We start from the raw sequence: 52,252 nt of genomic DNA, 5'->3' as shown, positions 1-52,252 counted from the left end.
GGGGAACGGTGCCGTTGTAGTTGGCGGCCGGTGAGAAGGAATAGGAGCCGTTGGCGGCGATGGTGAGGCTGCCGACGCCGGCGATGGTGATGGGGCTGCCGAGGGGGAAAGGACCGCTCTGTCCGGCGATGGAGAAGGACGCGATCGAGACGGGCCCATCGGGACTGGTGGTGCCGCTCAGGAGGCTGCCGGTGGTGGTGCCGCTGTCCTCGGCGATGGAGATCGTCTCGTTGGCGTCGCTGAAATCGTTGTTGACTGGCGTGACGGTGATGGCGAGGGTGGAGGAATCGTTGGGCCCTGAGCCGTCGGTGACGACGTAGGAGATCAGGGGAACGGTGCCGTTGTAGTTGGCGGCCGGCGTGAAGGAAAAGGAGCCGTTGGCGGCGATGCTGAGGCTGCCGACCCCGGCGATGGTGATGGGGCTGCCGAGGGGGAAGGGCCCGCTCTGGCCGGCGATGGAGAAGGACGCGATCGAGACCGGGCCATCGGGACTGGTGGTGCCACTCAGGAGGCTGCCGGTGGTGGTACCGCTGTCCTCGGCGATGGAGAGGGTTTCGTTGGCGTCGCTGAAGTCGTTGTTGACCGGCGTGACGGTGATCGAAAGGGTGGAGGAGTCGTTGAGGCCAGAACCGTCGGTGACGGCGTAGGTGATCAGCGGAACGGTGCCGTTGTAGTTGGCGGCCGGGGAGAAGGAATAGGAGCCGTTGGCGGCGATGGTGAGGCTGCCGACGCCGGCGATGGTGATGGGGCTGCCGAGGGGGAAGGGGCCGCTCTGGCCGGCGATGGAGAAGGACGCGATCGAGACCGGGCCATCGGGACTGGTGGTGCCGCTCAGGAGATTGCCGGTGGTGGTACCGCTGTCCTCGGCGATGGAGAGGGTCTCGTTGGCGTCGCTGAAGTCGTCGTTGGCCGGCGTCACCGAGATCAGGAACGTCTGGATGGCACTGGTGTCGATGCCGCCGTTGGCGGTGCCGCCGCTGTCGCGAACGCGCACGGAAACGGTGGCCGTGCCGGTGGCATTGGCCGCCGGGGTGTAGGTGAGACGCCCGCTGGCGTCGATGCCGGGCTGGACGCTGAACAGGGCGTTGTTGTTGTTGGTGACCAGGAAGCTGAGGGTCTGGCCGGCCTCGTCGGCAGCGCCCCCGCGGCTCAGGCCCGTCGCCCAGCCGGCCACGCTCTGGGCACCGGCGTCCTCCACCAGGGTCTGATCCGGCCCCCTGGTGAAGGCCGGCACGTCGTTGACAGGGGTGACGGTGGTGTTGAGGGAGGTGGGGTCGGAGTAGCGGCCGGTGGGCCCCAGCAGGGGGGTGAGGTCGGTGGCGGCGCTGAAGGCCAGGGGGGTGTCGGCGACGCGGAGGGTGAGGCCGCCCGGGGTGCCGTTGAAGTTGGGGCTGTTGGGGAGGAAGCGGAGCGAGGCGGAGGTGGGCAGCAGCAGGGCGGCGCTGTCGGAGGGGGAGGCGATGGTGACCCAGCCGGCTCCGGCATTGAGGTTGTACTGCCAGACGCCCTGGGCGGCGGTGGCGGCGTTGCCGGTGATGGCGATGCCGCCAAAGGCGGAGGCGGCATTGGCACCGCCGGTGACGCTGCGCTGGTCGTCGGCCGTATCCCTGAAGCCGAAGCCGAGGGCGGCGATGGTGGCGCCGGGCGGGTTGGGGTTGTCCTCGGTGGTGGCGGCGAGGCTGGCGGCGCTGGCGGTGGGCCGGTCGTTGAGGTTGGTGACGCTGGTGGCGATGGTGCGATTGACGGCACTCCACGCACCGGTGCCGCTGGTACCGCCGGCGCTGGCCAGGTTGAAGGTGGCGCTGGCCGAGGTGCTGGTGGCGAGAGGAGCGCTGGCATCGGCGAGACGCACCAGGAGGCTGCCGGGGGTGCCGTGGAAGTTGGCCGCAGGCACAAAGCGCACCCGGCTGGCGGCACCGAAGACGAGGGCGGCGGCGGTGGACAGGCCGGCGGTGGGGAGGTTGATCCAGTCGCCGGCGACGGCGGGGTTGGGCGTGGCGGAGGTGGAGATCTGCCAGACGCCCTGGGCGGCGGTGTAGTTCGTGGCGCCGACGACGGCGAGGAAGGAGAAGGGGGTGGCCGTGTTGCCACCGCCATTGGCGGTCTGGTTGTCGGTGGCGTCGGAATAGCCGAAGGCCAGGGAGCTGAGGGTGGCGCCGGCGATGGCGGCGGCGGCGACGTCTTCCGCGATGGCGGGGAGGACGACGTTGGTGGTGGCGACGGGCTGGTCGTTGAGCGGGGTCACCGTCAGGGCGACGCTCCTGACGGCCTGCCGGGCGCCGCCGCTGCCGGTGCTGCCCAGGTCATTGACGACCACGGTGAGCGTGGCGCTGCCGTGAAAGTTGGCCGTGGGCGTGTAGGTGAGCGAGGCCAGGGCCGCGTTGAGATTGGCCTCGGTGCCGGTCACGGTCAGGCTGGTGGTGCCGTAGTTGCCCCCCGTCACGGTCAGCCCCGTGCGGGTGACCAGGTTGATGGTTCCCCGGTTGACAGCGACGGTGAGCCGTTCGAGGGCCCCGAAGTCGTCGGGGTCGCTGAAGCTGATCAGGTTGGCGCCGGTGAAGGCGTTGGCGCCGCTGTCCTCCACCACGGTGCGGGTGGCCGGCGCCGTCAGCACCGGGGCCTCGTTGGTGGAGGACACGTTGATGGTGAACGCGCCGGTGGCGGTGTTGTTTCCGATCACCCCCACGGTTTCGGCCCCGTTGTCGAAGTCGAAGGCGGTGGCGGTGATCGTCACCACCCGATCCACGTTGGGGTTGGCCGGGGTGTAGCGCAGGGTGTTCAGGGCGGCCTGAACCTGGGCACGCGTCCCCCGCACCTGCACGCTGGCGGTGCCGTTGGTGGTGAGGGTGGCGCCGTTGGCGTTCTGGATCAGCAGGCTGCCGTAGGGGGTGGCGCCGTCGGTGGCACTGAGGGTCACCCGGATGTCATCGGTGGCCCCCTGGCTGGTGTCCCTGGTGTCCTGGATGGCGAAGCCGCTGCTGATGTCGAGGAAGGTGCCGCTGGCGATCACCGTGTTGGCGGGAACCGCCAGCAGTGGCGCATCGTTGACCGGCGTGATGCGCACGCCGTTGTCGACGGACACCCGGTTGCCGGCGGGCACATTAGCGTGACCGAAATCGGTGAGGCTGGTGCGCAGGAAAAGGTTGCCCAGGCCGCTGGCGGCGCCGTTGAAGTCGGGGGCCCCCTGGAAGCGCAACAGATTGAGGGCGGTCTGCACCGCCGCCAGCGGGCCGGTGAGGGTGATCGTGTTGGTGCCGTCGCCTGTGGCGGCGCTCAGGCCGGCGATGGCGCCCAGCAGCAGCCGGCCTTCGGTGGTGGCATCGGCCAGGACCGTTCGCGCGGCATCGCGGAACAGCTGCACCTGCACGCTCACGTTGCGGCCGAAGCTGTCGGCGTCGGCCAGCACGAAGCCGCCCAGGCTGACGCTGGCGTCTTCGTTGACGCTGAAGAGCGTGGGGTTGGTGATCGTGGGCAGATCGTTGAGGTTGGAGGCCGTCAGAGCGATGTCGCGGCTGATCCGGTTGTTGGCGGCATCGATGGGCACCGGATTGCCGGCCCCATCGTTCTGGTTGACCGGGCCACCGTTGGCCCCCACCCCCAGCACGCCCGCGGCGCTGTAGAGGCGGTCGTCGACGCTGACGCGCAGCTTGAGGTCGCTGGCATCCAGGTCGGCGCCGAAGGCCACCGTGAGGCTGGCGAGGACCGCATTGATCTCGCTGCGGGTGCCCTGCACCACCAGGCTGTTGCTGCCCTTGCCGCTCAGGAACGCCCGCGCTGAGGTGGGGTTTGGGGAGGTGAAGGAGATCAGCCCGGAGGGCACCACCGCATTGGCCCCATCGAGCAGCTGGACCTCGATCCGCAGCAGATCGGTTTCTCCGCTCCCGATCGTGTCCAGATCGCTGTCGGTGGCGCGCAGCAGCCCGGCGCTGGCCACGGCCACCGGGGTGGAGCCGCTGCCGAAGACATCAAGGGAAGCCGGGGAACTCAGGCTGAGCAGGTCGTTGGCGGGCGTGACCGCGATGACAAAGGTGCCGGGGATTTCGTTGGTGGCACCGCTGATCGGGTTGTCGCCACCGCCGTCGCTCACCCTGAAGCTGAAGGCATCGCTGCTGGTCTCGGTCCCGTCGTGCAGGTAGGTGATCAGGTTGTTGTCGAGGTCGGCCTGGGTGAACACGCTGTTCACACCCAGGGCACGGCCGTTGAGGAAGAGCCGACCGTTGCTGGTGGGGGACGTGACCCGGTACTGGCGCTGGATCGGACTGTTGTCGGAATCGCCGTACGCCAGCCGGAGTGCCGTGCTGGTGCTGGCGCTTCCTGTGATCACGCCGCGGGAACCTTCCGCCACGGTGAGGGGAGTGTTTTCGATCGCAGCCGGCGGATCGTTCAGGGGCGCGATCGTCAGGGGGACCGACACCGGGGCGCCGGGGGCGTCGAAGCGGTCGAGGGGGGTGAAGACGAAGCTGTCGGCCAGCTCCCCAGGCCCGTCGTTGCCGTTGTGGCGATAGCGCAGGCGGCCCGCCGAAAGCTGGCTCTGGCTGATGCGGAGCGTGGCGCGATTGAGGCTGCCGCCGCTGCCATCGCCGATCACGGTCCAGGCGCCGCTGCCGGTGGTGTCGAACTCGAGCACGCCGTTGGCCGGCAGGGTGTCGATCCGCAGCCGTCGCTGGTCGGCTGTGTCGGCCTGGGAGAAGCTGCCCGGATCCCAGAGGGCATCGGCGCCGGGGTTGGGGTTGCCGGGAGCTCCGGCGAACACCTGCTGTCCCGAACCATCGACGTCGGCGATGGTGATGTCGCGACGCTCCGCCGCCCCCAGCAGCGGTCCGGGGCTGGAGCTGTTGAAGGTCAAGGTGCCCCCTTCCACCAGCAGGCTGGTGCTGCCACTGACGCTGGCGCTGGGGGCATCGTTGATCGGAGTGACCCGGATCGCGAAGCGGAAATCGCTGGCCCCGTTGCTGACGACGCTGCGGCCATCGCTGATGTTGAAGCGGAAGCCGGAATCGAAGACTTCCCCTCCACCGTGTACGAAGGTGAGCCGCCCGTTGTTGATGTCGTCCTGCGTGAAGACGTCCAGGTTGTTGAGGGCCACACCGTTCAGCCGCAGGCTGCCTCCCGCCGGCGCGGCGGTGAGCCGGTAGACCCGCTCGGCCGGGTTGCTGTCGCTGTCGCTGATGGCCAGATCCGTGGCCCGGATCGTCACCGTGGCACCTTCGCTGGTGCGCAGCAGGTTGTTGGTGGCCAGGCTGGGGGCGGCATTGGCTGGCAGGCTGGCGGGCGCGTTGCCGCCGCCGCTGCTGCTGGTGCCCAGGGGATTGAGGTAGGTGAGGCGAAAGCTGATCGGCGTCAGCGGATCCCCCGGCAGGGGCTGGGGCGAGCTGTTGGTGTGGATGCCGCCGTCCCGGGTCTGGGTGAAGCCGCCGGGAAGCAGGCCGATGGCGCCGTCCTCCACCGTGAATGTGAAGTCCGCCGTGGTGCCCGATGGGGTGCCGTCGACGAAGTTGAACCGCAGCCGCCCGGTGTCGATGTCGTCCTGGCTGAAGCTGCCGCCGCTGAGCAGGCCCACCCAGGTGCCGCCACGGAACACCTGCAGCTGCCCCCGGGCCGGATCCGCTGCCGCCGTAAGGGTGTAGGTGAGGTTGGAGGACGGCGAATCCGCATCGCTCACCCTCAGGGCGGCGGCCGTGATCGCCGTGCTGCCGGTGGGGGTGACGATCGGGTTGTTGGCGCTGAGGGTGGGGTCGTCGTTGACCCGCTGCACTGCCAGGTTGATGACGGTGTTGGTGCTGAGCACCCCGCCGGTTCCCTGGCCGCCGCCGTCGTCGCTGACGCGGACGCCGAAGCTCTCGTTCGGGGGGAAGCCGCCGTTGAGGTCGTTGCCGTCGTGGTCGTAGGTGAGCCCCGCCAGCGAAGGAAGAGTGAACGGTGCCGTGATCGGCGTGCCGTTGTAGCGGAGCGTGCCCCGCAGGGGCAGGGAGGTGATCACGACCGTGTGGGCCACGCCCGCGGCCTGGTCGGCATCACTGATGCTGAGGGTGACCGGCACCCCCCGCTGGCCCTCGAAGACGGCAACCGAGCCACTCACGGCCGGTGCCTGGTTGACGGGGGTGATGCTGATCGGAACGGTCGCCGAAGCGATCCGCCCGCCGGCACCATCGTCGACGGAGACGGTGACGGCATCACTGTCGCTGCCGGCGATCACCCCGGGCAGCACCTGGGAGCCGTCATGGGTGTAGGTGAAACTTCCCCTGAAGCTGCTGGAGAAGCTGGAGCCCACCACCAGGGGATTGCCATTGAGCCTGATGGTTCCTTTGCCCGGCAGGGAGGTGATCCGGTAGATCACCTGCTCGGGCAGGTTGTCCACATCCGAGAGGGTGAAGTTCACCAATGTGAAATTGGCTGTGCTCCCTTCCGCCACCACCAGGGGTCTGGTGACCAGGGTGGGGGCATCGTTGACCGGGGTGACCTGGATCGGCCCGGTGGAGAGGCTGATGGGGCCGTCGCCGTTGGTGAGATCGGTGGCCGTCAGGGTGAGGCTGGGGGCCACCGGCGTGTTGACGCTGTTGGCGTCGGCCGCCGGCGTGAACAGGAGGCTGGCGATCGCCGCATTGATGGCGGCCAGGCTGCCTTCCAGGGTGAAGTCGGCGCTGCCGTTGCTGCCGCTGGTGATCAGGGCGGCGCTGGCCAGGGTGGCCGTGCCCCCCGTGGTGGCGATCCGCAGCCGCAGCGTGATCGGCGCCCCACCGTTGTCGCTGTCGGCCACGCTCAGGCCGGTGATGGCCAGGGGGGTGTCCTCGGCGGTGATGCGGGTGCCGACGAAGCTGTCGTTGAGCACCGGTGCGCTGGCGAATTCAGCGGCCAGCGAGCGGCCATCGATCAGGAGCTGGTGCTGGTCGTTGTCGGCCAGGATCGCCGCCCGCTGCGCCTCATCCAGGGGCGCACCAGTGACCAGGGCGGCGAACAGGGCGCCCTCATCCCCCCGGGCATCGAGGGGGCCGTTCAGCCACTGATCGATGGCGTGACCCACTTCCTCCAGGAGGACGCGCTGAATGGCCTCCACGGAGGTGGCCAGGGACAGCCAGTTGGCATTGATGTAGATCCTCTGCCGCCCATCGGGATCACGGGGTGTGTAGGCACCGCTGGCACCTGAGAGTTCCTCTCCGCTGCGCCGTTCGACCGCCAGCTGAAGGCCTGGCCCCCGCATCACCTGCGCGAGCGAAATCACCCGGGACTGGAACTGATCGGGATCGCTGCCGGCGGTGGCGAACGATTCATTCAGCAGATCCTCATAGTCATCCCGGAGGGGTAGTTCTTCGAGGATTCTGTTGACATTCAGCAGGGCGATCGCCCAGCGCTGTTCCATGTCCGCCGTCAGGGCCGGATCGATCGCTTCCTCGGCGAAAACCTGTCGGTGCAGGCCCTCGCCCTTGGGTGCACCGGCAAGGCTGGCTTGGCCCAAAAGTCCTGCCAGGAGGTCAAGCCCGAGGAATTTCATGCCTGGATCTGGTCGATAGTTCGCGTGGCGCGGATCCTATGGCAACGACCTGTCTTGCCGAGTCTGCGAACAAGACAGGGCAGCTTCGATATCGTCGTGCCCATCTAAACGCCACATATTAAGAACATTAAAGTTGCCATAAAGAATCTTTATAGAGTCCCAAGAATGAGCGTTTTCGGCCACGGCTGTCAGTGGGTATTGCTAGGAAACTCAAAACAAGAAAAAGTGACCAAAATCTTGCTTCCGTTTCGACCTGACCCTGAACGGCCTCTTTCGCTGCGCCTCGCTTCCGCCCGCGACGGGAGGGCCATCGCGGCTCGCCTCGCCCTGCTTCCGTCTTTCGTTCTCGGTGCCGTGGTCGCGATCGGCCCGGCCCGGGCGGCGATCTGCCCCGATGGAACCGAGGCGGAGTTCTGCCTGCCCCCCGTCACCCCGCCGACCCCGACGCCTTCACCGTCCACGCCGGGGACGCCTTCGCCGGCACCTGTGGCGACGCCGGCCTCCGTTGTGCCGAATCGCCCCTTGCGGGTTGATGTCTACCGACTCGACGCCCGGTTGCTTCCCCTTGGCGCCGGGATGGGCTGGCGGAGCTTCAGCCGTGATCTGCTGGAGCCCCTGCCCCAGAAGGTGCGCGAGTCCTCTCCCCTCGCCGATCCAGAGCCGGAGGGGCCGTCCACCTCGGCCTTCCGCTTCAGTGTTCAGCCCGGGGGCTACTTCAGCGACCGAGACGGCTGGCGGCTTCGGGTGTTCGGCAGTGGCTTCGGCGGTCCCCTGATCAGCGGTGTGGCCGGAGGCCCCTCCTCGGTGAGCGGGGCCCAGATGGGTCTGCGGCTCGACTACGCCATCGGCGATCTGGTGATCGGCGCCTTCGGCCGCTTCGGGTCACTCCAGGCACGGGGCGGCTCCGTCAATGATTTCGCGGTCCCCTTCAACGGCCAATCCGCCAACGGCAGCCTGGGTGGTGGCGGGGTGCTGGTGCAGTTCGCCAAGCCCGGTTGGTTCATCGGGGCGGCCCTGGGAGGCGATGCTCTGACGACCGATCAACCGTTCGGCATCAGCAGCTCCAACGCCATCGGTGCCCGCTACAGCAATTCCTCGGTCGGCGGCAGCGCCTTCAATCTCGCCACCAGTTTCGGTGGCAGGATCCGGCTGTCCGATCGTCAGGTTCTCGAACCCAGCGCTCTGCTCACCCTGACCAGCCTCTCGCTGGGCGGTGCAACGGTCTTCGATGGGTTCACCAACCGCTTCTGGAGCGTGCCGGCCTCCAGCAGCACCGTCGGCACCGCCGACATCGGCATCACCTGGAGGGCTCCCCTGCCCCAGGGCAGGAATCTGCTCACGCCCTCCGTTCGACTCAGCTGGCTGGGGGCCGGCTTCCTCGGCCAGGCCCCGGCCAATGCGGTCACCGATGGCATCGCCCTGGCCAGCACCCTGCCGGCGGGCTCCCTGACCCAGGCCAGTGGACTGGGGCTGCAGGGGGGGCTGGCCTACACCCTGAGGGACAACACCACGTTCTTCATCCGTGGCGGGGCGGGCTTCTACGGTGCCGGCACCGCCTGGGATGTCGGAGGCGGGGTGCAGTTCCGCTGGGGGGGAGCCCCACGGGCCACCGCCACCAAGGCCAGTGGCGCCGATCCTTCCACCGCAAACCCCTGAAGGCTGGCCAGGTTCTGGTCGGGAGCCGGCCAGGAAGGACGCTGGAGGGCCTTCAGGCCCCTTCCCCCATCAGTCCGAAGCCGGAAGTCTCTTTCTCACGGACACCGCCGGCATCCCGGGATTCGATGCTGTCCTTCAGCAGCCCATCGACGATGCCGGCATCGAACGAGTAGCGGCCCGGACCGACCAGAAGCAGGGCCAGGCTGCCGCCCAGGTAGAGAACCACCAGCTCCAGCACGTAGATGTTGAAGCCGCTGGTGAGGATGTGGTGGTAGGCGGCCACGGCCATGGTGCCGGTGAGGGCCAGGGCCCCCAGGGGCGAGAGCAGGCCGAGGATCAGCAGCCAGCTGCCCAGGATTTCTGAGTAGCCCGCCACATGGGCCAGGAACAGGGGGAAGGGCAGGTGCAGGGGCACCACATAGTTGGTAGCGAACGCCTGCGGATCGGCCAGCTTGTCCTGGCCGTGGTGGATCATCATCGTCCCGATCGCCAGCCTCAGGATCAGCAATCCGACGTTGGCCAGGCGCCCTTCCCGCAGGAGGTAGGACCTCAGGACCTGGCGGATCGTTGCGGCAATGGCGGTGACGGAGGCGGGAACCGCAGCGCGGTCGTCCGCGCCCGTGGGCACGACAGCGGCGACCGTCGGACGGTTGAGCGCCAGCATCCACAGGGCGATGAAGGCCGTGAAGAAGCCCGCGAAGATCTCAAGCAGGACAGTGGTGGTCATGGCGGCGGGAGAATTATGAAGATTCTGGCGATTCAGGTAACGGAACGTGAAGCGCTCTCCGGACCCAGTCCCAGGTCCAGGCACAGCTGACCCTCGGCCAGCCGCGACGACCGGCGACGGCCCCCGCCGCTCCTCCTGCCGGAGGGCGGAAGGCCCGAGCGGCGCGAGCCGTGCCGTTCCTGGATCGCGTCGGCGGCGGCGCCGAAGCCGCTCTGGCGCCGCAGGCCCCAGAGCCGTTCCCGGGCCTGGCGGGCGGCGGCGGCCACATCCACGATCGGGGCCGGATAGTCGAGGCCGATGCGGCAGCCGCTGGCCACCTGGGTGGCCGGATCCATCCGCCACGGCTCGTGGCGCCAGATCGCCGGCACCCCGGCCAGTTCCGGCAGCCAGCGCCCCAGAAACACCCCCTCCGGGTCGTGGTCGAGGCCCTGCTTGATCGGGTTGTAGATCCGGATCGTGTTGATGCCCGTGGTGCCGCTCTGCATCTGGCACTGGCTCCAGTGGATGCCGGGCTCGTAGTCGACGAACTGGCGGGCCAGGTGCAGGCCGCTGTCGCGCCAGTCGATCCAGAGGTGATGGCTGGCGAACGACAGCAGCATCGCCCGCATGCGGAAGTTGATCCAGCCGCTGGCCAGCAGGGCGCGCATGCAGGCATCCACAAACGGCACCCCGGTGCGCCCCTCGCACCAGGCCGCCAGCCGCTCGGGGTCGGTGACGCGCAGGTGGCGGGTGGCGGGGTGGAGCTCGAGGATCTCGATCGAGGGTTCGCTCTCCAGCTTCTGGATGAAGTGGCAGTGCCAGTGCAGGCGTGACAGGAAGGCGTCGAGGGCCCGGGGCCAGCCCGCGGCCGCCTCGGCAGGCAGGGTCGCCAGGGCCGCCCGCCGGGCCCGGGTGGCCTGGGTCACCTCCCCCATCGACAGGGTGCCCCAGCTCAGGTGGGGCGAGAGCCGCGAGCAGCCCTCGAAGGCGGTCAGGGGACTGGAGAGCCGCCGGTGGTAGCCGCGTCCCCGCTGGTGCAGGAAGCCGTCCAGCAGCTCCAGGCCGGCCTTCCGGCCACCCCACTGCCGCGCCGGGCAGGGGTCCGCCGCCAGGCCCAGGTCGGCGGCGGTGGGCAGGTCCCGGGGGGCGATGCCCTCCAGGGGGGGCAGGGCGACGGGAGCCTCCAGCAACGGTTCGGCCATGCGCCGCTCCCAGGCCCGGGCCCAGCCGCGGCGATCCCTGAGGCCCCGGGTCACCCCGAAGCTGGCCAGCTCCTGCCAGGGGATCCCCCGTTCGCGGGCCCAGGCGGCCACCCGCCGATCCCGGGCGTAGGTCCAGAGGTTGCCGGTTTCCTGGTGGCTCCAGAGACCGGCGATGCCAAGGCGACGGTGGGCGGCCTCCAGCACGGCCACCACCTCGCCGACCCGCACCACCAGGGGCTGTCCCCGTTCGGCCAGCGCCTGCCCCAGCTCCTGGAGCGCCTCCCGGCAGAAGTTCCACTGGCGGCCTGAGCTGTCCGGTTGCCGCCACAGCTCCGGTTCGACCACATAGAGGGGCAGCACCGGTCCGCGCCGGGCCGCTTCCACCAGGGGGCGGTGGTCGGCGAGGCGCAGATCGCGCTTGAACCAGACCACCTGAAGCGCCATCACCACTGCCCAGGAATCGACTTCAGCGCTTCGGCAGGTCGCTGGGCCGCAGCACCACCACCACCACGCCCACCACCACCATCACGATCAGCACCGCCGCCCCGGCCAGGGGCAGCACCGTTTCCGTCTCCATCCGCCCGCCCGCCGACTGTCCCCCCATCCTGGTGGGGCCGCCGGGGCAGCGCGGGCAAAAAAAAGGACGGGTCAGCCAGACCCGCCCCCGAAGAACGTCTTAAGAAATGTAAAGGTGCCGGTGGTGCCACCGCGAGGGCCTCTCCGGATTCGCCCTCTGATGCGCTCCGAGGCCGTCCGCGGTCCCCGGGGATGCGCGCCATAGTCTTCATGTTCCGTTACATCAGCCATGACGGTCGGCGAGCTCTACCTCGAATCCCTGTCCACCGGAGTCATCACCCCCGCCGAACTCTCCTGGCTCACCCACGGCCAGGACCGTTTCTCCCGTCTGGAGGAGGCCACCGCCCTGCGGCTCGGTCGCCTTCTCGACCAGGGGGACATCCAGCTGGGCTGTCGCCTGGTTCCCACCGGAGAACCCTCCCGGTCCCCCGCCTCGCCGGCTCCGGCCTCGGCCCCGGCTCCGGCCCCTGGGGTGCTGGAGGAGTGGATCGAGCCCCTGGGCCGTCGACGGCATCGTTGACGACAGTCCGATCCCTTCACGATCGTTTACACTCCCTTCAAGTTTCGCAACGAACCCACCCATGTCTGACTCCACCACCCGCTTCGGCTTCGTCGCCTTCGCTGAAACCTGGAACGGCCGCCTGGCCATGCTCGGTTTCGTCATCGGCCTCGGCACCGAGATCCTGACCGGCCAGGGCATCCTTGCCCAGATCGGCCTCGGCTGATTTCGGCTCCTGCCTTCGCAGCATCGGCCCGGGTGGTTCTGCCATCCGGGCTTTGATGTCTGCGGCGTTCACCCCGCTCCCCCATGGCGCACGCTCTCGTCTTCGTACTGGCTCCCGAGGGAGGCCTTCCCAGCGATGGCGCGTCCTGGGAGGAGATCCTGGCGGCCCAGCGCCTGGGCGTCCGCAGCGGCATCGCCCTGCGCATGTTCCGCGTTCCCGCCGAGCATCCCCCGAGCCTGGATGACCTGGTCAGCTCAGGCCAGGCCAACGTCAGTGGGGCCGACCCCTTTGAGCCCCTGCGCACCAGCCCCTGCCCGGAGGAGCCTTCCGCCGCTGTCTCCGCGGATCCGGGGCCGGCGCGGCGGCTGATCTGCGATGCGGTGGTGCCCCATCTCGAGCCACGGGCCCTCTGGCTCGGCGCCTACGAACTCAGCGGCCCGGAACGGCAGCCGAGCGCCGGCCACCCGGCCGAGCGCCTGGGGATCGAGACGGTCCGCTGCCTCGACCAGTTCTCCCTGCGGGAGGCCGACAACGAGACCTGCTGGTTCTATCCCACCGAGAACGGCGACTATCTCTGCTGGGAGAACCAGCGCAGCCTCGAGCTGGCCCCCGGCTATCCGGCCGATTCCTGCCTGCAGGAGGGGCCGGTCTCCTACCAGCGAAGCGACCTGCAGCTCCTCTGGTCCCTGATGGCCGACGACCAGGCCCTGACCTGTGTCGGTCTCACCTACCAGAAACGACGCATCGAATGGCCGGTCGCCGCCAGCGACCCGGAACCCTTCGCCACCTGGACCGCGTTCCGGGTCGATGCCATGGCCGATGACACCTACCGGGAAATGGCCAACATCACCGTTTTCCCGACCTGAGCGGCGGCCTCAGCCGGCCTGCTCGTAGAGCTGCTCCAGCCGCTCGCGGCTGAGGTCGACGTAGAGAACTTCCTCACCGTGGGCCGGAGCTTCCGGGTGGCGCTGCCGCGGGGAGGGGGTGGAGGCGACGCTGCGCAGGTTCTGGGTCATCAGGGCGAAGGCGCCGCCGGCGATCACCGCGAAGCTCACCCCGTAAACGATGGGAAACAGGACGTCCAGCATGGGTCGCTCGCTTTTGCCCAGGCTAATGTAACGATCTGTTAATCGTGGCTGCCACGCCCCCGCAGCGGGCTATGGATTCAGCCACTCCTCCATCCAGTCGTTGTCGGCCCGCCAGAGGCGGCGCCGGTGGGGGTGACCGCTCAGCTCCAGCAGCTCCACCCGTTGCAGCCCCACCCGCAGCAGCTCGAAGTGCTCCGGCCGCGGGGCCTCCTCCCCCAGTTCCCGGGGGAACGGCCCTTCGCTCTGGAGGGGTTCCCCCGGCGCCGGCCAGCCCCACAGGGCCCGGCCCCGGGGGGTGAGGGCCTGCCAGTGGAACGTCAGGGCCCGTTGCTCCTCCTCGCCAGCGAGCGGCAGCCGCTGGCCCCGCAGCCGGAACTGGCTGCGGGCTCTGGGCAGCAGCCAGCAGAGTTCCACAGGGGCGGTGCCGACGAGTTCGCCGCTCTTGGCGCTGCGATGGTCGGTGAGCAGATCGAGGCTGGCCGCTCCCGCCCAGCAGCGGAACACCAGGGTGCGCACCCGCGGGGTGCCATCCGCCGCCACGCTGGCCAGCTGCAGCCAGCGGGCCTGGGGGGAGCGGCCCTGCCGTTCCAGGGCGCCGCGCAGCAGCGCCCGCCAGGGGGGCAGGGGCTGCTCAGGGGGCGGCGACGGGTGGGAGTCGGACATCGGCAGGGCCTACGGCGTCGGTTTTTCAGCCACCACGGCGAAGAAGGGATCCCCCTGCCCCCCCAGCCAGCCCATGGGGCCCTCGGCCCGGGTCGGCTCGGCGATCAGCTGGGGTGCCGGCCAGCCCTGGGCCTGCAGCACCCGGCTGACGTAGGCCAGGTGATCCCGGTCGCTGCCGTCGGTCCAGACCTGGGGAGCCTTCTGGAAGAACATCCGGTTCGAGAAGGCCACGATCACCTGGCCGGCGGGGCGCACCACCCGCAGCAGTTCGGCCGCCACCGGCTCGGGCCGCTGCAGGTACTGCCAGCCCGCCACCATCAGCACCGCATCGACGCTGGCGTCCGCCAGGGGCAGGTGCTGGTCCTGGTTGAGGTTCTGCAGCCAGTGCCGATCCAGTCGCGGGTTCGCCGCCAGTTCGGCCCCGTTGAGGCCATGGCCGATCACCTCTTCATAGGTGATGTCCTCCGGCAGGTGACTCACCCAGCTGCTCATCAGATCCAGCACCACCGCGCAGGAAGGGATCCGCTCCCGGTAGAGCGCGGTCAGCCGGCGGCGGAAGGCCCCATCGAGGTGCTGCACGAAGCGGGGTTCGGCATAGAAGAGGGCGTCATCGGAGCTGTCCAGCTTGCGCCGCTCCGCCTCGTTCAGCACCAACACCGCCATGGCCACCGGGGATCCGTTCTGCTGCCATGGTGGCGAGCCCAGGCCGCTTCCGTCATGACGCCCCCCGCCCCGGCGCCCTTCCTGGTGCTCGCCGCCGATGACCCCGAGCGGCTGGCCGCCTTCTACGGCACCCTGCTGGGGACGGACCCGCTGCAGGGATTCAGCCCCAGCCACTGGCGCCTGCTGGGGCCGGGAGATGGCCGTCTGGAGATCTACGCCCCCTCACGGCAGCGTCCCCGCCCCCGGGGCGAGGGCCGGCTGGCCCTCTGTTTCTCGCGCCCGGCGGGGGAGGCGCCCCCCCTGCAGGTGCTCCACGACTGGCTCGCCGTGGTGCTGGCCCTGGGGGCGGTGCCGGTGGAGCCGCCGCGGCAGGAACCCTTCGGGGCCGAGGCCTGGCTGGCCGATCCGGAGGGCAACCGTCTGCTGCTGCTGGTCAGCGGCGGCTGAGCCGCAGCTGGCTGGCGTAGGGCCCGCGGCCATCGAGGCAGGCCGCGCCGCAGTGGGCGCCGAGGCTCACCGCCTGCCGCAGATCCCAGCCAGCGGCCAGGGCCGTGGTGACGCCGGCGGCGAAGCTGTCGCCGGCGCCGTAGGCATCCCGCACCGGCCCCGTGCGGTGAACAGCGGCATAGCGGCCGCCGGGAACCAGCACCCCGCCCCGCTCGGCCTCGGTGCCGATGCGCAGCCGGGGCAGCGGATCGAGATCCTCGGGCCGGTAGGCCTCGCCGGGATCGGCGGCGCTGCCGATCAGGGCGTCGAGGGTCACGCCCGCCTCCCGCAGGGCCGTCAGCCGGACCCTCGGGGTGGCGGCCAGCACCCGGGCCCGCCGCGCCTGCCGCAGGCCGGCGGCATCGGTGGCGGTGACGAACACCCCGTCGGTCTGCTCCAGCCGCTGCCATGGCAGCCCATCGTCGGCGGTAGGCATCAGGCGCTCGCCGATCACCGTGATCGTGCGCTCGCCGCCGGCGTCGATGAAGGTGATCCCCCGCCGGGTCGGGGCTGCCCGCCAGGCGATGTGCAGCTCCAGCCCCAGCCCCTCGAGCTCTTCGGCGGCCCGGCGCCCGAGGGCGTCATCGCCCAGGGCCGTGAAGAAGGGAACCCGCTCTCCCGTCAGACGGGCCATCTGCACCGCCACCACGGCGCCGCCGCCGGCGGGAAGCTCACAGAAGTCCTCGGCATGGAGGATCTCGCCGGCCGCCGGCAGATGGTCCACGCCGACGAAGCTCACCATCTCCACGTGGCCCACCACCGCCAGGGCCAGCGGGGGAAGCTCCGGCAGTTCCTCCAGGGGCAGGGGGACGAGGGGCTCCATTCAGCTGGAGGCGGAGGTGTAGAAGCGCAGGGCGAAGTTCCAGAACCAGCGGCTCGCCACCACCGAGGCAATGGCCACTGCGCCACCGGCCAGCAGCCAGGGGCCGGAGGCCCTCCCCAGGATCGCCTCGGCCGGCACGGTGGTGAGGAAGGCCACCGGCACGATGAAGGTGAAGAAGGCCCGCAGGCCGGCCGGGAAGGCACTCACCGGAAAGCGGCCCGCCACCAGCACGCTGCGCAGCACCTCGGTGGCATTCCAGATCTTCACGAACCAGATGCTGCTGGCCGCCAGCACGAACCAGAGGCTGTACAGGATCATCAGGCTGGCCACCAGCATCAGGGCCGCCCCCAGCAGGGTGAGGGGCGCCGGGGTGGCGCCGGCCTTCCAGGCGGCGTAGCCGATCAGGCCGGCCCCCAGGGCGATGCCGGGCAGGCCCCAGGGGGAGAAGGTGCGGGCCGAGAGCCAGAACTGGCTGTCGATCGGCTTGAGCAGGACGAAATCAAGGCTGCCGGTGCGCACGTGGGCCACGATCGTGCTGAGGTTGGGCTGCAGCAGGGTGCTGGTGATCCCCTCCAGCAGGGTGTAGACCCCCAGCACCACCAGGGCCCCTTCCCAGCTCCAGCCCCCCAGGGACTGGCCGCGCCCGTAGAACAGCGACAGCACGAAGATGCTGCCCACCAGATTGCCGGCCGTGGCCACCAGCTCGATCAGGAAATTCGCCTGGTATTCCAGTTCCGCCGTCAGTGAGGCGATCCAGAAGATGCGCAGGGTGGAGAGGTACCTGTCCATCAGGCCCCCATGGCCGAATAGTGGCGCAGCCCCCGGCGCCACAGCAGCAGATTGATCGGCAGCAGCAGGGCGGCCCAGGCGGCCATAGCCGCGAAGCTCTGGAGCACCGGCACGGTCTCACCGGCCAGGATCCTGGCGGGCACATCGACCATGTAGGGGAAGGGGGTCCAGAAGGCGAAGGCCCGGACTCCCTCGGGATAGAGGGCCAGGGGGGCCACCAGCCCGGACAGATAGAGGTAGGGCAGATAGAGGAGGCGCTCCAGGGCGCTGGCCTTCTCGCTCCAGAAGCACACCATCGTCAGGGTGAACTGCATCAGGAAGCGCAGGGCGAAGGCCGCCAGGGTGGCCAGCACCGCCAGCAGCACCGACGGCAGCGAGGGCCACCAGAAGGCGGCGGGATAGAGAAGGAAGAACAGACCCACCAGCATCGCCACGAAAGGGAGCCGGGTGGCTTGCTCTGACAGGTGGGCGGCCACGTAGCGCCACACCAGCGGCAGGGGCTGGAGCAGATAGGGCGACAGGCGGCCGTTGAGGTTGTCCTCCTCGAAGGTGTACATCACCCAGACGATCGTGAACTGACGCACCACGAAGGCCGAGAGGAAGTAGCGGGCCAGCTGCAGGGAGCTCATCCCCAGCCCGCCGCCGGCATCGACGGCGCTCCACAGGCCCAGCATGATGAAGGGCAACACCCCCGAGAGCGCCCAGAGCACGATCTCGGCCCGGTACTCGAGCATGTAGGCGTACTGGCTGGAGAGCAGCACGGCGGCGATGCGGCGGGCGTGGCCCAGCCGCTGGCCCAGGCCCCCCCTCATGCCAGGGCCCCCTGATGGAACAGCCGGCCGATGATGTCCTCGATCGGCGGGTCGGAGACCGACAGATCGACCACGGCCAGGTCGGCCAGCAGGCGTCCCACCTGCTCGGTGAGCCGCTCCCGCGGGATCAGCAGCCGCACCTCCCGGCCCTCGATGGCCTCCACCTCGCCGTAGCTGGCGAAGGCCTCGGCCCCCATGGGCGCATGCAGCTCCAGGCGCACCTCCCGGCAGGGTGCCAGCCGCTGGGTGAGCGTCTCGAGGCTGCCGTCGTAGAAGAGGCGGCCCTCGTGAATCAGCAGCACCCGCGGGCAGAGGGCGGTGATGTCGGCCATGTAGTGGCTGGTGAGCAGCACGGTGGCCCCGAAGCGGCGGTTGTAGTCGGCCAGGAAACTGCGCACCCGGGCCTGGGCGTTCACATCCAGCCCCAGGGTCGGTTCATCGAGGAACAGCACCGCCGGGCGGTGCAGCAGGGCCGCCAGCAGCTCCGCCTTCATCCGCTGGCCGAGGGAGAGCTTGCGCACCGGCCGGCGCAGTTCGTCCCCCAGTTCGAGCATCTCCGCCAGCTCGGCGATGCGGCGCCGGCTCTCCTCGGGGGGGATGCCGTAGACGGCGGCGTTGACCCGCAGGGAATCCAGTGGCGGCAGATCCCAGATCAGCTGCTGCTTCTGGCCCATCACCAGGGTGATCTGGCCGAGGAAATCCGCCTCCCGGCGCTGGGGCTGGCACCCGGCCACCTCCACCGTGCCGCTGGTGGGGTGGATCAGCCCCGTGAGCATCTTGAGGGTGGTGGTCTTGCCGGCACCGTTGGCCCCCAGGAAGCCGACGAACTCGCCCGGCTCGATCGAGAAGCTCACGTCCTGAACCGCCGCGATCAGGCGCTCGCGGCGGTTCACGAAGTGACGCAGGGTGCCGGCCAGTCCGGGTTGCTTGTCGGCCACCCGGTAGGTCTTGCCGAGGCCCTGCGCGCGGACGATGGCCATGCGGACGGGGGCGGGCAGGGCCCACCCTATCGAGAGCTCTGCCCCATCCGGAGCCAGTGCTCAGGCGGCCTCAGGACACCAGCCGGAGCTTCGCTGCAGCGGCTCCAGCCAGCTCGGACAGCGCTGGGTGAGATGGTCGCCGTGGCAGATCAGGGCCTGATGCCACTGGCAGCTCAGCAGGGGGATGCGGTCGGCATCAGCGTGGTGACGGAACCACTGACAGGTGAGGCAGACGTGCCGGCTGCGGCTGGGGAGCAGCTGTTCCGGCCCCAGATAGGGCCAGACGTCGCAGGGGTCAGTGGAGTCTGGAGTGGGGCCTGGAGCGGAGGGCATGGCTGCGGAAAGCGGTACATCTGTACTAGCAGGGATCGCCCTTGGAGGCCACCGCCGCGACTCCGTTGCGCTGCCGCAGCACCAGTGCAGCACCAGCGCAGCAGATGTTGGGCGCCGACCACACCGTTCCGCTGCCGTCCCTGTCCCGGTCGCGGCGCAGCGGCCCCGACCACCATCCGGGCCAGGGATCCCCATCACCGATGCCCGCCCCGGAACCCCGCCCGGGGGGCGACAATCGACCCTCGGGGCCGCTCCGTTCGCCATGCCTTCTCCATGCTGATCCGGCTCGGTTGCGAACTGACCCTCTCCTGCTGGGCGCCGACCCCGGTGCTGGCCCTGGTCCATCCCCATGGCAGCCGCCTGGAGGACCGCCGCGGCCCCGAGCGGCTGCGGTTGAGCCCGGACCGGATCGCCGAGGTGCTCACGGATGCCGACGGCAACCGTGCCTGCCGCTTCATGGCCTCCACGGGCAGCACCACCCTGGGATTCGAGGTGGTGGTGGCCGACCCCGGCCTTCCCGATCCAGTGGCGCCTGAGGTGGGGGAGTGCCCGGTGGGGGCGCTGCCGATCGTGACCTACCCCTACCTCAACCCCAGCCGCTACTGCGATACCGATCGCCTGGCCCAGGTCGCGTGGGGGCGCTTCGGCGGCGTCCGCCCCGGCTGGTCACGGGTGCAGGCCATCTGCGACTGGGTGCATGAGCAACTTCGCTTCGACTACGGCGCCGCCCGCAGCGACAAGACCGCCCACGACGCCCTGCGGGAAGGGCGCGGCGTCTGCCGCGACTTCGCCCACCTGGCCATCAGCCTCTGCCGCTGCCTCAACATCCCCGCCCGCTACTGCACCGGCTACCTGGGGTACACGGGCACCACGCCCCAGCCGGAACCGATCGACTATTCGGCCTGGTTCGAGGTGTTTCTCGAGGATCGCTGGCATGTCTTCGACCCCCGCCACAACCGGCCCCGCATCGGCCGGGTGCTGATCGCCCGGGGACGGGATGCGGCGGATGTGCCCTTCCTGCGCTCCTTCGGTGACCACCAGCTCACCGGCTTCCGGGTCATCACCGAGGAGCTGGCCACCCCCGGGTCCCCCTGTCCCTGACCACGGCGAAGTGTGGAGAATTCATGCGCTGGGCCAGCCTGCCCGGCCTGGGCGGCAGAATCCTCTGAGTTCAGGCACCATCGAGCCCGTCGAACGGTTCCTGATCACAGCCCCTGACGACCGTTGGCTGGGTCAGCCTCCTGACCCCCTGAGCCCATGGGGTCCCGAGCATGGGACCGTGCTTCCGGGTCCGTCGTCAGCCTGACGTACGCAGCCGGGTTTTTTCTTCCTGACTCACGCGGATCGACCAATGGGTTTACGGATCGATGAAGCCACGTTTCTGGAGCGAGCCCGGTCCAGATTCGGCAGCAGATACGATTATTCGCAGATCAACTACAAGAGCTTCCGCAGCCCGATCAAGATTCGCTGTCTGGAGCATCCTGTCCGGGAGATTGTGATCACGCCGGAGCGTCATCTCCAAACCACTGGCGGTTGCAAGTACTGCCTGAGAACTTATCGCAACCAGACCCTTGAACGGGTCCTGAGGCTCGACTGCGAGCCCAGCGAGCGCCCCGCAACCCTGCCACCGCCACCCGTGGCAGTCCCCGAAAGTAAAGCTGTGTGATGGATCCGGCCGGTTTCCCAAGGCCGGTTTTGGTCACGGTTATCTTTCCGGGTCATTCACCCTGAATCCCTCCATGGCCCTTCCTTTGCTCGCCGCCCGACCCTCGAGCCTCAATGCCAGGGTGCCGAGTTTCGCGATCGCCAGTGAGGAATCCCCCCGCCAGGCCGTCGCCACCCTGGAGACCCGCAAGGCCTCCGGAGACCGCCTCAGCCTCGACGTCCAGATCGAGCAGGCCTATCGCCAGGTCTTCTTCCACGCCTTCAAGGTGGATCGTGAAGCGGTGCTGGAATCCCAGTTGCGCAGCGGACAGATCACCATGAGGGATTTCATCCGTGGCCTGTTGCTTTCCAGGCGATTCCGTGAGGGTTTCTATGATTGCAACAGCAACTATCGCCTGGCAGAACAACTGGTTGGCAGGGTTCTGGGGCGCCCGGTGTATGGGGAACAGGAACGGATCCGCTACTCGATCCTGATCGCCCAGCACGGGCTCGTGGCCCTGGTGGACACCCTGCTCGACTCGGCTGAGTACCTCGAGGCGTTCGGTTACGACACCGTGCCCTACCAGCGTTCGCGGGTGCTGCCGGGTCGGGCCCAGGGCGAGCGCCCCTTCAACCAGCAGGCGCCCCGCTACGACGGCCGCTGGCGCGACGTGATCGCCAGCCGGGCGCCCCGTGGTTCCAGCCCCTGGTCCCCCGGCACGCCTCGTCCCGCCTGGCTCGGGGAGCAGCCCTCGCCCCTGGCCCGCCAGATCTGGCAGGGCCTGGTCACCGCCGGTGGCTTCGCCATCACCGGCCTGGTCCTGTGGACCGCGGCCGCCATGCTCAGCACCGGAGCGCCCTGAGCGTCGCCCGCTGGCAGGGATCTCCGGGGGCCTTGTCCGCAGCACGGTGAGCTGGATCTGCCTCCGGCTTGCTGTGCTGACGGACACGAAATCGTGCTTTCCTTGGTGTCAGGTGGTCGCAACGCCGTCATGTCCACCGCCATGCATTAGGATTTGTAAAGATTTCTTGACCTTCCGGAGGTTCCTGTCATGTTCACGCTCGAAAAAGCGACCCAGATCTTTCCGGACACCCTCTCGGCCGACGTGGTGCCGGCCCTCACCGCCCGCTTCAGCCTCCTGAGCGCCGAGGACCAGCTGGCCCTGATCTGGTTCGCTTACCTCGAGATGGGCAAGACCATCACCATCGCCGCCCCCGGTGCGGCCCGCATGCAGTTCGCCGAGCCGGTGCTCAACCGGATCAAGGCGATGACCTTCGCCGACCAGAGCCAGGTGATGGTGGATCTGGCCAACCGGGCCGACACCGACATCTGCCGCACCTATGCGATCTGGTCGGTCAACATCAAGCTCGGCTTCTGGTATCGCCTGGGTGAGTGGATGGAGGAGGGCATCGTCGCCCCCATCCCCGAGGGCTACCAGCTCTCCGCCAACGCCGCTTCGGTGCTGTCCTCGCTCAAGGGCATCGATGCGGGTCAGCAGATCACCGTGCTGCGCAACTTCGTCGTCGACATGGGCTTCGACCCCAGCAAGGTGGATGGCAGCGAGCGCATCGCCGAGCCGATCGTGCTGCCGACGGCCCCCGAGCAGCGCACCAAGGTCTCGATCGCCGGCGTCGACAACGCCACGATCCTCTCCTACATGGATCTGCTCAATGCCAACGACTTCGATCAGCTGATCCAGCTGTTCCTGCCCGACGGCGCCCTGCAGCCTCCCTTCCAGCGGCCCATCGTCGGCACCGACGCCATCCTGCGCTTCTTCCGCGAGGACTGCCAGAACCTCAAGCTGCTGCCCGAAACCGGCGTGAGCGAGCCCTCCGATGGCGGTTTCACCCAGATCAAGGTGACCGGAAAGGTGCAGACCCCCTGGTTCGGAGCCGGTGTCGGCATGAACGTGGCCTGGCGTTTCCTGCTCGATCCCGACAACAAGATCTACTTCGTGGCGATCGATCTGCTGGCCTCCCCCGCCGAACTGCTCAAGTTCGCCCGCTGAGAAGCCCCTTCACCCTCCCCGCGCCTGCGGGTCCCTTGACCGGGGAGGCCTCGGCCTCTCCGGTCACACTGGCTTGGGGAGGTACGGGACTCCTGCTGGGAGCGGGAATCTTCGGGGCCTGGCTGGCCACCCTGGTGCTGGCCCTGCTGGCGGATCCTGCTGGCTGGACACCGGCGGCACTCGGGCTGGTGATCGCCCTGCGCACGCTCCTGCAGACGGGCCTGTTCATCCTCGGCCACGATGCGATGCACCGCACCCTTGTGCCGGGTCGTCAGCGGCTCAACGACGGCCTGGGTCGGCTGGCCCTGCTCCTTTACGCCGGCCTTCCCTACGCCCGCTGCCGCCGCCATCACCTGCGCCATCACCGTTTCCCGGGCAGCCGCCTGGATCCGGACTTCCGTCGGGCCAGTGGTGACGGGGCCCTGCGCTGGTACGCCCGGTTCATGGGGAATTACCTCTCCCTGGGCCAGCTGGTCCTGCTCCTGGCCAGCTGGCTGGCCGTGGCGGGAGGCCTGATGCTTCTGGATCCCCGCCGGGCGCTGGCCGTCCCCACCTTCTGGGTGCTGCCGCTGGTTCTCAGCTCGTTCCAGCTGTTTCTGTTCGGCACCTATCTTCCCCATCGCGGCGACGGATCCAGCCCCGCCGGCCTCCATGCGGTCAGAAGTCTGGGGTACCCCCACCTTCTCTCCCTGCTGGCTTGTTACCACTTCGGGTACCACCGGGAGCACCATGCCCACCCGGCGGTGCCCTGGTTCCGACTGCCGCAGTTGCGGGGCCACGTTGCCCAGCATCACGGTCATGGTTACGGCCCCGCCGATGACTCGCGGCCGCTCAGGCCTGGGCGTTAACGTCCAAATCCAGCGGTTGAGACCCATGGTGAGTGCGGTATTGGAGTGGACGGATCAGGAACAGCAGGTGGCCCGCCGCGCCTTCGACAAGGCCCACTCCAGAGCCGCGATCGGCATCATCCGGGCCGTTCAGGCCCATGCGAACCGCATGGACTCCGTGGAGGAATGCTGGAAACTGCATGACTTTCTCAGCATCCAGCGCCATGAAATCGAAGGACGTTTCGATTTCCGGCTCCCCGGCCTGCTGTTCGTCTTCGCCAGCCTGGTGAAGGATGGTCTGCTGCAGGTCGAGGAACTCGAAGGACTCGAGCGGGACAAGCTCAACAAGATCACGGCGATGTCGCGCATGTGAGGGGGACGCAGCAGATCTGCTGCACGGCCCCGCTGGGATCGCCTTTCACGCCTGCTGTTGGCCTCCGCTGACGCCTCCCGGGCGGTCTTCCCGACCCGCCACCTCCTGGGGTCCCGGCCCGCGGGGGCTGTAGGGTAGGGAAGATTCCAAGATTTCTCTCCAGCGAGCTCATCACTTTCTAAAAGGGCTGTCGAAGGATCGGTTCATAGTTTTTTTCAGGTTCATGACCATTTACATCGGAAATCTTTCCTTCGACGCCGAAGTGGAAGACGTGAAGAACCTTTTTGCCCAGTACGGCGAACTGCGCCAGTGCACCCTTCCCCTCGATCGCGACACGGGTCGCAAGCGCGGTTTCGCGTTCGTCGAGATGACCAACGACGCCGACGAGACCAAGGCCATCGATGATCTTCAGGACGTCGAGTGGATGGGCCGCAGCATCCGTGTGAACAAGGCCGAGCCCCGCACCGGCGGCGGCGGCGGCGGCGGTGGTCGCTCCGGTGGCGGCGGCGGCGGCTACGGCGGCGGTGGCGGTGGGTACGGCGGCGGCGGTGGCCGCAGCCGCTACTGAGTCATTGCCGGGACACCGGGCCCTGGTAGGCACCGGTTTCCATTGCACCGCCCCTGGGTTTCCGGGGGCGGTTTTTTTGGCTGGTTTGTTTCAGGCCCGCCGGCGCCGCGGCGTGTGGGGAGTCCGGCACGGATCGAAAGACACTCTGCTGCTGCGGCCTGTTGGCGTGGCCGGGGAGCAGATTGGGCCCATGAGTGATCCCAGCCCTCGCGGCCGCTACCGGGTCCGACCCGCCGACCAGAACGAGACCACCGTGCCCAACGAGGTCACCGGCCCGACCTTCGACCACCGCGATGAGGCGGAGCGGTATGCCCACAGTCTGGTGCTTGCTCACCAGACCCCGGTGGTGGTGGAGAAGCTGGCGCCCGCCGGCTGCTGGCTTCAGCTCGGGATCATCGGCTGAGGCGACCCCTCCAGGCCGCCGAGCGCATCGGCGGCCTGCAGACGGATCAGGTAGGTCAGGCTGGAGCCCACGCCGGTGCCGCGGTAGCGGCCGCTGACCGGCGCCGCCAGATGGTGGTCGGGCGCGGCGGCCAGGACCAGGTGGCCATCGGCCACCGCCAGGCCCAGGCTGGGGTCGAATCCCCTCCAGCCGCCTCCGGGCAGATACACCTCCGCCCAGGCGTGCAGCTCGTGTTCGCTCACCTCGGGGGGGTGGTGCATCGAGTAGCCGCTCACGAACCGCGCCGCCAGACCCTGGCTGCGGCAGGCCACCACATAGAGCATGGCGGTGTCCCGGCAGGCTCCGGTGAGCGTGCGGAGGGTCTCGGCCGCATCGGTGGGCTCCCCCTCCAGCCGGCCCACATGGTGAAAACCGTGGTGGATCTCATCGGCGAGGGCGCTGAGGAAGGCGGTGGCCGATCCGTCGACCCGGTCGGCGATGGCCTGGGCCCAGGCGCGCACCTCAGGATCGGCCCGATCCTGCAGACAGCCTGCCAGGGAGCGGGCCTCCGCCTCCGGGTAGCTCACCGGCAGGTGCTGGGCCTCCCGGTGGGTGACGATCCAGTCGTAGGGGTTGCTGCGCAGGGTCTCCACCAGCATGTCCACCGTGATCGTGAGCTGGTCCCGCTCCTGCTGGAACCAGGCCACCATGGCGTCGGTGCCATCGGGCTCGAGCACCCGGCTCAGGCCCGCCGGAGGCTCCTCCAGCCGCAGGTGGTGCTCGAGGATCCTCTGGCTGCCGTCCTGGCGGGGGGTGAGCCGCAGGGCCATCGGCTCGAGGAAGACGGGCCGGTCGTAGGTGTAGCTGAGGCGATGGTGGATGCGGAAGAACATCGCTCAGCCCATGGCCTCGCGCAGGACGTCCTGGAGGTCGTCATCGATGACGTAGGTGTGCAGCGGCGCCGTGTCCAGGTCCTCGACAAGGGGGAAGAAGCGCACGGAGAACCAGGCCTCGAAGAGTTCGAGGCTGCGGGGATGGGGCCAGCGGCTGCGGTCGCGGCACCAGAGGTCGAGCTCGGCGGCGAAGATCTGGCCGTAGCTGTCCAGCAGCCGGTCCTGGGCTTCCAGTTCGCTGTCGTAGGTGGGGATCAGGTAGAGGCTGTGGTCCTCCCCCAGCCCTTCCATGTCCTCGCGGGTCCAGAACGGCCGGGTCCAGTCCACCATCGGCTGCCGGGGCGCCACCGCGATCGCGCAGCGGTTGAGAACGGCCATCGATGGAGTGTCTGTGGCTGGTTCAACGCTAGCGAGGTCGGGGAGAGGGGGCATGGGTGAAACCATGGATCCGCGCCGCCTCAAGAGCGACGGCTTCGCCGACCGAGAGCCAGGCTCGATCGCCCTGGGAGTGCTGGCCTAGGGGGGCTGGCGCCCTGAGCCTTCGCAGCTCCTCCCTTCCCTTCTCCTGATCTCCATGGCCCAGGCCTCTGCCGCACTCGTCGGCCTGACTCTTTTCACGATCATGCTCGCCCTCGGCCTGGGGTTGCAGCTGGAGGCGATCGCCCAGTTGCGCCATAGGCCCGCCCTGGTGATCCGGGTGCTGATCGGCTCCTGTGTGCTGGTGCCCCTGGTGGCGCTGGTGCTGATGAAGCTGCCCCTGGGCTTCACCCTCTCCCCGCCGGCCCGCTTCGGCATCGTCCTGATGGCGGTCTGCCCCAGCGCCCCGCTCACCTTGCGCAAGGCCGGCAAGACGGGCGGCGACCGCCAGCTGGCGGCGCTGCTCCAGGCCTGCGCGGCCGTGGCCGCGATCGTTTCGATTCCCCTGCTGGCTGATCTGTTCCGGGCCTCGTTCGGCATCGATGGCTGGGACATCGCCCCCCGGGAGGTGGCCCTGCAGGTGGGCAAGGTCCAGGTGCTGCCGCTGCTGGCCGGCCTGCTGCTGAGGCGCTGGAAGCCCGAATGGGTGGCGCGGCTGGAGGGGCCGCTCGACAAGCTCGCCAACGGCCTGCTTCTGCTCCTGATCGTGCTCGTGCTGATCAAGGCCGGCCCTTTGCTGCTGCCGTTCGTGGCCTCCAACTGGCTGGCCCTGGGATTCATGGCGGTGATGGTGGCCGCGGCTCTCGCCATCGGCTCCCTCATGGCTGGCCGGGAGCCTCGCGAGCGCATCACCGTGGCCCTGGTCACCTCGATGCGCAACCCGGGCCTGGCCCTGCTGTTCGCCACCACCCACGGCGAAGGGATGCCCGGCTTGAAACTGGCCGTGCTGGCTTACCTGCTGGTCACCGTTCTCCTCTCGATTCCATTCCTGCGCTGGCAGAAGGGTCTGCTTGGGGTGGATTGAGCAGACAGTCCCTCACCGGTTCTCGTTCATCGGCGCTGTCGGATCTCCAGGCCCCAACGCCCTTGATTACAACGTTTTGCGCGACAGCCCCGTCACCCAGATCCCTGGTGCCCACCCTGGATTCATCGCTAGCCATCGCGCAGCCGCCCCTTTCGTTCCTTTCCCCATGCCCCACCGCCGGATCAGCTTTCAGCCCTGCGGCCGCCACGATGGCGTGACCCGTTTCTGCCCCGCCCTTCTGGGTGGCGGAGTCCTGGCTGGCCTGACGGCCACGTTCCTGCTGGCCCCCCAGCCCGCTGCGGCTGCGAAGGCGGCTCCCACGGGGCAGGTGTTGTACACCCTCACCACCCAGTGTTCGCTCCAGGGGGCTGCTCCCGTGCCCTGCACGGTGGAAGCGGTGGACATGGGGGGGGCCACGCTCTACCGCCACCGCATCGGCAAGGCCACCGAAACGGTCCGCATCACCGCTGAACCGGTGACGATGGCGATCTGGGCCAATGACACCAAGCAATGGAGCCCCCTGCGCGGTGCCTCGGCCCGTTTCTCCACCAACACGGTCTGCTTCAACGGCAAGGACCTCTGCGTGGTCAACCCCAACTACCTCAACAGCGTCCGGGAGGATCGCACCAACACCCGCCTCCAGGGCCGTGATCTGGTGATGGTCCACTTCGGCTCCGACGGCCGGGTGGACGCCAGCTGTTACGACGACGCCTGCGCCCTGTTGCTGAAATGAAGAATCTGAGCGGACTCGCCCTGTTGGTGGCCGGTGTGATCGCCTCGCCGGTCGGGGCTGGCCTGGCCCTGGAGCTCTCCTCCCCCCACGCCCCGGAGCTGATCGCCCGCGGCGGTGGCGGCGGGGCTCGGATGGGAGGCGGCGGTGGCGGCGCCAGGCTTGGGGGCGGTGGTGGTGGCGCTGGTCTGGGCCGCGCCGGTGGCGGCGGATCCCTGGGCCGCAGCGGCTTCCAGGGATCCGGCGGGGCCGGCGGTCTCAACCGGGGCGCCAACAGGCCCGCCGGGGGCTGGAGCAGCGGCGTCGCCGGTGGTGGCCTGGGGGGCCCTTCGTTGAATCGTCCTGCGGCGCGGCCCGGGGGGGTGGTCGGCACCCCTGGCCTCAACAGGCCCGCCGGAGCCGGAACCCTCAACCGGAACGTCAACGCCAACCTGAACCGGAACGTCAACGTCAACCGCAACCTCAACCGCAGCGTCAACGTCAACCGCAACTGGAACCGCGCCGTCAACGTCAACGCCATCGGCGTGCGGCCCGGCTGGGCCCGTCCGGGCTGGGGCGTCGCCCGGCCCTGGAACCACGGCTGGTACGGCGGCTGGGCCACCCCGTCCTGGGGCTGGTGGGGGGCCCGGGCCGCCACCTGGGGTGTGGCCACGCTGGCAACGGCCTCCATCATCAACAGTGCCGTCGACGCCGCCGTGTCCAGCAACCAGACGGTGATCGTGGTGCCGAACACCGACTACCAGCTGATGTTCGGCACGGTCCAGCCGACCGGAACCAGCACGGTGGCCTTTGACGTCAGTGCCAACGGCACCGTGTACCAGCTTTCGGCCGACTGTCAGTCGGGGCTGCTGAACGGCCAGGAGCCGAGCAGTGCCCAGGAAGCGGAACTCCTCAATGCCGCCTGTCAGGTGGCCTTCGGAACCGCTTCCTGAGCCGGGGGCTCACCAGGGCAGGGGAGCCCGCTGGGCGCCGATGCTGCAGCCCATCTGCTGACCCAGCAGGGCACCGAGCGGCACGGCCCAGGTGCGGCCGTCCTGGCGGGAGGCGGCGTAGCCAAGGCCGCCGCCGATGATGCCGCCCACCAGCCGGCCCACGTTGCAGCGCTGGGCCGTCTGGGCCTGGACGTAGTCGGGGGCCACCGGCAGGTTGGCCCGGTAGCGGTCGACGTCGTAGTCGGCCCGGTAGCCGCCGCCGTAGCCGTCGCCGTAGGACGAGGGGCTGGGCAGGGTCTGCACGGGGTAGGGAACACGGCGGCTGTCGACCTGGCGGGGGGCGCCGGACGGGCCCCAGGGACCGGCCAAGGCCTCCAGGGGGGCGGCGACCAGGGCCAGGACGCCGGTGGTGCCCAGCAGGCCCACGAGGCGGCGGGACCCCTTACGAAGGATGGTGTTCATGGTGTTCGCGTTGTGAGGAGCGACCCCTGAGGTGGGGCTGACATCAATCAAGCGAAGCCATGTGACCGATCCATGAACGGCTCCCGGCCGATGTCCGACAGGATGCGACTCCAGCAAACGGCGCGCCCTGCCCATCGCCTCCGTTGCCCTGTGCATCGCTTGCTGTCCGAACCCTGGTCGGATCGCGCCGCCGTTGCCAGCTTGAACGGGAGGGTGGGAGAACCCGATGAGCTGGAGCGAACTCGAGCGCCTTGTCGATGAGGCCGAGACGGATGAGGTGATCCGCCGCGGGCTGCGCCATTGCCGCTCTTCCCCGGAGCTGATCCTGGCCGCCCGCCGGCTGGGTTACCACGTCACGCGGGTGGATCTGCAGCGGGCCTGGCAGCTGCACTGGCTGGCGAGGGAATCCCGTCCCGTTCCGGCAGGCCAGCGGCCGGCTCCAGGAGGCTGATCTCGGCGTGCACGCATTCGGCCGTGGGCCGGAGCCGGAAGCCCAGCTTCCGGCAGACGTGCTGCATGCCCCGGTTCTCGTGCAGGATCTCGGCGCAGATCCGCTCCAGTCCCTCCTGGCGCCCGATCTCCAGCAGCAGGCCCAGCAGGGCGGTGCCCAGCCCCTGCCGCTGCCAGGGATCGGCGATCAGCATGGCGAACTCGGCCGCGTTCTCGTCGTGGATCCGGCTGAGCCGCCCCACCCCCAGCACTTCGGGGGGGGCGCCGTTCTCCCCGGCCCGCTCCGCCACCAGGGCCATCTCCCGGTCGTAATCGGTGAAGCAGATCCGGGTGAGCCGCTCGTGGGCGATGCGGTGGCCCAGGGTCATCAGATGGAAGTAGCGGAAGTAGACGCTCTGCTCCGAGAGGGTGCGGTGGAACGCCACCACCAGGGGTTCGTCCTCCGGCCGGATCGGCCGCAGGGTCACCGCTGAGCCGTCGGGCAGCCGCCAGTCGCGCAGGTACTCGCTGGGGTAGGGGCGGATCGCCGGCCTTGGGCTGAAGCAGGTGGCTCCGGAGGACGCCTGCAGCAGCACCCGGGCGTCGAGGGCCACCAGGGCGCCCTCCCCATCCCCCGGCGCCACCCGCAGCGGATTGATGTCCAGCTCGAGGATGGCCGGGTGCTCCAGCACCAGCCGGCTGAGGCGCACCAGCAGCCGTTCGAGCGCTGCCAGATCCACCGGCGGCCGGCCCCGCACCCCCTGCAGCGCCGCGTAGATCCGGGTGCGCTCCATCAGCCGCCGGGCCAGGGTGGTGTTCAGCGGCGGCAGGGCCACGGCGCTGTCCTGGAACACCTCCACCAGCAGGCCGCCGGTGCCGAACAGGATCACCGGCCCGAACTGGGGGTCGATGCTGCTGCCGACAATCAGTTCGTAGCTCCCGGTGAGTTCCAGCATCGGCTGGACCGTCACCCCGCCGAAGGCGCTCGCCCCGTGCTGGGCGACGATCGCGCGCTCCATCGTCCGGTAGGCCTGGGCCACCGCCTCGCCGTTGCGCAGGTTCAGCTGCACCCCGCCGACGTCTGTTTTGTGGGTGAGCTCGGCGGAGAGCAGCTTGACCACCACCGGGTAACCCATGGCGTCGGCGGCGGCCGTGGCCGCCTCGGCGCTGAGGGCCATGTGGGTGGGGACCGTGGGAATGCCGTAGGCGGCCAGCACCTGCTTGGCTTCCCACTCATTGAGCAGGGTGCGCCCCTCCGCCCGGACAGCGGCCAGCAGCTCCTCCACCCGCCCACGGTCGGCGTGGGGCTCGTCGGCACCGGCCGCCACCGCTGCCTCCGTTTCCGGCACCAGGGCCGGCGTCTCGTAGAGGGCGCGCAGGTTGTCGCTATAGCGCCACATGGCATCGAACAGCTGCACGGCCGCGTCCGGGTAGCGGTAGGTGGCGATGCCGGCGGCATTGAGCAGGCGCTCCCCCGCTTCCACGTCCCGACCCCCCATCCAGCTGGCCAGCAGGGGCTTGCTGGTGCTCGCCGCCAGGGCCACCAGCCGTTCGGCCGTGCCGGTCGGGTCGGTCATGGCCTGGGGGGTCAGCACCACCAGCAGCCCGTCGCTGTCCGGGTTCTCCAGGGCCAGGCGGATGGCCCGCTCGTAGCGCTCCGGATCGGCGTCCCCGAGGATGTCGATCGGGTTGGCCCGGCTCCAGTGCTGCGGCAGCACGGCATCGAGGGCGCTCAGGGTCGCCTCCGGGAGCCTGGCCAGGGCGCCGCCGTGGCGCACCAGGGCGTCGGTGGCGAGCACCCCAGGGCCGCCGGCGTTGGTGAGGATCGTCAGCCGCGGACCCAGGGGACGGCGTCTCTGCTTGGAGAGCACCTCGGCCAGGTCGAAGAGGTCGGCGATGCTGTCCACCCGCAGCACGCCGCAGCGCCGGAAGGCGGCATCGAGCACGGCGTCGCTTCCGGTCAGGGCGCCGGTGTGGGAGGCCGCCGCCTGGGCCGCCTCCACCGTGCGCCCCGCCTTGATCACCACGATCGGCTTGGTGAGGGCCACCTCCCGCGCCGCCGAGAGGAACGAACGGGGATCCCCGATCGATTCCATGTAGATGACGATGCTGTGGGTCTCCGGGTCGTCGCCCAGGTAGGTGATCAGATCGCCCCAGTCGACATCGAGCATCGAGCCCATCGAGACGAAGGCGCTGAAGCCCACGTTCTCCTGCAGGCTCCAGTCGAGGACGGCGGTGCAGATCGCCCCCGACTGGCTCAGGAAGCCCACGTGGCCGGGTCGGGCGAAGGTGCCGGCGAAGGTGGCGTTGAGGCCGGTGCGGGGATTCATCAGCCCCAGGCAGTTGGGCCCGACCAACCGCATGCCACTGCGGCGCAGGCCATCGCGGATGCGCGCCTCCAGGGCGATGCCGGCGGCGCCGATCTCCCGGAAGCCCGCCGAGAGCACGATCACCCCCTTCACCCCCGCCGCCGCGCAGGCCTCGATCAGCCCGGGCACCGTGGCGGCCGGGGTGGCGATCACCGCCAGATCCACCGGCTCGGGCAGCTCCGCCACCGTGGCGTAGGCCCGGATCCCCAGCACGCTGGCGCGCTTCGGATTGACGGGGTAGACGGTGCCGCCGAAGGGATGGCTGATCAGGTTCCACAGCACCCCCCGGCCGACGCTGCCCGGCCGGTCGGAGGCCCCGATCACCGCCACGCTGCGGGGGGAGAAGAGCGCCGCCAGCGGCTGGTGCTGGGAGCGCAGGATGTCGTAGGCCCGGTCGGAGGCGCCGACGCCTCCACCGGAGGCGAGGGCATTCATCGGTAGACCAGGACCGGACAGGGGGACTGGACCAGCACACGCTGGGTCTCGCTGCCGATCAGCATCCCCACCAGGCCGCGACGGCCGTGGGAGGCCATCAGGATCAGATCGCACCCCAGTCGGCTGGCGGCTTCGACGATGGCCTGGTGGGGCAGGTCGCTCATCACCCTCTCGCCATCGGCGCTGACGCCGGCCTGGTGGGCCACCGCCAGGGACTCCTCGAGGATGCGCTCCACGTCCTTGCGGCTGGCGCTCATCAGGGCCTCCATGGTGGTGGCATCGAGCATCTCGCCGAGCCCCACCACCTGCACCGGCACGCTGGCCTGGGCATGGAAGAAGGTGATGCGGGCCCCGAGGGCCGCGGCAAGGGCCACGGCATGGCGCACGGCCTCCATCGAGAGGTCGGAGCCGTCGCTGGGCACCAGAAGGTGGCTGTAGGGCATGGGAGCTGCGGGTCTCCCCTCTGTCTAGTCATGGCCCCTGATCAGTGCCGCTGAGGCAGCGACCAGGCCCGCACCCGCCCGCGCCCCCCACCAGAATCAGCACCATGACGAGTTCCGCCTGGCGCCAGCACTGGTATCCGGTCGCCTACCTGCGGGATCTCGATCCCGCCAGGCCCACCGCCTTCACCCTCCTCGAGGAGGACCTGGTCCTGTGGTGGGACCGCACCGGCCAGATCTGGCGGGCCTTCGCCGATGTCTGCCCGCACCGTCTGGTGCCCCTCAGCCAGGGGCGCCTCACGGCCGGCGGCGAGCTGGAGTGCCCCTACCACGGCTGGACGTTCGCCGGAGACGGCCACTGCACCGCCATCCCCCAGGCCGAGCCGGGGGCGAGTCCCAGCGCCGTGCGATCCGGCTGCCGCGCCTACGCCACCGCCGAGGCCCAGGATCTGCTGTTCGTGTTCGCCGGGGAGGCCGCCGACGCCGCGGCGGTGCCCCTGCCGCTGGTGCCGGTGCTGGAGGAGCCGGGCTGGTTCGTGCAGGACACCTTCCGGGACCTGCCGATGGATGCGCTCACCCTGCTGGAGAACGTGCTGGATGTGAGCCACGTTCCCTTCACCCACCACCGCACGGTGGGCAAGCGGGAGAACGCCGCCCCGGTGGTGGCGACGATCACCAGCTCCGGTCCGGAGGGGTTCACGGCCCTGTGGGAAGAGGGCCCCCGCCGGGGGAAGCTCGGCAGCCAGCACACCACCTACGCCGCCCCCGGCCTGATGTGGCACGACCTCACGGCGCCTGGCTTCGCCCGCATCCTCACGGTGGTCTACGCGACGCCGATCCGCCGCGGTGAGTGCCGCCTGTTCGCCCGCTTCCCCTTCCAGTTCAAGTCCCGGCTGCCTCCCAAGTTGCTGGGCCTGCGGCCCCGGTGGCTCCAGCACATCGCCAACCACACCGTGCTGGAGGACGACCAGGTGTTCCTGCACTGGCAGGAACGGGTGCTGGAGCAGCGGGGCCGCAGCGGCGGGGCCGAGCGGGCGTTCTTCCTGGCCACCGGCGCCGATGTCTATGTGAAGGCCCTGCACGACTGGGTCAACGCCCACGACGGCGACCCCTTCCCCGGCCAGGCCCTGCCAGCCCGCCTCGATCAGGCGGCGCTGATGGACCGCTGGGAGAGCCATGGTCGCCACTGCGCCGCCTGCCGTGGCGCCCTGGTGGGACTGCGTCGCTGGCGGCCGCTGGTGCAGGCCATCCCCTGGCTGGCCCTGCTGGCGATCGCCTGGTGGCAGACCCCCACGGTGCTGGTCGTGGCCCTGCTGCTGGCGGCGGCCGCGGTGCTGCTGGGGCGGCGCTTCGATCGCTGGGAGCGGCTGCTGCTGGCCGGGGATGGCGAACCGCCCCGCAACCGTCCCGACTGAGCGGGCCGGCCCTGCCGGTTCAGCCTTTCCAGCCGGCCAGGTGGGAGGCGGCCCTGGAGCGCACCAGGGAACGGGCGGCGGCGAGGCCCGGCGCCAGATTGGCGGAGCTGAAGGGGGGTAGGGGGCGGCTGCGCAGCCAGGCACCCCAGCGGAATTCGTGGAAGGGGATCAGGGGAGCCGGCTCGATCATGCCCTCCTTCTTCAGCCTCCAGACCAGGGAGCGGTAGGGATCGTCCTGCAGGTCTTCCAGACCCTGGGGCAGGGCCGTGGGGGCCAGGGGGCCATGGCCACGGCCGTCGTAGAGGTACAGCCAGCCCCGGGCCTGCAGTTCGGCGAGCACCGCCTCGGGCGGGTCGGCGGGCCGATCCAGCACCAGGTAGCCGTAGGCCATGGCGCCGGGATCCAGCTCGATCAGCCCCCGCAGGCGATGGTGGCGATCGACCATCCAGAGCGCGTCGCCGGCGCCGCGCACGAGGGGAACGGGTTTGCCGCGCAGGTAGCGCAGGCGCTGCTCGGCTGTCTCCTGGGAGAAGTCCTGCTGGCGGCTGCGCACCTCGGCCAGACCCACGCACATCTGGGTGGGCCGCAGGTCGGCAATGGCGACGCTGAGCAGGTCCGCCTTCGGACCCGGTGGGGGCAGGGGCCGGTACGGGGGCAGGTGCAGGCTCATGGGTGCCGGTGGCTGACCCCCATCCTGACCGCTCCGCGCCGGACCCCACCGCCGTGGTTCAGCCCCGGGAATAGGGTCGACCCAGCCACGGATGTTCATGACCACCGCCCCTGACCGAGCCATCGCTCCGGAGGGACCCCACGGCCCGATCGGGGTGCTGGTCTGTGGCCACGGCAGCCGCAACCGTCTGGCGGTGGCTGAATTCGCCTCCCTGGCCCACCAGCTCCAGCACCACCTCGCCCCGGTGCCCGTCGACCACGGCTACCTGGAGTTCGCCCGGCCGATCCTGCGCGACGGCCTGGATGCCCTGCGCCAGCGCGGGGTGCAGCACGTGCTGGCCGTGCCGGCGATGCTGTTCGCCGCCGGTCACGCCAAGAACGACATCCCCTCGGTGCTCAACACCTACGCCGCCGAGACCGGGCTGCGCATCGACTACGGCCGGGAGCTGGGGGTGGATCTCAAGATGATCCAGGCCGCGGCCGCCCGCATCCGCTCCGCCCTCGACAGTGCCGACGCCGACGCCCTCGCGGCCGGCCGCAGCCCAGTGCCGCTGCACGACACCCTCCTGGCGGTGGTGGGGCGTGGCTCCTCCGACCCGGATGCCAACTCCAACGTGGCCAAGGTGACCCGGATGCTGGTGGAGGGCTTCGGCTTCGGCTGGGGGGAGACCCTCTATTCCGGGGTCACCTTTCCCCTGGTGGAGCCGGGCCTGCGCCAGGCCGTCAAGCTCGGCTACCGGCGCATCGTCGTCTTCCCGTACTTCCTGTTTTCCGGGGTGCTGGTGAGCCGGATCCGCCAGCACAGCGAGCGGGTGGCCGCCGACCATCCCGAGCTGGAGATGGTTCAGGCCGGCTACCTCGGCGACCACCCCCTGGTGCTGGACACCTTCCGGGAGCGGGTCGCCGAGGTGCTCGGCGGCGATGTGGCCATGAACTGCTCGCTCTGCAAGTACCGGGCCCAGGTGCTCGGGTTCGAGCGGGAGGTGGGGGCGCCCCAGCACAGCCACCACCACCATGTCGAGGGGCTGGTGGAGAGCTGCACCCTCTGCGAGCGGGAATGCACCGGGGCCTGTCAACCCGACGGCGTGCCCGTGCCGCTGGGGGGCCCAGGGGCTGGCCATGGCCACGGCGAGGAGGCCCACCATCACCACCACCACCCCGTCTACCCCCATGCCGACCACCCGCTGGGACCCCTCACCCTGCGGCGGCCGAGTGACTGAACTGGCGGGTGTGGGCGTGCCGGCCTCGCCGGTCTCATCTCTGATTGCGTCCAGAGAGACTGAGTTCCGATCAATTGTTCCGATGGTTCGGGACTTTCCCCCACCTCGGCGTCGTTTTCCCCCGATTTGCGGCGCTTTTCCACAGTTCATGCCCTTCCGGCCGCCCCGGGACGTCAGGACTGGGGAAAGTCATGGATGGCTTGGAACAGCCTTGACAGGGTCCGCTGGTGGCGGTCCGCTGCTCACGTGTTCTGCAACACCCTGACCACAACCCAGCCGGGGCCGCGAGTCTCATCCCCGGTGGCCGACGGGCCGTGGCGGGGACGGGATTTTGACGCCGGCCATCCCCTGTGGCGTACTTGGAACGAACTCAGCCGAATCCCACCAGCATGGCCATGGATCCTGAGCAGCCGGGGTGCGGCGGCGAAGAGGCGAGTGTGAGCCTGGAAGCCGAGGTGCCCGAGGTGCTCTACGCAGGCATGCGGGAGTTCATCGACGCCCATCCGCACTGGGACCAGTACAGCGTCATCACCTCCGCCCTGGCCGGTTTCCTCTTCCAGAACGGCTGCCAGGAGCCCGTGGTCTCCCAGCACTACCTCGACGGGCTGTTCCAGAAGCCCTGAGGCCTGGGCGGCCCAGCCAGCTGGAGAGGGCGGGGCTGCGGGGTCGGTGGGGCAGAGGGGCCAAAAAAAAGCGGAGGTGCCAACCCCCGCTGATGGTTTTCTCCCTTGCCCGACCCTTTGGAGGTCGCCCCGTCATTGTGCGCATGGGTGGCCAGCAAGATTGTGGTGATCGACACCAGCTGCGCCTTGCTGTGACGGCTCCCTGACCGGACGGCACCGTTCAGTGGCGTCTCATGGCGGCGGCGGCGGCGGCACAGGCCCGCCAGGTGATCGCCATCTCGGTGAGGGTGGGGCTCTGCCAGCCGGCGCTGGGCCAGCAGGCCCCATCGGTGACCAGCACGTTGGCGGCCCCCCAGCAACGGTTCCAGGGGTCGACGACCCCCTCCTCGGGGCGCTCGGCCATGCGGGCCCCGCCCAGTTCATGGATGTAATAGCCCGGTGGCGGCGGCTCCGGACGCACCGCCAGGCTGTTGCGGATCAGGGGTTCGAGCACCGGCAGCACGAACAGCTCCTCGATCGGCCGGATGCGGCCGCCCGCTGCGGCCACCACGTGCTCCATGCGCGCCTGCATGTGGGCCACCATCGCGGCCTCGTTGGTCCCCCAGCGGCAGTCGATGTGGGGGATGGGCAGGTCCCAGGCGTCGGTGCGGGAGCCATCCAGGCTCACCCGGTTCCCGGCCCGGGGCAGCACCTCCCCATGGCCGATCAGGAAGCCCACCGCCTCCCCGGGCCGGCGCCGCAGCAGGGCGGGGGGATCGAAGCGCTGCAGGGCCGCCCAGATGCCGTAGCCGCGCAGAAAGGCTTCCGAACTCCCCTCGCCCAGGTTCACGGTGTTGGGGATGAAGCAACTGCCGGCCCCGGAGAGCTCGGCCGGTTCGGGGGGGGCTTCGATCGCGGGGATCGAGAAGAAGCGGCTGGTGGAGATGTGGTCCATCAGGTAGCGGCCCAGGCTGCCCGAGGGGTCGCTGAGGCCGCCGCTGCGCACGGCGTCGCTCGAGTGCAGCAGCAGCCGCACCGTTTCGATCGTGGAGGCGCAGAGCACCACCAGGGGGGCGGCGAGGCGCTCCCGCCGGCCGCTGGCCGCGTCCACCAGCACCACCGCTTCGGCCCGCCGCCCGGTCGCGTCCATCTCCAGATGGCTCACCACCGCGCCGCTGCGCAGCTGCACCCGGCCGGTGGCCAGGGCCCTGGCGAGGCTGCGGCCCTGGGCGCTGGAGGGGGGCCAGGGCGCCTCCGGGGTCGGCTTGTGCAGGCGGAAGCCGCGGGAGTGGATCAGGGGCAGCCCCAGCTCACGGCCGATTGCCGCCTGCAGGTGCTTCTCCCCCGGCGTGAACGGCAGGGGCGGCAGGTACTGCCCGTCCGGGAGCTGGGACAGGCCGTCCCGCTGGCCATGCACCCCCAGCAGGGTCTCGAGCCGGTCGTAGAAGGGCGCCAGCTCGCTGCTGCCGATCGGCCAGGCGGGGCCATGGCCGTCGCGCCGGGCCGCCTGGAACTCCGCCTCCGACAGGCGCAGGGTGATCCCCCCCCAGGTGAGGCTCTTGCCGCCCACCTGGCGCCCCCGGGTCCACAGGAAGGGCGCGTCCGGCGGCGTGCTGTAGGGGTTCTGCCGTTCGTCGACGAACAGCTCGGGGTTGTGCTTCCAGAAGCCCGGGTGGTGCCGCTGCAGCTGCTGGCGGCCGCTGCTCAGGTGGGCGAGGCGCCGCAGACTGTTGAGCGGTTCGCTGCCCAGGGCCCGCCGGGCGGAGAGGTCAGGCCCGGCTTCAAGCACCAGCACCCGCAGCCCCGCCTCCGCCAGCACCATGGCGGCCACCGACCCGTTGGCCCCCGCCCCCACCACCACGGCATCCCACGGCAGGTCGCTGCCGGCGTTGGGGGATGGGACAGCGGACATCGGCAGGTGAACCGGTCCCGGCATCATGCAGGAGCGGCGGTGGAGCCGGGAGCCTGGCTGAGGGGTCAGCCCATGGCCCAAAAACAACAACCCCCCAGCGGATGGCTGGGGGGTTGATGGGTGACAACCCTGGGGGGGTTGTGGATTTGGTGGCGGGGAGGAGATTTGAACTCCTGACCTTCGGGTTATGAGCCCGACGAGCTACCAGACTGCTCTACCCCGCGGTGCACAAGTGGCCGGCGGATGTCCGCGTCGCACCTGAAAAGTGTATCAGGCGATGCCCCTGCCTCAGGGGCGCGCGCCGTCGAAGCGCAGCTCGCCGATCACCTCCAGGCGCAGGTGGTCGGCCGGTGTCAGGTAGCGCTGGCGCAGCTCCACCAGGGTGGTGGGGGTGAGCCACTCGAGCTGCTCGAGCAGGTGCAGGGCCACGGCCTGCTTGGCCCGCCGGGCCCCGTCGTCGACCTTGATGGCCACCCCCATGCCCTCGCCCACCCGGCTGAGGCACTGGATGCCTTCGGCGCCTCCCTTGCTCAGCACCTGGCCGTGGGCCAGGCGCATCAGCTCGGTGTCGAACTGCCCGTCCCCGGCGATCAGATCGGGGTGGGCCAGCATGGCCCGGCTGAGCCGCTCCAGGTCGGCCTGCTCCCCGCCGCCGAGGTGGGCGAACAGCAAAGCCATCTGGGCCAGCTGCAGCTGCAGGGTGGGGGCGCCGCAGTCGTCCCGGGCGCTGATCAGTTCCGCCCCCGGCAGCCCCAGCAGCTCCCCGACCCGCTTGAGCACCGCCTGCTGCAGGGGATGGTCGGCCTGGAGGTAGCTCTCGAGCGGCCAGTGCATCTGCCGGCAAGCGGCCAGGAAGGCCGCATGCTTGCCCGAGCAGTTGTGCTCCAGCGGACTGCTGGCACCGGCGGGGGTGGGGCACTGGAGGTCCTCGGTGTCGAGTTCCGCACCCCAGAGCAGCTTGAACGCCTCCCGGGCATGCAGGGCGGTGCCGGCATGGGAGGCGCAGGCGATCGCCAGGCCCCGTTCCCCGGCCCCCATCCGATCGGCGGCCCCGCTGCCCACGAACACGGTGGCCTGGAAAGGCTTGAGGGCCGAGCGCACGAAGCTCAGCTGCTGGGGGTCGCCGGCGCGCATCAGCACACGGCCCCGCTGGTCGCAGACCACCGCATGCACCCGGTGCCGGGACTCGACGATGCCGTTGCGCAGCAGGCGGACCTCCAGGGGGGGAATGCCGGGGCGGCCCGGGCCGGCGAAGCTGGAGGACAGGGTCATGGGGGTGGGGGAAGGTCCGTGGAGGCCGACCTCAGAGAGCCTGGCAGAGCCCCGACCCGAGCAGCATCAGGGTGATGGCGACGGTGACCGCCTGGCGCAGGCGGGTCAGCACCGGCTGCACCTGGTGGCGGGCCACCAGCAGATCCTGCTGGCGCCAGGTGATGGGTTTCTCCCACACCTGTCCGTCGTACCAGCCCGATTCCTCGTACTCCACCCGCTCCGAGACCAGCCGCTTCTGCACGTAGGTCCAGCCGAGCCACTGCCGCAGCAGCAGCACCATCGGCAGCAGCACGGCGGCGGTGGCCGCGGCGATCACCAGGCGGACGGGGTCGTGGCGCAACGGAATGCTGCCGCCGGCCACCAGCAGCGCCGGTGGGAAGGAGAGCAGCCAGGCGAGCCCCAGGGCCCGCCACAGTCCCGCCGGGCCGTTGGCGGGCCAGTGGAAGAACCAGGAGCGGCTGAGCTGGTCGTACTCCTGCAGGGGACGCTGGGCCGGTGGCACCGGGCAGGGGGTGTCCTGGCTGGGCAGGCTCGGAACGCCGGCGGCCATCGCTGCGTCCCTCAGCCGCCGACCGGGCCGGGGCCACCCACCTCGACCGGGGCGCCGACGTAGCGCTCCTGCTCGCCATGGCCCCAGAAGGACTCGAGGTCGTAGTAGCTGCGTTCCTGGGGGGTGAGCACGTGCACGATCAGCTCGCCGTAATCCAGCAGCACCCAGCGGCCTTCGCTCTGGCCCTCCCGCCGCAGGGGCAGGCGCGTGGCGTCGGTTTCGAGCCGGTCTTCGACGGAGCGGGCGATGGCCCGCACCTGCACGTCGCTGAGGCCGCTGCAGATCACGAACCAGTCCGCCAGGGAGGACACCTCATCGACCCGGATCAGACGGATGTCAACCGCCTTGCGGTCGTCACAGGCCTCGGCGGCGAGCAGGGCCAGGTCGCGGCTATCCATAGACGTTCTCACTGGTGACCGACTGGCGGGAGCCCTGTTGCTGGGCCATCTCGGCCCGGGCCTTGCCGGCGCTCTTGCGCAGGGCCTCGAGGCGGTCTTCGTAGAAGGTGCGGCGGCGCTTCTTGCGGGTCTGCTCCACCAGCTCCTTGAGGGCGCCCCCCAGGCTCTTGTAGGCGTTGGGCAGGCTGTAGCCGAAGCGGCAGGCCAGGTCGATGGCCCGCTCGTCGGCCAGGATCGCGTCCTGGAGACGCTTCTCGGAGTTGTTCTTGAGGTAGAGGCGGTAGCCGGCGAAGCCCGACAGCCCCAGGGCCATCACCAGCAGCAGGCCGTCCTGCACCCACAGCTCGCCGATGGCGCCCCCCAGGCCGATGGCCAGGGCGGCCATCTCCCAGCCGTCCCGCGGGATGGCGTCGTTCTGGACCCGGCCCACCTCGTGCCAGAAGAGCAGGTTGCGGTGGTCGAGGGCGAGGGCGTCCCATTTCTCGAGATCCACCTGGATCTCCACCTCGTCGCGGCCGATCTCCTCGATGGTGATCAGGGGAGGATCGACGGAGGCCGCCGCTTCCACGAACACCCAGCTCTGCATCTCAGGGGGCAGCAACCCCTTCAGGCGCTGGAGTTCGCTCATCGGCGGCGTCTTCGGCGAAGGTATCCCGTCAGATTAGCGATTGCCTGCGGTCCCAGCGGTGCGGGGGGCCGGTCGGGACGGCGACCGTGAGAGGCTGGGCGGGTTTGACCGACCACGCCCTATGCCCCGCCGCACGGATCTGAGGCGCATCCTGCTGCTGGGGTCGGGACCGATCGTGATCGGCCAGGCCTGCGAGTTCGACTATTCCGGCACCCAGGCGTGCAAGGCCCTGCGGGCCGAGGGCTACGAGGTGGTGCTGGTGAACTCCAACCCGGCCTCGATCATGACCGATCCGGACCTGGCGGATCGCACCTACATCGAGCCCCTGACCCCCGAGGTGGTGGCCCGGGTGATCGAGCTGGAGCGCCCGGATGCCCTGCTGCCCACCATGGGCGGCCAGACCGCCCTCAATCTGGCCGTCGCCCTGGCGGAGAACGGCACCCTGGCCGCCTACGGCGTCGAGCTGATCGGTGCCGACCTGGCGGCGATCCGCAAGGCGGAGGACCGGCTGCTGTTCAAGGAGGCGATGGCCCGGATCGGGGTGGCCGTCTGTCCGTCAGGAATCGCCAACGACCTCGAGGAAGCGATCCGCGTCGGCGATGCCATCGCCACCTACCCGCGCATCATCCGGCCGGCCTTCACCCTGGGGGGATCGGGCGGCGGCATCGCCTACAACCCCGAGGAATTCCAGGCCTTCTGCAAGAGCGGTCTGGAGGCCAGCCCCGTCTCCCAGATCCTGATCGAGAAATCCCTGCTCGGCTGGAAGGAATTCGAGCTCGAGGTGATGCGCGACACCGCCGACAACGTGGTGATCGTCTGCTCGATCGAGAACCTCGATCCGATGGGGGTCCACACCGGTGATTCGATCACCGTCGCCCCCGCCCAGACCCTCACCGACCGGGAGTACCAGCGGCTGCGCGACCAGTCGATCGCCATCATCCGCGAGATCGGTGTGGACACCGGCGGCAGCAACATCCAGTTCGCCATCAACCCCGCCAACGGGGATGTGGTGGTGATCGAGATGAACCCCCGGGTCAGCCGCAGCTCGGCCCTGGCCAGCAAGGCCACCGGCTTCCCTATCGCCAAGATCGCCGCCCGGCTGGCGGTGGGCTACACCCTCGACGAGATCGTCAACGACATCACCGGGGCCACGCCGGCCTGTTTCGAACCGACGATCGACTACGTCGTCACCAAGATCCCCCGCTTCGCCTTCGAGAAGTTCCGCGGCTCGCCGGCGGTGCTCACCACCTCGATGAAATCGGTGGGTGAGGCCATGGCCATCGGCCGCAGCTTCGAGGAATCCTTCCAGAAGGCCCTGCGCTCCCTGGAGACGGGCCATGGGGGCTGGGGCTGCGACCGCCCCGACCACCCCCAGGATCCTGCCGAACTGGAGCGCCGCCTGCGGACCCCGTCCCCGGATCGGATCCACGACGTGCGCGCCGCCATGGTGGCCGGCCGCAGCGACGACGAGATCCACCGGCTCAGCGCCATCGACCCCTGGTTCCTGGCCAAGCTGCGCCGGATCCTGACCATCGAAACCACCCTGCTGCGGGGCCGCTCCCTCGACGCCATCGGCGCCGAGGATTTGCTTGAGCTCAAGCAGACCGGCTTCTCCGACCGCCAGATCGCCTGGGCCACCGGCAGCGACGAGCTCTCGGTGCGCCGCCGGCGCCAGGCCCTGGGGGTGCGGGCCGTGTTCAAGACGGTCGACACCTGTGCCGCCGAATTCGCCTCCTCCACGCCGTACCACTACGCCACCTACGAGCGGCCCCTGGAGCGGCTCGGGACCGACGGCTCCCTCACGGTTCTGGCGCCCGAGGACGAGGTGACCCCCGAGACCCGCCGCAAGGTGATGATCCTGGGGGGCGGGCCCAACCGCATCGGCCAGGGGATCGAGTTCGACTACTGCTGCTGCCACGCCTCCTTCGCCCTGCGGCAGGCCGGGTTCGCCACCGTGATGGTGAACAGCAACCCGGAGACGGTCTCCACCGACTACGACACCAGCGATCGCCTCTACTTCGAGCCCCTCACCATGGAGGATGTGCTCAATGTCATCGAGGCGGAGAAACCCGAGGGGGTGATCGTCCAGTTCGGCGGCCAGACGCCCCTGAAGCTGGCGATCCCCCTGCTGCGCTGGCTGGAGAGCGAGGAGGGCCGGGCCACCGGCACCCGGCTCTGGGGCACCTCGCCCGAATCGATCGACCGGGCCGAGGACCGGGAGCAGTTCGAGGCGATCCTGCGCCAGCTGGACATCCGCCAGCCTCGCAACGGCCTGGCCCGCACCGACGGGGAAGCCCGGGCGGTGGCGGCGGCCGTCGGTTACCCGGTCGTCGTGCGCCCCAGCTACGTGCTCGGCGGTCGGGCCATGGAGGTGGTCTTCGACGAGGAGGAACTCAACCGCTACATGGTGGAGGCGGTGCAGGTGGAGCCCGACCATCCGGTGCTGATCGACCAGTACCTGGAGAACGCCATCGAGGTGGACGTGGACGCCCTCTGCGACCGGGAAGGGACGGTGGTGATCGGCGGCCTGATGGAGCACATCGAGCCGGCCGGGATCCACTCCGGCGACTCCGCCTGCGCCCTGCCCTCGGTGTCCCTGGGGCCCCAGGCCCTGGCCACGATCCGCCGCTGGAGCACGGAGCTGGCCCTGGCGCTGGAGGTGCGCGGCCTGATCAACCTCCAGTTCGCCGTGCAGAACGACGGTGCCGGCAACGAGACCGTGTTCATCATCGAGGCCAACCCGCGGGCCTCCCGCACCGTGCCCTTCGTGGCCAAGGCCACCGGTGTGCCCCTGGCCAAGATCGCCAGCCAGCTGATGGCCGGTTGCACCCTCACGGAGCTGGGCCTGCTGGCCGAGCCGCGGCCGCCGCGGCAGACCGTGAAGGAGGCGGTGCTGCCCTTCAAGCGCTTCCCCGGCGCCGACACCCTGCTGGGCCCGGAGATGCGCTCCACCGGTGAGGTGATGGGCATCGCCGCCAGCTTCGGCCTGGCCTACGCCAAGGCCGAACTCGCCGCCGGTGAACCCCTGCCCACCAGCGGCAGCGTGTTCCTCTCCACCCACGACCGCGACAAGCCCGCCCTGGTGCCGGTGGCCCGCGCCCTGCTGGCGGCGGGATTCACCCTCACCGCCACCAACGGCACCGCCGCGATGCTCAGCCAGGCCGGTCTGGAGGTGACGCCGGTGCTCAAGGTGCACGAGGGCCGGCCCAACATCGAGGATGCGATCCGCTCCGGCCTGGTGCAGCTGGTGGTCAACACACCGGTGGGCCGCCAGGCCGCCCACGATGACCGCTACCTGCGCCTGGCCGCCCTCGACTACGCCGTGCCCACCGTCACCACCATGGCCGCGGCCCGGGCCGCCGTGGAGGCCATCGCCGCCCTGCAGCAGCAGCAGCAGGTGGAGGTGGCGGCCCTGCAGGACATCCACCCGCCCTGGGTAGGGTGAACGCCCGATCGCCCGTGACCCCGTGACCAGCACCCTGGCCGCCCATCCCGTCGCCCCCGGCTCCGACCTGCGCGAGGCCTTCCGCGCCGCCTACGAGAACCGTTACACCTGGGAGCCGGGCTTCGGCGGCTACGGCGGTCGCTGCGTCTGGGAGCAGGACGGCCGGCGCCTCGAGGGCACCTTCCAGGTCGGCGCCGACCTCAAGGCGACGGTGGAGGGCCTCGCCGACGAGGAGGTGCACAAGGCGGTCGCCTCCCAGCTGTGGGAGGTGGCGATCCACCGGGTGCGGCGCCCCTTCGAGCAGACCCACGGCGCCAACACCTTCACCGCCGGTGAGACCGATGCGGTGGGGACCGAGGTGATCATGGGCGGCAAGGCCGAGGGCGACCGCTACCGCATCAAGGACAACGTGGTGACGATGGTGCACCGCCACATCCACGGCACCGTGGTGACGATCTTCACTGAGAGCGTCACCGATACCGGCAGCGGCTACCTCAGCCACAGCTACACCAGCCGCTACAGCGACCCCGCCACCGGCGAGGCCCGCGGCGGCACCAGCCGCTTCACCGACACCTTCGTGCCCCTGGCGGGCGAGGGCCCCTGGGTGCTGAGCGAGCGGGTGGTGGAGACGGAGGCCCATGGCGAGACTCCCGCCGGCCGCCAGGTGTTCCGGTTCGAGGATCTGGCCCCCCTGGGCTGATCCCCGGCGGCCTCAGGCCGGCTCCTCCAGGGTCGGGATGCCCTGCAGCCGCTCGTTCAGCTGCATGGCCATGGCCTGGCGGCCCACCGCCAGCACCTTGAGGGTGTCCTCGTGCATGCGCAGCTGGGCATCGGCCACCTGCATCCCCCGCACCATCTCCTTCACCTCGTCGGGCAGGCCGTTGAGGTCGTAACGCTTGCCTTCAAAGGTCAGCACGGGGGGCTGCTGGCTGGGGGTCTGCAAGGCTCTGGACTCGGTGCGGAGTCAGCGTAGGTGGCAGGACCGCCCGTTCTGGCCAGGGGCGAAGCCTGCCCTCAGGCCTCCAGGCGGATGAACTGGCGTTCGCACAGCTCGCGGTAGCGGCCGCCGCTGGCCATCAGTTCGTCGTGGCTGCCCTGCTGGACGATCCGGCCGCCGTCGAGCACCACGATCAGATCGGCCTCCTGCACGGTGGCGAGGCGGTGGGCGATCACCAGCACGGTGCGGCCGGCCATGGCCTGCTGCAGGCCCTGCTGCACGGCCTCCTCGGCCTCCGCGTCCAGGGCGCTGGTGGCCTCATCGAGCAGCATCACCGCCGGGTTGCCCAGCACGGCCCGGGCGATCGCCAGCCGCTGCAGCTGGCCGCCGGAGAAGTTGCTGCCCCGCTCCTCGATGCGACTGTCGTAGCCGCCGGGCAGGTTTTCGATGAAGTCGGCCGCGTTAGCCAGGCGGGCGGCTTCGCGGATCTGCTCGGCGCTGGCGGGTCGCCCGAAGGCGATCGCCTCGGCCACGCTGCCGGAGAAGACGCTGCTCTGCTGGGGCACCAGGGCCACGGCCCGGCGCAGGTCCCGGGCCCGCAGGTCGGCGAGGTTCTGGCCATCGAGCAGCACCCGTCCGCTCTGGGCGGTGTTGAAGCGCAGCAGCAGGGAGAACAGGGTGCTCTTGCCGGCGCCGGAGGGTCCCACCAGGGCCACCACCTGGCCGGGGCGGATGTGGAGGTCGAGCTGGCGCAGCACCGGGCTGCCCGGCTGGTAGCTGAAGCTCACCCCGTCCAGCACCAGCTCCCCGGACACGGTTCCCAGGGGCCTGGCCCCGGGGTGGTCGGGCGGTTCCACCGGCTCGTTCTCGATCGCCCGCAGCCGCCGCAGCGAGGCCTGGCCCTGCTGGAACTCGTTGAAGTTGGTGGTGAGGTGGGAGATCGGATCGATCAGCATCAGCAGGGCCGCCACGTAGCTGCTGAAGCCCTGGCTGTCGAGGCCGCCGGCCTTGATGCGCGCCGCCCCGATCAGCAGCACCGAGAGAATCCCGGCCGCTTCGATGAAGCCCACCACCGGATGCTGCAGCGCCAGCAGCTCCAGGGTGCGATAGCGAGCGCGGCGGTGCAGGTCGATCTCGGTGTCGAACCGCTCCTGCAGCCAGGGTTCGGCGGCGAAGGCCCGCACCAGGGGCAGGCCGCCGATCGCCTCGCCCAGCAGGGCCGCCAGGTCGCTCACCTGCTTCTGGCTGCGCTCGGCGGCGGTCATCACCCGGGCCCCGAAGGCGCTCACCATCAGCGCCACCAGCGGCGCCAGCAGCAGGGTGGCCAGGGCCAGGGGCCAGTCGAGCCAGATCATGTAGCCCAGCACCACCACCAGCTGCAGGGCGCTGGGGGTGGTGTCCTGGATCGTCTTGTAGATCACCTCACCGACCCGGTCGGCGTCCTCGGTGAGCCGGTAGGTGAGATCGCCGGCGGAGAGTTTCTCCAGGGCGCCGAAGTCGAGCCGCTGCAGGCGGGCGAACAGCTGGCGGCGAAGCTCCTGGCTGACCCGCAGGGCCGGGCCCGCCAGCAGGGTGTCCTGGCCGAACTGGGCGATCTTCTGCACCAGGAACACCGCCAGGGCCGCCGCCACGCTGCGCAGCACCTTGCTGAAGTCGCCGGCGCCGATGGCGGGGATCAGCTGGCCGGCGAGCCAGGCCAGAAGGGGCCAGCAGCCCACGAACACCAGCATGCACAACCCCCCGAGCAGCAGGGGTCGCCGGTGGGGCTTCAGCAGCGGCCAGAGCCTGCGGAAGCCGGCCGGCGAGGGTGCAAGCATCGACGAACCCTATCAGCGCTCTCCAGGCGCCCCCCTAACGGTGAAGCTGGATCAGTTCCTCAAATGGCAGGGCCTCGTCGGCACCGGCGGCGAGGCGAAGCAGCGCATCCAGCGGGGGGACGTGACCGTGAACGGCGCCATCGAGACCCGACGCGGCCGTCAGCTGGCCCCTGGCGACGCCGTGGCCATCGACGGACGGGAGGTGCTGATGCTCTCCCCACGGCGGGACCGTGGGAGGGACGGCGGCCTCACGCCTTAACCTGCCTCGAATGTCGCTGCCGGGAGACCACGTGCGCAAGGCCGTCATCGCAGGCAACTGGAAGATGCACATGACCTGCGCCGAGGCGCGGGCGTTTGCGGTCACCTTCCGGCCCCTGATCGCCGATCTGCCCGAGGACAGGGAGGTGGTGCTGGCCCCGCCGTTCACGGCCATCCCCACCCTCTGCCGTCACCTGGCCGGCGCCGGTGTGGCCATCGCCGGTCAGAACGTCCACTGGGAAGAGAGCGGCGCGTACACCGGCATGATCTCGGCGCCGATGCTGCTCGAGCATGGCGTCACCCACGCGATCGTGGGCCACAGCGAGCCCCGCAAGTACTTCAGCGAAACCGACGAGCAGATCAACCTGCGGGCCCGCACGGCCCAGAAGTCGGGGCTGATCCCGATCCTCTGCGTCGGCGAGAGCGACGACCAGCGCGAGGCCCGCGAGACCGAGCGGGTGATCCATCGCCAGGTGGAACAGGGGCTGGAGGGCATCGACCCCCTGCGCCTGATCGTCGCCTACGAGCCCATCTGGGCGATCGGCACCGGCAAGACCTGCGCCGCCGAGGAGGCCAACCGCATCTGCGGCCTGATCCGCGGCTGGGTGGGCCATCCCGAGGTGGTCGTGCAGTACGGCGGTTCGGTCAACCCCGCCACCATCGACATGCTGATGGCCCAGAGCGACATCGACGGCGTGCTGGTGGGGGGCGCCTCCCTCGATCCGGTCAGCTTCGCCCGCATCGCCAACTACCAGGTGCCGGTGGCGGCCTGAGGCCCCGGCCTCCGCTCCGCTCCCCGTGAGACCCACCGGCCCCGTCGCCGCCCCGCCCGGGTTCCGCTGGGGGGACCGCACCCTGGTGATGGGGGTCCTCAACCTCACCCCCGATTCCTTCAGCGACGGTGGCCGTTACGAGGCCCCTGAGGCGGCCCTGCGCCAGGCCCGTTTGCTGCACCGCCAGGGGGCCGACCTGCTCGATCTGGGGGGGCAGAGCACCCGCCCCGGGGCCACCGAGATCGAGGCCGAGGCCGAGATTGCCCGGGTGCTGCCCGTCCTGCGGCGGATCCTGGCCTCCCTGCCTCCCCCGGCGGCCGGCGGCCCCCTGCTGTCGATCGACACCTTCCGCGCCCCGGTGGCGGCAGCGGCCCTGGCCGCCGGGGCCCACTGGATCAACGACGTCAGCGCCGGCCGGCGCGATCCCGACCTGCTGGCGGTGGTGGCGGCCGCGGACTGCCCCTGCGTGCTGATGCACAGCCGCGGCGACAGCCGCACCATGGATGGCCTGGCCCGCTACGGCGACGTGGTCGCCGAGGTGCGCCAGGAGCTGCTGCAGGCCACCGATCGGGCCCTGGCGGCGGGGGTGCGTGCGGAGCGGATTCTCTGGGATCCGGGGCTGGGCTTCGCCAAGACCACCGCCCACAACCTCGCCCTGCTGCGGGGTCTGGCCCTGCTCCGGGCCGAGGGTTTTCCCCTGCTGGTGGGGCCGTCCCGCAAGCGCTTCATCGGTGAGGTGCTGGCCGAGCCCCGCCCCCGGGCCCGTCTCTGGGGCACCGCGGCGGTCTGCGGCCAGGCCATCGCCGCCGGGGCCGACGTGCTGCGCGTCCATGACGTCGGGCCGATCGTGCAGACGGCCCGCATGGCCGACGCCCTCTGGCGTGGCTGACCCGTCCGGCCGATCCGGCGCTCCGTCAGGCCGGCGGTTCCTCCTGGCGTCCCGTCAGCAGGGTCTGCACCATCAGCCGCAGGGTCGCCCGGTTGCCGCCGGCGGCCCGCCAGCTTTCCAGCCACTGCAGCAGGGGGGAGGGGGTGCCCCCGTCGTCGCCCTGCTGGCCGATGCCCAGCCGTTCCAGGAAGGCGCTGGCATCATCCAGGCAGGAGCCCCCTTCGCCGAAGCCGTCCAGGAGCGGATCGAGGGCCGCCAGCAGGGTCTCCAGTTCGGCGGTGCTCAGCTCCGGCAGGGGCTCGATCATCGAAGCAGGCTGGGGCGGCGTGGCCGCTCATCGCCCCCAGCATGACGCCTGGACGGCGTTTCCCGGCCGGCCCCCGGCGGCCGCTCGCCGCCGGCGCCCCTAGGCTGCCCCCAGCACAGCGCCGCAGCTGCTCCCACCGTGCTGAAACTCTGCCTGCAGGTGCTTGTCTGCGTCACCATCGCCCTGCGCTGCATGGTGATCTTCGGCCACCTGCGCAAGCTCTGGATGGCGGACGGACTGGCCGGCGAATTCCGCCGTGAGCTGCGCCGGCGCGGCCTGCTGATGACCCCTCCCGCCCGTCCCAGCGATTCGCGCGCCCTGCCCCACCGCGCCGACCCCTGAGGCCGCTGGCTGACGCCGATCAGTGACGCCTGGAGGGGGCGCCCGCCAGGTGATGCACGGCGTGGATCACGACGCCCCACAGCTCGGCGCCCCCCGCGTCGCTCCCCTCCGCGCCGCCCCCTTCGTCGCCGGTGAGCAGCAGGGGCGGACTGGTGCCGTCGCTGGCCACCAGCCACAGCGCACCGCCGCGCCGGGCCAGACGGCGCAGCAGGAAGGCGCCGGCATGCACCGCCACCACCACCATGCCGGGCCGGGGATCGACGCTGCGGTCGATCACCAGCAGGTCGCCGTCGACGATGCCGTCGCCCCGCATGGCATCGCCGCTGACGCGCATGAAGAAGGTGGAGAGCGGGCGGGGGATCAGCTCCAGATTGAGGTCGATGCGGGCCTCCACGTAGTCGTCGGCGGGGCTGGGGAAACCGGCGCTGACGGCCTCCGTGGCCAGCAGGCAGAAGAGCGCCGCCGCCCCCTCCCGCAGGGGCAGCGGTGACTGGGGAGGCAGGGGAAGCATCGGACCGGGAGAGACAAGAAGCAGTACAGATGTTCTACTCCGGTTGGCCGCCGTCGCGGGATCATCGGCAGCGACCCTCTCCCGTCCGCCAGGCCATGCGTTCCAGTCCGGAGGCGCTGATCGCCCGCTTCGACCTGCAGCCCCACCCGGAGGGGGGCTGGTACCGGGAGCTGCACCGCTCACCCGGTCAGGTGTGCCGGGCCGAGGACGGGCAGCAGCGTGCCGGACTCACGGTGATCGCCTTCCTGCTGACGGAGGGCCAGCTCAGCCGCTGGCATCAGGTGGCGGGGGCGGATGAGGTCTGGCACCACGCCGGCGGCGACCCCCTCGACCTCTGGCGGCTGCCGCCCGGGGGCGGCACGGCCGAGCGGCTGCTGCTGGGCCCGCTCACCGCCCCGGAAACCTTCCCCGAAACCGCCGCAGCGGCCGGGGATCCGGGGCCGCTGCAGATCGTGCCGGCGCTTTGGTGGCAGGCGGCCCGCAGCCGGGGGCGATGGAGCCTGATGCACTGCTGCGTGGGACCGGGCTTCGCGTTCGAGGATTTCCGGCTGATGGCCGATCTGCCACCGGCCGAGCGGCCCGCCGGCGCCGACCCGACGCTGCTCTAGGTCATTCCGTCACCATGGGGAGCTGATGGATCGGGTGACGAATGGGCTGTCCGAGGTGCGGCAGTTGGGCTGTGCGAGCCGACCGCAGCCTGGCGGGTCGCATGGTCTGTGCCCGTTGCGGAGAGCCGCTGGGCATCGGCAGGGCGCGCCGGGTCGCGGACGGCACACGGCGCCGGGGGCAGGGGGGCCGCAGCGCCCTGGTCCTGCCGCGTCGCTGGCGCCTCTGGCTGCTGCTGGGGGGGCTGCTGGCGGTCTCGGCCGTGCTGGCGTCGCGGCCGGAGCGCCCGACCCGGCCCCCGGAGCGACCGGGGTCCGAACTCATGCGGGGGGTGGTGCAGCTGCCGCCGGTGGATCCGGCCCGTTCCGGCGATGTCGCGATCCGCTGACAGGGGCGATCCCGCCCTGATCCCATCGGCGATCATGGGATGTAACGATTCTTGAAATAGCATGGCCAGGACCAACCCGCTCGCGAACCTGGCCAGCCTCAGCATGCGCCAGCTGCGCGAGCTCGCCAGGACCCTGGGGATTCATCGCTACAGCGCCCAGGACAGGGATTCCCTGGCCGAGGCCATCGCCGATCGTTCGGTCGACAGCCCCGAGGCAGCGGCCCCCGCAGCCGCGCCCCGGCCGGTGGCCGCCATCGAAGCCGAGATGGCCCCGGCGCCGCGGCCGGCCGCCGAGACCCGTGTCGTCTTCCTGCCCCGCGATCCCCAGTGGGCCTACGTCTTCTGGGACATCTCCGAGGACGACCGCACAGGCGCCCTCCATGCCGGC

The 52,252-nt window shown here is 70.2% G+C and carries 55 protein-coding genes and 1 tRNA gene; 29 read left to right on the top strand and 27 right to left on the bottom strand.

Translation table 11 applies throughout. The features are described from left to right. A partial coding sequence (locus KUG38_RS13620) for a cadherin-like domain-containing protein (protein WP_216922548.1) occupies nucleotides 1-7,453 on the bottom strand: 7,453 nt, incomplete at its 3' end. A 390-nt stretch (nucleotides 7,454-7,843) separates the two neighbouring features. Here KUG38_RS13620 and KUG38_RS13615 point away from each other — a divergent pair. Continuing rightward, nucleotides 7,844-9,145 (top strand): hypothetical protein, encoded by a 1,302-nt coding sequence (locus KUG38_RS13615; RefSeq protein WP_216922547.1) that lies wholly within the window; start codon nucleotides 7,844-7,846, stop codon nucleotides 9,143-9,145. Nucleotides 9,146-9,197: 52 nt separating this feature from the next. Here KUG38_RS13615 and KUG38_RS13610 read toward each other — a convergent pair whose 3' ends face one another. Beyond that, nucleotides 9,198-9,872 carry a DoxX family protein gene (locus tag KUG38_RS13610; RefSeq protein ID WP_216922545.1) on the bottom strand — a complete coding sequence of 225 codons (675 nt, stop codon included), beginning with the start codon at nucleotides 9,870-9,872 and terminating at the stop codon, nucleotides 9,198-9,200. A gap of 32 nt (nucleotides 9,873-9,904) precedes the next feature. After that, nucleotides 9,905-11,497: an FAD-binding domain-containing protein gene (locus KUG38_RS13605; protein ID WP_216922543.1), complete on the bottom strand. Its 1,593-nt coding sequence runs from the start codon at nucleotides 11,495-11,497 to the stop codon at nucleotides 9,905-9,907. Between the two features lie 361 nt (nucleotides 11,498-11,858). On the opposite strand from KUG38_RS13605, the gene KUG38_RS13600 reads away from it, so the two are divergent. From KUG38_RS13600 to KUG38_RS13590, 3 genes are all read left to right on the top strand, one after another. Further along, on the top strand, nucleotides 11,859-12,149 hold the full coding sequence (locus tag KUG38_RS13600) for a PM-15 family protein (protein ID WP_216922541.1): 291 nt from the start codon (nucleotides 11,859-11,861) through the stop codon (nucleotides 12,147-12,149). A gap of 10 nt (nucleotides 12,150-12,159) precedes the next feature. Beyond that, nucleotides 12,160-12,354, top strand: a complete 195-nt coding sequence (locus KUG38_RS13595) for a CAB/ELIP/HLIP family chlorophyll-binding protein (protein WP_502988703.1) — start codon at nucleotides 12,160-12,162, stop codon at nucleotides 12,352-12,354. A gap of 83 nt (nucleotides 12,355-12,437) precedes the next feature. Beyond that, a complete protein-coding gene (locus KUG38_RS13590) occupies nucleotides 12,438-13,220 on the top strand; it encodes a hypothetical protein (RefSeq protein ID WP_094584181.1) in 783 nt (260 codons plus the stop codon). Nucleotides 13,221-13,229: 9 nt separating this feature from the next. Here the strand turns inward: KUG38_RS13590 and KUG38_RS13585 are convergent, their stop codons facing one another. From KUG38_RS13585 to KUG38_RS13575, 3 genes are all read right to left on the bottom strand, one after another. Next, entirely contained in the window at nucleotides 13,230-13,442 is a 213-nt protein-coding gene (locus KUG38_RS13585; protein WP_216922539.1) for a hypothetical protein, read from the bottom strand. Between the two features lie 69 nt (nucleotides 13,443-13,511). Next, nucleotides 13,512-14,105, bottom strand: coding sequence for a pyridoxamine 5'-phosphate oxidase (locus KUG38_RS13580; protein ID WP_216922538.1), 594 nt, complete (start codon nucleotides 14,103-14,105; stop codon nucleotides 13,512-13,514). Between the two features lie 9 nt (nucleotides 14,106-14,114). Further along, a complete protein-coding gene (locus KUG38_RS13575) occupies nucleotides 14,115-14,768 on the bottom strand; it encodes a methyltransferase domain-containing protein (protein ID WP_216922537.1) in 654 nt (217 codons plus the stop codon). 54 nt (nucleotides 14,769-14,822) lie between these two features. On the opposite strand from KUG38_RS13575, the gene KUG38_RS13570 reads away from it, so the two are divergent. Beyond that, complete coding sequence (locus KUG38_RS13570) at nucleotides 14,823-15,215, top strand: VOC family protein (protein ID WP_216922536.1); 393 nt, start codon at nucleotides 14,823-14,825, stop codon at nucleotides 15,213-15,215. On the opposite strand, the gene KUG38_RS13565 is transcribed toward KUG38_RS13570, so the two are convergent. From KUG38_RS13565 to KUG38_RS13545, 5 genes are read right to left on the bottom strand one after another with little or no spacing between them, the layout of a single operon-like run. Further along, nucleotides 15,202-16,077 carry a PfkB family carbohydrate kinase gene (locus tag KUG38_RS13565; protein WP_216922535.1) on the bottom strand — a complete coding sequence of 292 codons (876 nt, stop codon included), beginning with the start codon at nucleotides 16,075-16,077 and terminating at the stop codon, nucleotides 15,202-15,204. The genes KUG38_RS13570 and KUG38_RS13565 overlap by 14 nt on opposite strands. Next, entirely contained in the window at nucleotides 16,078-16,866 is a 789-nt protein-coding gene (locus KUG38_RS13560; protein ID WP_216922534.1) for an ABC transporter permease, read from the bottom strand. Beyond that, complete coding sequence (locus KUG38_RS13555) at nucleotides 16,866-17,678, bottom strand: ABC transporter permease (protein ID WP_216922533.1); 813 nt, start codon at nucleotides 17,676-17,678, stop codon at nucleotides 16,866-16,868. Before KUG38_RS13555 ends, KUG38_RS13560 begins: the two co-directional genes overlap by 1 nt. After that, nucleotides 17,675-18,658 carry an ABC transporter ATP-binding protein gene (locus KUG38_RS13550; RefSeq protein WP_190609688.1) on the bottom strand — a complete coding sequence of 328 codons (984 nt, stop codon included), beginning with the start codon at nucleotides 18,656-18,658 and terminating at the stop codon, nucleotides 17,675-17,677. Before KUG38_RS13550 ends, KUG38_RS13555 begins: the two co-directional genes overlap by 4 nt. Nucleotides 18,659-18,718: 60 nt before the next feature. Next, nucleotides 18,719-18,991, bottom strand: coding sequence for a galactose oxidase (locus tag KUG38_RS13545; RefSeq protein ID WP_216922531.1), 273 nt, complete (start codon nucleotides 18,989-18,991; stop codon nucleotides 18,719-18,721). Between the two features lie 273 nt (nucleotides 18,992-19,264). On the opposite strand from KUG38_RS13545, the gene KUG38_RS13540 reads away from it, so the two are divergent. The 8 genes from KUG38_RS13540 to KUG38_RS13510 all read left to right on the top strand — a co-directional run bounded on the left by KUG38_RS13540 (nucleotide 19,265) and on the right by KUG38_RS13510 (nucleotide 24,815). Beyond that, nucleotides 19,265-20,092, top strand: a complete 828-nt coding sequence (locus KUG38_RS13540; protein ID WP_216922529.1) for a transglutaminase-like domain-containing protein — start codon at nucleotides 19,265-19,267, stop codon at nucleotides 20,090-20,092. 250 nt (nucleotides 20,093-20,342) lie between these two features. Further along, on the top strand, nucleotides 20,343-20,657 hold the full coding sequence (locus tag KUG38_RS16985; RefSeq protein ID WP_286196033.1) for a DUF723 domain-containing protein: 315 nt from the start codon (nucleotides 20,343-20,345) through the stop codon (nucleotides 20,655-20,657). Nucleotides 20,658-20,730: 73 nt separating this feature from the next. Beyond that, on the top strand, nucleotides 20,731-21,498 hold the full coding sequence (locus KUG38_RS13535; RefSeq protein ID WP_216922528.1) for a phycobilisome rod-core linker polypeptide: 768 nt from the start codon (nucleotides 20,731-20,733) through the stop codon (nucleotides 21,496-21,498). Between the two features lie 189 nt (nucleotides 21,499-21,687). Continuing rightward, nucleotides 21,688-22,644 (top strand): orange carotenoid-binding protein, encoded by a 957-nt coding sequence (locus KUG38_RS13530; protein ID WP_216922527.1) that lies wholly within the window; start codon nucleotides 21,688-21,690, stop codon nucleotides 22,642-22,644. A 35-nt stretch (nucleotides 22,645-22,679) separates the two neighbouring features. After that, nucleotides 22,680-23,492: a fatty acid desaturase gene (locus KUG38_RS13525; protein WP_286196032.1), complete on the top strand. Its 813-nt coding sequence runs from the start codon at nucleotides 22,680-22,682 to the stop codon at nucleotides 23,490-23,492. After that, complete coding sequence (gene frp, locus KUG38_RS13520; RefSeq protein ID WP_286196031.1) at nucleotides 23,461-23,844, top strand: fluorescence recovery protein; 384 nt, start codon at nucleotides 23,461-23,463, stop codon at nucleotides 23,842-23,844. Before KUG38_RS13525 ends, frp begins: the two co-directional genes overlap by 32 nt. 223 nt (nucleotides 23,845-24,067) lie before the next feature. Then, the gene (gene rbp, locus KUG38_RS13515; protein WP_216922526.1) at nucleotides 24,068-24,412 is read left to right on the top strand and encodes an RNA-binding regulator; all 345 of its coding nucleotides are present in this window, start codon (nucleotides 24,068-24,070) and stop codon (nucleotides 24,410-24,412) included. A gap of 190 nt (nucleotides 24,413-24,602) precedes the next feature. Continuing rightward, complete coding sequence (locus KUG38_RS13510; protein ID WP_094586976.1) at nucleotides 24,603-24,815, top strand: hypothetical protein; 213 nt, start codon at nucleotides 24,603-24,605, stop codon at nucleotides 24,813-24,815. On the opposite strand, the gene KUG38_RS13505 is transcribed toward KUG38_RS13510, so the two are convergent. Both KUG38_RS13505 and KUG38_RS13500 read right to left on the bottom strand, forming a co-directional pair. Continuing rightward, nucleotides 24,794-25,687, bottom strand: coding sequence for a transglutaminase family protein (locus tag KUG38_RS13505; protein ID WP_216922525.1), 894 nt, complete (start codon nucleotides 25,685-25,687; stop codon nucleotides 24,794-24,796). The genes KUG38_RS13510 and KUG38_RS13505 overlap by 22 nt on opposite strands. Nucleotides 25,688-25,690: 3 nt before the next feature. Next, nucleotides 25,691-26,065 (bottom strand): hypothetical protein, encoded by a 375-nt coding sequence (locus KUG38_RS13500; protein WP_094586972.1) that lies wholly within the window; start codon nucleotides 26,063-26,065, stop codon nucleotides 25,691-25,693. Between the two features lie 196 nt (nucleotides 26,066-26,261). Between KUG38_RS13500 and KUG38_RS13495 the strand changes: the two genes are divergently transcribed. From KUG38_RS13495 to KUG38_RS13485, 3 genes are all read left to right on the top strand, one after another. After that, on the top strand, nucleotides 26,262-27,128 hold the full coding sequence (locus KUG38_RS13495) for a bile acid:sodium symporter (protein WP_216922524.1): 867 nt from the start codon (nucleotides 26,262-26,264) through the stop codon (nucleotides 27,126-27,128). Nucleotides 27,129-27,294: 166 nt separating this feature from the next. Further along, a complete protein-coding gene (locus KUG38_RS13490) occupies nucleotides 27,295-27,861 on the top strand; it encodes a hypothetical protein (RefSeq protein WP_286196030.1) in 567 nt (188 codons plus the stop codon). Further along, a complete protein-coding gene (locus KUG38_RS13485) occupies nucleotides 27,858-28,790 on the top strand; it encodes a hypothetical protein (protein ID WP_216922523.1) in 933 nt (310 codons plus the stop codon). The genes KUG38_RS13490 and KUG38_RS13485 overlap by 4 nt, the downstream gene beginning before the upstream one ends. Nucleotides 28,791-28,799: 9 nt before the next feature. Here the strand turns inward: KUG38_RS13485 and KUG38_RS13480 are convergent, their stop codons facing one another. Continuing rightward, nucleotides 28,800-29,252, bottom strand: coding sequence for a hypothetical protein (locus tag KUG38_RS13480; RefSeq protein ID WP_216922521.1), 453 nt, complete (start codon nucleotides 29,250-29,252; stop codon nucleotides 28,800-28,802). A gap of 226 nt (nucleotides 29,253-29,478) precedes the next feature. Between KUG38_RS13480 and KUG38_RS13475 the strand changes: the two genes are divergently transcribed. Continuing rightward, nucleotides 29,479-29,703 (top strand): Nif11-like leader peptide family natural product precursor, encoded by a 225-nt coding sequence (locus tag KUG38_RS13475; RefSeq protein ID WP_216922519.1) that lies wholly within the window; start codon nucleotides 29,479-29,481, stop codon nucleotides 29,701-29,703. On the opposite strand, the gene KUG38_RS13470 is transcribed toward KUG38_RS13475, so the two are convergent. Together KUG38_RS13470 and KUG38_RS13465 are read right to left on the bottom strand one after the other, a co-directional pair. Continuing rightward, nucleotides 29,606-32,485 carry a bifunctional acetate--CoA ligase family protein/GNAT family N-acetyltransferase gene (locus tag KUG38_RS13470; RefSeq protein WP_216922517.1) on the bottom strand — a complete coding sequence of 960 codons (2,880 nt, stop codon included), beginning with the start codon at nucleotides 32,483-32,485 and terminating at the stop codon, nucleotides 29,606-29,608. The two genes, KUG38_RS13475 and KUG38_RS13470, sit on opposite strands and share 98 nt — an antisense overlap. Continuing rightward, nucleotides 32,482-32,928, bottom strand: coding sequence for a universal stress protein (locus KUG38_RS13465; RefSeq protein WP_216922515.1), 447 nt, complete (start codon nucleotides 32,926-32,928; stop codon nucleotides 32,482-32,484). Before KUG38_RS13465 ends, KUG38_RS13470 begins: the two co-directional genes overlap by 4 nt. Nucleotides 32,929-33,032: 104 nt before the next feature. Here KUG38_RS13465 and KUG38_RS13460 point away from each other — a divergent pair, with 104 nt between their 5' ends. Further along, nucleotides 33,033-34,340, top strand: a complete 1,308-nt coding sequence (locus KUG38_RS13460; protein WP_216922512.1) for an aromatic ring-hydroxylating dioxygenase subunit alpha — start codon at nucleotides 33,033-33,035, stop codon at nucleotides 34,338-34,340. 19 nt (nucleotides 34,341-34,359) lie between these two features. On the opposite strand, the gene KUG38_RS13455 is transcribed toward KUG38_RS13460, so the two are convergent. Beyond that, a complete protein-coding gene (locus KUG38_RS13455) occupies nucleotides 34,360-35,010 on the bottom strand; it encodes a ParB-like protein (protein ID WP_216922511.1) in 651 nt (216 codons plus the stop codon). A gap of 97 nt (nucleotides 35,011-35,107) precedes the next feature. On the opposite strand from KUG38_RS13455, the gene KUG38_RS13450 reads away from it, so the two are divergent. Both KUG38_RS13450 and KUG38_RS13445 read left to right on the top strand, forming a co-directional pair. After that, on the top strand, nucleotides 35,108-36,229 hold the full coding sequence (locus KUG38_RS13450) for a sirohydrochlorin chelatase (RefSeq protein ID WP_216922509.1): 1,122 nt from the start codon (nucleotides 35,108-35,110) through the stop codon (nucleotides 36,227-36,229). A gap of 389 nt (nucleotides 36,230-36,618) precedes the next feature. Then, the gene (locus KUG38_RS13445) at nucleotides 36,619-36,852 is read left to right on the top strand and encodes a DUF2811 domain-containing protein (RefSeq protein ID WP_094586952.1); all 234 of its coding nucleotides are present in this window, start codon (nucleotides 36,619-36,621) and stop codon (nucleotides 36,850-36,852) included. Between the two features lie 220 nt (nucleotides 36,853-37,072). On the opposite strand, the gene KUG38_RS13440 is transcribed toward KUG38_RS13445, so the two are convergent. The 6 genes from KUG38_RS13440 to KUG38_RS13415 form a co-directional block, all read right to left on the bottom strand. Further along, nucleotides 37,073-38,743, bottom strand: coding sequence for a GMC oxidoreductase (locus tag KUG38_RS13440; RefSeq protein WP_216922507.1), 1,671 nt, complete (start codon nucleotides 38,741-38,743; stop codon nucleotides 37,073-37,075). A 147-nt stretch (nucleotides 38,744-38,890) separates the two neighbouring features. After that, a tRNA-Met gene (locus KUG38_RS13435) sits at nucleotides 38,891-38,967 on the bottom strand. A 64-nt stretch (nucleotides 38,968-39,031) separates the two neighbouring features. Continuing rightward, nucleotides 39,032-40,015 carry an asparaginase gene (locus tag KUG38_RS13430; protein ID WP_216922505.1) on the bottom strand — a complete coding sequence of 328 codons (984 nt, stop codon included), beginning with the start codon at nucleotides 40,013-40,015 and terminating at the stop codon, nucleotides 39,032-39,034. Between the two features lie 31 nt (nucleotides 40,016-40,046). Continuing rightward, nucleotides 40,047-40,565 (bottom strand): CGLD27 family protein, encoded by a 519-nt coding sequence (locus tag KUG38_RS13425; RefSeq protein WP_216922503.1) that lies wholly within the window; start codon nucleotides 40,563-40,565, stop codon nucleotides 40,047-40,049. 11 nt (nucleotides 40,566-40,576) lie between these two features. Next, entirely contained in the window at nucleotides 40,577-40,963 is a 387-nt protein-coding gene (rsfS, locus tag KUG38_RS13420) for a ribosome silencing factor (protein WP_216922501.1), read from the bottom strand. Next, nucleotides 40,956-41,591, bottom strand: coding sequence for a DUF3318 domain-containing protein (locus KUG38_RS13415; protein ID WP_094586940.1), 636 nt, complete (start codon nucleotides 41,589-41,591; stop codon nucleotides 40,956-40,958). The genes rsfS and KUG38_RS13415 overlap by 8 nt, the downstream gene beginning before the upstream one ends. A gap of 121 nt (nucleotides 41,592-41,712) precedes the next feature. Here KUG38_RS13415 and carB point away from each other — a divergent pair, with 121 nt between their 5' ends. Both carB and KUG38_RS13405 read left to right on the top strand, forming a co-directional pair. After that, nucleotides 41,713-45,036 carry a carbamoyl-phosphate synthase large subunit gene (gene carB, locus KUG38_RS13410; protein ID WP_216922498.1) on the top strand — a complete coding sequence of 1,108 codons (3,324 nt, stop codon included), beginning with the start codon at nucleotides 41,713-41,715 and terminating at the stop codon, nucleotides 45,034-45,036. A gap of 22 nt (nucleotides 45,037-45,058) precedes the next feature. After that, nucleotides 45,059-45,736: a DUF3386 domain-containing protein gene (locus KUG38_RS13405; RefSeq protein WP_216922489.1), complete on the top strand. Its 678-nt coding sequence runs from the start codon at nucleotides 45,059-45,061 to the stop codon at nucleotides 45,734-45,736. A gap of 12 nt (nucleotides 45,737-45,748) precedes the next feature. Here KUG38_RS13405 and KUG38_RS13400 read toward each other — a convergent pair whose 3' ends face one another. Further along, on the bottom strand, nucleotides 45,749-45,979 hold the full coding sequence (locus KUG38_RS13400) for a DUF6447 family protein (protein WP_094586934.1): 231 nt from the start codon (nucleotides 45,977-45,979) through the stop codon (nucleotides 45,749-45,751). A gap of 71 nt (nucleotides 45,980-46,050) precedes the next feature. Next, nucleotides 46,051-47,790 carry an ABC transporter ATP-binding protein gene (locus KUG38_RS13395; protein WP_216922488.1) on the bottom strand — a complete coding sequence of 580 codons (1,740 nt, stop codon included), beginning with the start codon at nucleotides 47,788-47,790 and terminating at the stop codon, nucleotides 46,051-46,053. Nucleotides 47,791-47,830: 40 nt separating this feature from the next. Between KUG38_RS13395 and KUG38_RS13390 the strand changes: the two genes are divergently transcribed. The 3 genes from KUG38_RS13390 to folP are packed head-to-tail and all read left to right on the top strand — an operon-like array spanning nucleotide 47,831 to nucleotide 49,710. Continuing rightward, complete coding sequence (locus tag KUG38_RS13390) at nucleotides 47,831-48,049, top strand: RNA-binding S4 domain-containing protein (RefSeq protein ID WP_190609660.1); 219 nt, start codon at nucleotides 47,831-47,833, stop codon at nucleotides 48,047-48,049. Between the two features lie 10 nt (nucleotides 48,050-48,059). After that, the gene (tpiA, locus tag KUG38_RS13385; protein WP_216922486.1) at nucleotides 48,060-48,821 is read left to right on the top strand and encodes a triose-phosphate isomerase; all 762 of its coding nucleotides are present in this window, start codon (nucleotides 48,060-48,062) and stop codon (nucleotides 48,819-48,821) included. Between the two features lie 25 nt (nucleotides 48,822-48,846). Further along, nucleotides 48,847-49,710 (top strand): dihydropteroate synthase, encoded by an 864-nt coding sequence (gene folP, locus KUG38_RS13380; protein WP_216922484.1) that lies wholly within the window; start codon nucleotides 48,847-48,849, stop codon nucleotides 49,708-49,710. 25 nt (nucleotides 49,711-49,735) lie between these two features. On the opposite strand, the gene KUG38_RS13375 is transcribed toward folP, so the two are convergent. Next, nucleotides 49,736-50,017 (bottom strand): hypothetical protein, encoded by a 282-nt coding sequence (locus KUG38_RS13375; RefSeq protein ID WP_015108452.1) that lies wholly within the window; start codon nucleotides 50,015-50,017, stop codon nucleotides 49,736-49,738. Between the two features lie 138 nt (nucleotides 50,018-50,155). Here KUG38_RS13375 and KUG38_RS13370 point away from each other — a divergent pair, with 138 nt between their 5' ends. After that, the gene (locus KUG38_RS13370) at nucleotides 50,156-50,359 is read left to right on the top strand and encodes a hypothetical protein (protein WP_216922482.1); all 204 of its coding nucleotides are present in this window, start codon (nucleotides 50,156-50,158) and stop codon (nucleotides 50,357-50,359) included. Nucleotides 50,360-50,378: 19 nt separating this feature from the next. Here the strand turns inward: KUG38_RS13370 and KUG38_RS13365 are convergent, their stop codons facing one another. Beyond that, a complete protein-coding gene (locus tag KUG38_RS13365) occupies nucleotides 50,379-50,870 on the bottom strand; it encodes a LexA family protein (protein ID WP_216922480.1) in 492 nt (163 codons plus the stop codon). Between the two features lie 95 nt (nucleotides 50,871-50,965). Between KUG38_RS13365 and KUG38_RS13360 the strand changes: the two genes are divergently transcribed. The 3 genes from KUG38_RS13360 to KUG38_RS13350 all read left to right on the top strand — a co-directional run. Continuing rightward, nucleotides 50,966-51,478: a cupin domain-containing protein gene (locus tag KUG38_RS13360; RefSeq protein ID WP_216922478.1), complete on the top strand. Its 513-nt coding sequence runs from the start codon at nucleotides 50,966-50,968 to the stop codon at nucleotides 51,476-51,478. A gap of 71 nt (nucleotides 51,479-51,549) precedes the next feature. Continuing rightward, nucleotides 51,550-51,864, top strand: coding sequence for a hypothetical protein (locus tag KUG38_RS13355; RefSeq protein ID WP_216922473.1), 315 nt, complete (start codon nucleotides 51,550-51,552; stop codon nucleotides 51,862-51,864). 61 nt (nucleotides 51,865-51,925) lie between these two features. Then, nucleotides 51,926-52,252, top strand: a 327-nt coding sequence (locus tag KUG38_RS13350) for a DUF4912 domain-containing protein (protein ID WP_216922471.1), incomplete at its 3' end; no start/stop codon positions are given.

Origin of the sequence: Synechococcus sp. CCAP 1479/9, assembly GCF_019038535.1 — a bacterium.
Classification (GTDB): Bacteria; Cyanobacteriota; Cyanobacteriia; order PCC-6307; family Cyanobiaceae; genus Cyanobium.
Note: the sequence above shows the minus strand (reverse complement) of the source record. Positions and strands in the feature narration are given on the sequence as shown.

Coding starts and splice junctions, on each gene's coding strand:
- KUG38_RS13610 (WP_216922545.1), bottom strand. CDS start 9,872: ATGACCACCACTGTCCTGCTTGAGATCTTCGCGGGCTTCTTCACGGCC.
- KUG38_RS13605 (WP_216922543.1), bottom strand. CDS start 11,497: ATGGCGCTTCAGGTGGTCTGGTTCAAGCGCGATCTGCGCCTCGCCGAC.
- KUG38_RS13600 (WP_216922541.1), top strand. CDS start 11,859: ATGACGGTCGGCGAGCTCTACCTCGAATCCCTGTCCACCGGAGTCATC.
- KUG38_RS13590 (WP_094584181.1), top strand. CDS start 12,438: ATGGCGCACGCTCTCGTCTTCGTACTGGCTCCCGAGGGAGGCCTTCCC.
- KUG38_RS13585 (WP_216922539.1), bottom strand. CDS start 13,442: ATGCTGGACGTCCTGTTTCCCATCGTTTACGGGGTGAGCTTCGCGGTG.
- KUG38_RS13580 (WP_216922538.1), bottom strand. CDS start 14,105: ATGTCCGACTCCCACCCGTCGCCGCCCCCTGAGCAGCCCCTGCCCCCC.
- KUG38_RS13575 (WP_216922537.1), bottom strand. CDS start 14,768: ATGGCGGTGTTGGTGCTGAACGAGGCGGAGCGGCGCAAGCTGGACAGC.
- KUG38_RS13570 (WP_216922536.1), top strand. CDS start 14,823: ATGACGCCCCCCGCCCCGGCGCCCTTCCTGGTGCTCGCCGCCGATGAC.
- KUG38_RS13565 (WP_216922535.1), bottom strand. CDS start 16,077: ATGGAGCCCCTCGTCCCCCTGCCCCTGGAGGAACTGCCGGAGCTTCCC.
- KUG38_RS13560 (WP_216922534.1), bottom strand. CDS start 16,866: ATGGACAGGTACCTCTCCACCCTGCGCATCTTCTGGATCGCCTCACTG.
- KUG38_RS13555 (WP_216922533.1), bottom strand. CDS start 17,678: ATGAGGGGGGGCCTGGGCCAGCGGCTGGGCCACGCCCGCCGCATCGCC.
- KUG38_RS13550 (WP_190609688.1), bottom strand. CDS start 18,658: ATGGCCATCGTCCGCGCGCAGGGCCTCGGCAAGACCTACCGGGTGGCC.
- KUG38_RS13545 (WP_216922531.1), bottom strand. CDS start 18,991: ATGCCCTCCGCTCCAGGCCCCACTCCAGACTCCACTGACCCCTGCGAC.
- KUG38_RS13540 (WP_216922529.1), top strand. CDS start 19,265: ATGCTGATCCGGCTCGGTTGCGAACTGACCCTCTCCTGCTGGGCGCCG.
- KUG38_RS16985 (WP_286196033.1), top strand. CDS start 20,343: ATGGGTTTACGGATCGATGAAGCCACGTTTCTGGAGCGAGCCCGGTCC.
- KUG38_RS13535 (WP_216922528.1), top strand. CDS start 20,731: ATGGCCCTTCCTTTGCTCGCCGCCCGACCCTCGAGCCTCAATGCCAGG.
- KUG38_RS13530 (WP_216922527.1), top strand. CDS start 21,688: ATGTTCACGCTCGAAAAAGCGACCCAGATCTTTCCGGACACCCTCTCG.
- frp (WP_286196031.1), top strand. CDS start 23,461: ATGACTCGCGGCCGCTCAGGCCTGGGCGTTAACGTCCAAATCCAGCGG.
- rbp (WP_216922526.1), top strand. CDS start 24,068: ATGACCATTTACATCGGAAATCTTTCCTTCGACGCCGAAGTGGAAGAC.
- KUG38_RS13510 (WP_094586976.1), top strand. CDS start 24,603: ATGAGTGATCCCAGCCCTCGCGGCCGCTACCGGGTCCGACCCGCCGAC.
- KUG38_RS13505 (WP_216922525.1), bottom strand. CDS start 25,687: ATGTTCTTCCGCATCCACCATCGCCTCAGCTACACCTACGACCGGCCC.
- KUG38_RS13500 (WP_094586972.1), bottom strand. CDS start 26,065: ATGGCCGTTCTCAACCGCTGCGCGATCGCGGTGGCGCCCCGGCAGCCG.
- KUG38_RS13495 (WP_216922524.1), top strand. CDS start 26,262: ATGGCCCAGGCCTCTGCCGCACTCGTCGGCCTGACTCTTTTCACGATC.
- KUG38_RS13490 (WP_286196030.1), top strand. CDS start 27,295: ATGCCCCACCGCCGGATCAGCTTTCAGCCCTGCGGCCGCCACGATGGC.
- KUG38_RS13485 (WP_216922523.1), top strand. CDS start 27,858: ATGAAGAATCTGAGCGGACTCGCCCTGTTGGTGGCCGGTGTGATCGCC.
- KUG38_RS13480 (WP_216922521.1), bottom strand. CDS start 29,252: ATGAACACCATCCTTCGTAAGGGGTCCCGCCGCCTCGTGGGCCTGCTG.
- KUG38_RS13475 (WP_216922519.1), top strand. CDS start 29,479: ATGAGCTGGAGCGAACTCGAGCGCCTTGTCGATGAGGCCGAGACGGAT.
- KUG38_RS13470 (WP_216922517.1), bottom strand. CDS start 32,485: ATGAATGCCCTCGCCTCCGGTGGAGGCGTCGGCGCCTCCGACCGGGCC.
- KUG38_RS13465 (WP_216922515.1), bottom strand. CDS start 32,928: ATGCCCTACAGCCACCTTCTGGTGCCCAGCGACGGCTCCGACCTCTCG.
- KUG38_RS13460 (WP_216922512.1), top strand. CDS start 33,033: ATGACGAGTTCCGCCTGGCGCCAGCACTGGTATCCGGTCGCCTACCTG.
- KUG38_RS13455 (WP_216922511.1), bottom strand. CDS start 35,010: ATGAGCCTGCACCTGCCCCCGTACCGGCCCCTGCCCCCACCGGGTCCG.
- KUG38_RS13450 (WP_216922509.1), top strand. CDS start 35,108: ATGACCACCGCCCCTGACCGAGCCATCGCTCCGGAGGGACCCCACGGC.
- KUG38_RS13445 (WP_094586952.1), top strand. CDS start 36,619: ATGGCCATGGATCCTGAGCAGCCGGGGTGCGGCGGCGAAGAGGCGAGT.
- KUG38_RS13440 (WP_216922507.1), bottom strand. CDS start 38,743: ATGTCCGCTGTCCCATCCCCCAACGCCGGCAGCGACCTGCCGTGGGAT.
- KUG38_RS13430 (WP_216922505.1), bottom strand. CDS start 40,015: ATGACCCTGTCCTCCAGCTTCGCCGGCCCGGGCCGCCCCGGCATTCCC.
- KUG38_RS13425 (WP_216922503.1), bottom strand. CDS start 40,565: ATGGCCGCCGGCGTTCCGAGCCTGCCCAGCCAGGACACCCCCTGCCCG.
- rsfS (WP_216922501.1), bottom strand. CDS start 40,963: ATGGATAGCCGCGACCTGGCCCTGCTCGCCGCCGAGGCCTGTGACGAC.
- KUG38_RS13415 (WP_094586940.1), bottom strand. CDS start 41,591: ATGAGCGAACTCCAGCGCCTGAAGGGGTTGCTGCCCCCTGAGATGCAG.
- carB (WP_216922498.1), top strand. CDS start 41,713: ATGCCCCGCCGCACGGATCTGAGGCGCATCCTGCTGCTGGGGTCGGGA.
- KUG38_RS13395 (WP_216922488.1), bottom strand. CDS start 47,790: ATGCTTGCACCCTCGCCGGCCGGCTTCCGCAGGCTCTGGCCGCTGCTG.
- tpiA (WP_216922486.1), top strand. CDS start 48,060: ATGTCGCTGCCGGGAGACCACGTGCGCAAGGCCGTCATCGCAGGCAAC.
- KUG38_RS13375 (WP_015108452.1), bottom strand. CDS start 50,017: ATGATCGAGCCCCTGCCGGAGCTGAGCACCGCCGAACTGGAGACCCTG.
- KUG38_RS13365 (WP_216922480.1), bottom strand. CDS start 50,870: ATGCTTCCCCTGCCTCCCCAGTCACCGCTGCCCCTGCGGGAGGGGGCG.
- KUG38_RS13360 (WP_216922478.1), top strand. CDS start 50,966: ATGCGTTCCAGTCCGGAGGCGCTGATCGCCCGCTTCGACCTGCAGCCC.